The 57,040-nt window shown below is 34.0% G+C and carries 63 protein-coding genes, 5 tRNA genes and 2 pseudogenes (2 of these 70 running past the window's edge); 54 read left to right on the forward strand and 16 right to left on the reverse strand.

Annotated elements, in window-relative coordinates; all coding sequences use genetic code 11:
* The 7 genes from FYC62_RS01275 to FYC62_RS01305 all read left to right on the forward strand — a co-directional run.
* Positions 1-545, forward strand: the 3' portion of a protein-coding gene (locus FYC62_RS01275; RefSeq protein ID WP_149073642.1) for a heparinase II/III domain-containing protein. 1,399 nt of this gene lie to the left of the window's left edge; the window shows 545 of its 1,944 coding nt (coding positions 1,400-1,944); its start codon lies off the left edge, out of view; the stop codon is at positions 543-545.
* A 41-nt stretch (positions 546-586) separates the two neighbouring features.
* Positions 587-1,300 (forward strand): ATP-binding cassette domain-containing protein, encoded by a 714-nt coding sequence (locus tag FYC62_RS01280; protein ID WP_149073643.1) that lies wholly within the window; start codon positions 587-589, stop codon positions 1,298-1,300.
* Positions 1,300-2,028 carry a gliding motility-associated ABC transporter permease subunit GldF gene (gene gldF / locus FYC62_RS01285; RefSeq protein WP_149073644.1) on the forward strand — a complete coding sequence of 243 codons (729 nt, stop codon included), beginning with the start codon at positions 1,300-1,302 and terminating at the stop codon, positions 2,026-2,028. Before FYC62_RS01280 ends, gldF begins: the two co-directional genes overlap by 1 nt.
* Positions 2,022-3,707 (forward strand): gliding motility-associated ABC transporter substrate-binding protein GldG, encoded by a 1,686-nt coding sequence (gene gldG, locus FYC62_RS01290; RefSeq protein WP_149073645.1) that lies wholly within the window; start codon positions 2,022-2,024, stop codon positions 3,705-3,707. The genes gldF and gldG overlap by 7 nt, the downstream gene beginning before the upstream one ends.
* 48 nt (positions 3,708-3,755) lie before the next feature.
* Positions 3,756-4,880 carry a DNA polymerase III subunit beta gene (dnaN, locus tag FYC62_RS01295; protein WP_039449654.1) on the forward strand — a complete coding sequence of 375 codons (1,125 nt, stop codon included), beginning with the start codon at positions 3,756-3,758 and terminating at the stop codon, positions 4,878-4,880.
* Between the two features lie 125 nt (positions 4,881-5,005).
* Positions 5,006-5,698 (forward strand): DUF4397 domain-containing protein, encoded by a 693-nt coding sequence (locus FYC62_RS01300; protein WP_149073646.1) that lies wholly within the window; start codon positions 5,006-5,008, stop codon positions 5,696-5,698.
* Positions 5,699-5,709: 11 nt separating this feature from the next.
* On the forward strand, positions 5,710-6,363 hold the full coding sequence (locus FYC62_RS01305; RefSeq protein WP_149073647.1) for a DedA family protein: 654 nt from the start codon (positions 5,710-5,712) through the stop codon (positions 6,361-6,363).
* Positions 6,364-6,428: 65 nt separating this feature from the next.
* On the opposite strand, the gene FYC62_RS01310 is transcribed toward FYC62_RS01305, so the two are convergent.
* On the reverse strand, positions 6,429-7,394 hold the full coding sequence (locus FYC62_RS01310; RefSeq protein ID WP_149073648.1) for a zinc dependent phospholipase C family protein: 966 nt from the start codon (positions 7,392-7,394) through the stop codon (positions 6,429-6,431).
* Between the two features lie 308 nt (positions 7,395-7,702).
* Here FYC62_RS01310 and rpsT point away from each other — a divergent pair, with 308 nt between their 5' ends.
* The 10 genes from rpsT (at position 7,703) to FYC62_RS01360 (ending at position 18,672) form a co-directional block, all read left to right on the forward strand.
* Positions 7,703-7,954, forward strand: a complete 252-nt coding sequence (rpsT, locus tag FYC62_RS01315; protein ID WP_026902905.1) for a 30S ribosomal protein S20 — start codon at positions 7,703-7,705, stop codon at positions 7,952-7,954.
* A 94-nt stretch (positions 7,955-8,048) separates the two neighbouring features.
* Entirely contained in the window at positions 8,049-8,750 is a 702-nt protein-coding gene (gene radC, locus FYC62_RS01320) for a RadC family protein (protein ID WP_039449643.1), read from the forward strand.
* Between the two features lie 110 nt (positions 8,751-8,860).
* Positions 8,861-11,257, forward strand: coding sequence for a phenylalanine--tRNA ligase subunit beta (pheT, locus tag FYC62_RS01325; protein ID WP_149073649.1), 2,397 nt, complete (start codon positions 8,861-8,863; stop codon positions 11,255-11,257).
* 64 nt (positions 11,258-11,321) lie between these two features.
* Positions 11,322-11,612 (forward strand): phenylalanyl-tRNA synthetase subunit beta, encoded by a 291-nt coding sequence (locus FYC62_RS01330; RefSeq protein WP_026902908.1) that lies wholly within the window; start codon positions 11,322-11,324, stop codon positions 11,610-11,612.
* A gap of 22 nt (positions 11,613-11,634) precedes the next feature.
* On the forward strand, positions 11,635-11,931 hold the full coding sequence (locus tag FYC62_RS01335) for a cell division protein ZapA (RefSeq protein WP_026902909.1): 297 nt from the start codon (positions 11,635-11,637) through the stop codon (positions 11,929-11,931).
* A 224-nt stretch (positions 11,932-12,155) separates the two neighbouring features.
* Positions 12,156-13,718, forward strand: a complete 1,563-nt coding sequence (gene rny / locus FYC62_RS01340) for a ribonuclease Y (protein ID WP_026902910.1) — start codon at positions 12,156-12,158, stop codon at positions 13,716-13,718.
* 218 nt (positions 13,719-13,936) lie between these two features.
* Positions 13,937-14,446, forward strand: coding sequence for an Mpo1 family 2-hydroxy fatty acid dioxygenase (locus tag FYC62_RS01345; protein WP_149073650.1), 510 nt, complete (start codon positions 13,937-13,939; stop codon positions 14,444-14,446).
* A 108-nt stretch (positions 14,447-14,554) separates the two neighbouring features.
* Positions 14,555-15,355 (forward strand): carboxypeptidase-like regulatory domain-containing protein, encoded by an 801-nt coding sequence (locus tag FYC62_RS01350; RefSeq protein WP_149073651.1) that lies wholly within the window; start codon positions 14,555-14,557, stop codon positions 15,353-15,355.
* Positions 15,325-17,370, forward strand: coding sequence for a TonB-dependent receptor domain-containing protein (locus FYC62_RS01355; RefSeq protein WP_149073652.1), 2,046 nt, complete (start codon positions 15,325-15,327; stop codon positions 17,368-17,370). The genes FYC62_RS01350 and FYC62_RS01355 overlap by 31 nt, the downstream gene beginning before the upstream one ends.
* 102 nt (positions 17,371-17,472) lie before the next feature.
* Positions 17,473-18,672 carry a hypothetical protein gene (locus FYC62_RS01360; RefSeq protein ID WP_149073653.1) on the forward strand — a complete coding sequence of 400 codons (1,200 nt, stop codon included), beginning with the start codon at positions 17,473-17,475 and terminating at the stop codon, positions 18,670-18,672.
* Positions 18,673-18,731: 59 nt separating this feature from the next.
* Here the strand turns inward: FYC62_RS01360 and FYC62_RS01365 are convergent, their stop codons facing one another.
* Complete coding sequence (locus FYC62_RS01365) at positions 18,732-20,057, reverse strand: OmpA family protein (protein ID WP_149073654.1); 1,326 nt, start codon at positions 20,055-20,057, stop codon at positions 18,732-18,734.
* A gap of 219 nt (positions 20,058-20,276) precedes the next feature.
* The gene (locus FYC62_RS01370; RefSeq protein WP_149073655.1) at positions 20,277-22,031 is read right to left on the reverse strand and encodes a lysophospholipid acyltransferase family protein; all 1,755 of its coding nucleotides are present in this window, start codon (positions 22,029-22,031) and stop codon (positions 20,277-20,279) included.
* 112 nt (positions 22,032-22,143) lie between these two features.
* Here FYC62_RS01370 and FYC62_RS01375 point away from each other — a divergent pair, with 112 nt between their 5' ends.
* From FYC62_RS01375 to FYC62_RS01385, 3 genes are all read left to right on the forward strand, one after another.
* Complete coding sequence (locus FYC62_RS01375; RefSeq protein ID WP_149073656.1) at positions 22,144-22,545, forward strand: hypothetical protein; 402 nt, start codon at positions 22,144-22,146, stop codon at positions 22,543-22,545.
* 85 nt (positions 22,546-22,630) lie between these two features.
* Positions 22,631-23,023 carry a ComEA family DNA-binding protein gene (locus FYC62_RS01380; protein ID WP_149073657.1) on the forward strand — a complete coding sequence of 131 codons (393 nt, stop codon included), beginning with the start codon at positions 22,631-22,633 and terminating at the stop codon, positions 23,021-23,023.
* The gene (locus tag FYC62_RS01385) at positions 23,023-23,550 is read left to right on the forward strand and encodes an adenine phosphoribosyltransferase (RefSeq protein WP_149073658.1); all 528 of its coding nucleotides are present in this window, start codon (positions 23,023-23,025) and stop codon (positions 23,548-23,550) included. Before FYC62_RS01380 ends, FYC62_RS01385 begins: the two co-directional genes overlap by 1 nt.
* On the opposite strand, the gene FYC62_RS01390 is transcribed toward FYC62_RS01385, so the two are convergent.
* Positions 23,547-23,912: a helix-turn-helix transcriptional regulator gene (locus tag FYC62_RS01390; RefSeq protein ID WP_149073659.1), complete on the reverse strand. Its 366-nt coding sequence runs from the start codon at positions 23,910-23,912 to the stop codon at positions 23,547-23,549. The two genes, FYC62_RS01385 and FYC62_RS01390, sit on opposite strands and share 4 nt — an antisense overlap.
* 100 nt (positions 23,913-24,012) lie before the next feature.
* Here FYC62_RS01390 and FYC62_RS01395 point away from each other — a divergent pair, with 100 nt between their 5' ends.
* From FYC62_RS01395 to FYC62_RS01500, 23 genes and pseudogenes are all read left to right on the forward strand, one after another.
* Positions 24,013-24,957, forward strand: coding sequence for a hypothetical protein (locus FYC62_RS01395; RefSeq protein WP_149073660.1), 945 nt, complete (start codon positions 24,013-24,015; stop codon positions 24,955-24,957).
* 82 nt (positions 24,958-25,039) lie between these two features.
* Positions 25,040-25,237, forward strand: coding sequence for a hypothetical protein (locus FYC62_RS01400; protein ID WP_149073661.1), 198 nt, complete (start codon positions 25,040-25,042; stop codon positions 25,235-25,237).
* A gap of 192 nt (positions 25,238-25,429) precedes the next feature.
* Positions 25,430-25,960 carry a hypothetical protein gene (locus tag FYC62_RS01405; protein ID WP_149073662.1) on the forward strand — a complete coding sequence of 177 codons (531 nt, stop codon included), beginning with the start codon at positions 25,430-25,432 and terminating at the stop codon, positions 25,958-25,960.
* Between the two features lie 58 nt (positions 25,961-26,018).
* Complete coding sequence (locus FYC62_RS01410; protein WP_149073663.1) at positions 26,019-26,705, forward strand: outer membrane beta-barrel protein; 687 nt, start codon at positions 26,019-26,021, stop codon at positions 26,703-26,705.
* A gap of 27 nt (positions 26,706-26,732) precedes the next feature.
* On the forward strand, positions 26,733-26,897 hold the full coding sequence (locus tag FYC62_RS16980) for a hypothetical protein (protein ID WP_154285962.1): 165 nt from the start codon (positions 26,733-26,735) through the stop codon (positions 26,895-26,897).
* 94 nt (positions 26,898-26,991) lie between these two features.
* The gene (rpsU, locus tag FYC62_RS01415) at positions 26,992-27,180 is read left to right on the forward strand and encodes a 30S ribosomal protein S21 (RefSeq protein ID WP_039450240.1); all 189 of its coding nucleotides are present in this window, start codon (positions 26,992-26,994) and stop codon (positions 27,178-27,180) included.
* Positions 27,181-27,262: 82 nt separating this feature from the next.
* Positions 27,263-28,144: a tyrosine-type recombinase/integrase gene (locus FYC62_RS01420; protein WP_149073664.1), complete on the forward strand. Its 882-nt coding sequence runs from the start codon at positions 27,263-27,265 to the stop codon at positions 28,142-28,144.
* Between the two features lie 14 nt (positions 28,145-28,158).
* On the forward strand, positions 28,159-28,497 hold the full coding sequence (hpf, locus tag FYC62_RS01425; RefSeq protein ID WP_039450244.1) for a ribosome hibernation-promoting factor, HPF/YfiA family: 339 nt from the start codon (positions 28,159-28,161) through the stop codon (positions 28,495-28,497).
* A 170-nt stretch (positions 28,498-28,667) separates the two neighbouring features.
* Positions 28,668-28,740: transfer RNA gene (locus FYC62_RS01430), tRNA-Thr, on the forward strand.
* Between the two features lie 9 nt (positions 28,741-28,749).
* Positions 28,750-28,829, forward strand: a tRNA-Tyr gene (locus FYC62_RS01435).
* Between the two features lie 10 nt (positions 28,830-28,839).
* Positions 28,840-28,912, forward strand: a tRNA-Gly gene (locus FYC62_RS01440).
* Positions 28,913-28,977: 65 nt separating this feature from the next.
* Positions 28,978-29,049: transfer RNA gene (locus FYC62_RS01445), tRNA-Thr, on the forward strand.
* Positions 29,050-29,111: 62 nt separating this feature from the next.
* On the forward strand, positions 29,112-30,299 hold the full coding sequence (gene tuf / locus FYC62_RS01450) for an elongation factor Tu (RefSeq protein WP_039450248.1): 1,188 nt from the start codon (positions 29,112-29,114) through the stop codon (positions 30,297-30,299).
* Positions 30,300-30,361: 62 nt separating this feature from the next.
* A tRNA-Trp gene (locus FYC62_RS01455) sits at positions 30,362-30,432 on the forward strand.
* A 14-nt stretch (positions 30,433-30,446) separates the two neighbouring features.
* Positions 30,447-30,641 carry a preprotein translocase subunit SecE gene (gene secE, locus FYC62_RS01460; RefSeq protein ID WP_026902987.1) on the forward strand — a complete coding sequence of 65 codons (195 nt, stop codon included), beginning with the start codon at positions 30,447-30,449 and terminating at the stop codon, positions 30,639-30,641.
* 11 nt (positions 30,642-30,652) lie between these two features.
* A pseudogene (gene nusG / locus FYC62_RS01465) lies at positions 30,653-31,194 on the forward strand (transcription termination/antitermination protein NusG).
* 133 nt (positions 31,195-31,327) lie between these two features.
* Positions 31,328-31,771 (forward strand): 50S ribosomal protein L11, encoded by a 444-nt coding sequence (gene rplK / locus FYC62_RS01470; protein ID WP_039450255.1) that lies wholly within the window; start codon positions 31,328-31,330, stop codon positions 31,769-31,771.
* 22 nt (positions 31,772-31,793) lie between these two features.
* Positions 31,794-32,492, forward strand: a complete 699-nt coding sequence (rplA, locus tag FYC62_RS01475) for a 50S ribosomal protein L1 (protein WP_026902990.1) — start codon at positions 31,794-31,796, stop codon at positions 32,490-32,492.
* 4 nt (positions 32,493-32,496) lie between these two features.
* Positions 32,497-33,015, forward strand: a complete 519-nt coding sequence (gene rplJ / locus FYC62_RS01480) for a 50S ribosomal protein L10 (RefSeq protein WP_039450259.1) — start codon at positions 32,497-32,499, stop codon at positions 33,013-33,015.
* Between the two features lie 60 nt (positions 33,016-33,075).
* Complete coding sequence (gene rplL / locus FYC62_RS01485) at positions 33,076-33,453, forward strand: 50S ribosomal protein L7/L12 (RefSeq protein WP_026902992.1); 378 nt, start codon at positions 33,076-33,078, stop codon at positions 33,451-33,453.
* 159 nt (positions 33,454-33,612) lie between these two features.
* Positions 33,613-37,413: a DNA-directed RNA polymerase subunit beta gene (gene rpoB / locus FYC62_RS01490; RefSeq protein ID WP_039450263.1), complete on the forward strand. Its 3,801-nt coding sequence runs from the start codon at positions 33,613-33,615 to the stop codon at positions 37,411-37,413.
* Positions 37,414-37,500: 87 nt separating this feature from the next.
* Positions 37,501-41,793, forward strand: coding sequence for a DNA-directed RNA polymerase subunit beta' (rpoC, locus tag FYC62_RS01495; protein WP_039450266.1), 4,293 nt, complete (start codon positions 37,501-37,503; stop codon positions 41,791-41,793).
* A 98-nt stretch (positions 41,794-41,891) separates the two neighbouring features.
* Complete coding sequence (locus tag FYC62_RS01500; protein WP_039450269.1) at positions 41,892-42,206, forward strand: DUF3467 domain-containing protein; 315 nt, start codon at positions 41,892-41,894, stop codon at positions 42,204-42,206.
* On the opposite strand, the gene miaA is transcribed toward FYC62_RS01500, so the two are convergent.
* From miaA to FYC62_RS01530, 8 genes are all read right to left on the reverse strand, one after another.
* On the reverse strand, positions 42,203-43,126 hold the full coding sequence (gene miaA / locus FYC62_RS01505; protein ID WP_039450272.1) for a tRNA (adenosine(37)-N6)-dimethylallyltransferase MiaA: 924 nt from the start codon (positions 43,124-43,126) through the stop codon (positions 42,203-42,205). The genes FYC62_RS01500 and miaA overlap by 4 nt on opposite strands.
* A gap of 55 nt (positions 43,127-43,181) precedes the next feature.
* Positions 43,182-43,802 (reverse strand): IS1096 element passenger TnpR family protein, encoded by a 621-nt coding sequence (locus tag FYC62_RS01510; RefSeq protein ID WP_039450275.1) that lies wholly within the window; start codon positions 43,800-43,802, stop codon positions 43,182-43,184.
* Positions 43,803-43,873: 71 nt separating this feature from the next.
* On the reverse strand, positions 43,874-45,286 hold the full coding sequence (locus FYC62_RS01515; protein ID WP_039450276.1) for a CCA tRNA nucleotidyltransferase: 1,413 nt from the start codon (positions 45,284-45,286) through the stop codon (positions 43,874-43,876).
* A gap of 97 nt (positions 45,287-45,383) precedes the next feature.
* The gene (locus FYC62_RS18095; RefSeq protein WP_394348899.1) at positions 45,384-45,740 is read right to left on the reverse strand and encodes an L-threonylcarbamoyladenylate synthase; all 357 of its coding nucleotides are present in this window, start codon (positions 45,738-45,740) and stop codon (positions 45,384-45,386) included.
* 46 nt (positions 45,741-45,786) lie between these two features.
* Positions 45,787-45,948 carry an L-threonylcarbamoyladenylate synthase gene (locus FYC62_RS18100; protein WP_394348893.1) on the reverse strand — a complete coding sequence of 54 codons (162 nt, stop codon included), beginning with the start codon at positions 45,946-45,948 and terminating at the stop codon, positions 45,787-45,789.
* Complete coding sequence (locus FYC62_RS01525) at positions 45,929-46,726, reverse strand: glycosyltransferase family 4 protein (RefSeq protein ID WP_240534779.1); 798 nt, start codon at positions 46,724-46,726, stop codon at positions 45,929-45,931. Before FYC62_RS01525 ends, FYC62_RS18100 begins: the two co-directional genes overlap by 20 nt.
* Positions 46,723-47,067 (reverse strand): glycosyltransferase family protein, encoded by a 345-nt coding sequence (locus tag FYC62_RS17380; protein ID WP_240534780.1) that lies wholly within the window; start codon positions 47,065-47,067, stop codon positions 46,723-46,725. The genes FYC62_RS01525 and FYC62_RS17380 overlap by 4 nt, the downstream gene beginning before the upstream one ends.
* A gap of 109 nt (positions 47,068-47,176) precedes the next feature.
* The gene (locus FYC62_RS01530; RefSeq protein WP_039450282.1) at positions 47,177-47,995 is read right to left on the reverse strand and encodes a 2,3,4,5-tetrahydropyridine-2,6-dicarboxylate N-succinyltransferase; all 819 of its coding nucleotides are present in this window, start codon (positions 47,993-47,995) and stop codon (positions 47,177-47,179) included.
* 74 nt (positions 47,996-48,069) lie between these two features.
* Between FYC62_RS01530 and FYC62_RS01535 the strand changes: the two are divergent.
* From FYC62_RS01535 to FYC62_RS01580, 10 genes and pseudogenes are all read left to right on the forward strand, one after another.
* Positions 48,070-48,168, forward strand: a pseudogene (locus FYC62_RS01535) (S4 domain-containing protein); the annotation flags it as partial.
* Between the two features lie 157 nt (positions 48,169-48,325).
* A complete protein-coding gene (locus FYC62_RS01540; RefSeq protein ID WP_149073665.1) occupies positions 48,326-50,161 on the forward strand; it encodes a DUF2779 domain-containing protein in 1,836 nt (611 codons plus the stop codon).
* Positions 50,148-50,438: a hypothetical protein gene (locus FYC62_RS01545; RefSeq protein ID WP_168199347.1), complete on the forward strand. Its 291-nt coding sequence runs from the start codon at positions 50,148-50,150 to the stop codon at positions 50,436-50,438. The genes FYC62_RS01540 and FYC62_RS01545 overlap by 14 nt, the downstream gene beginning before the upstream one ends.
* Before the next feature lie 29 nt (positions 50,439-50,467).
* The gene (locus FYC62_RS01550) at positions 50,468-51,103 is read left to right on the forward strand and encodes a hypothetical protein (RefSeq protein ID WP_149073667.1); all 636 of its coding nucleotides are present in this window, start codon (positions 50,468-50,470) and stop codon (positions 51,101-51,103) included.
* 59 nt (positions 51,104-51,162) lie between these two features.
* A complete protein-coding gene (locus tag FYC62_RS01555) occupies positions 51,163-51,381 on the forward strand; it encodes a hypothetical protein (protein ID WP_149073668.1) in 219 nt (72 codons plus the stop codon).
* Positions 51,382-51,384: 3 nt separating this feature from the next.
* Entirely contained in the window at positions 51,385-51,687 is a 303-nt protein-coding gene (locus tag FYC62_RS01560) for a hypothetical protein (RefSeq protein WP_149073669.1), read from the forward strand.
* A gap of 12 nt (positions 51,688-51,699) precedes the next feature.
* A complete protein-coding gene (locus FYC62_RS01565) occupies positions 51,700-52,029 on the forward strand; it encodes a hypothetical protein (RefSeq protein ID WP_149073670.1) in 330 nt (109 codons plus the stop codon).
* The gene (locus FYC62_RS01570) at positions 52,029-52,301 is read left to right on the forward strand and encodes a hypothetical protein (protein WP_149073671.1); all 273 of its coding nucleotides are present in this window, start codon (positions 52,029-52,031) and stop codon (positions 52,299-52,301) included. The genes FYC62_RS01565 and FYC62_RS01570 overlap by 1 nt, the downstream gene beginning before the upstream one ends.
* A gap of 13 nt (positions 52,302-52,314) precedes the next feature.
* Complete coding sequence (locus FYC62_RS01575; RefSeq protein ID WP_149073672.1) at positions 52,315-53,055, forward strand: hypothetical protein; 741 nt, start codon at positions 52,315-52,317, stop codon at positions 53,053-53,055.
* A 26-nt stretch (positions 53,056-53,081) separates the two neighbouring features.
* On the forward strand, positions 53,082-53,504 hold the full coding sequence (locus FYC62_RS01580) for a hypothetical protein (RefSeq protein ID WP_149073673.1): 423 nt from the start codon (positions 53,082-53,084) through the stop codon (positions 53,502-53,504).
* 5 nt (positions 53,505-53,509) lie between these two features.
* Here the strand turns inward: FYC62_RS01580 and FYC62_RS01585 are convergent, their stop codons facing one another.
* A complete protein-coding gene (locus FYC62_RS01585) occupies positions 53,510-54,517 on the reverse strand; it encodes a helix-turn-helix transcriptional regulator (protein ID WP_149073674.1) in 1,008 nt (335 codons plus the stop codon).
* A 161-nt stretch (positions 54,518-54,678) separates the two neighbouring features.
* Here FYC62_RS01585 and FYC62_RS01590 point away from each other — a divergent pair, with 161 nt between their 5' ends.
* Positions 54,679-55,080 (forward strand): RNA-binding S4 domain-containing protein, encoded by a 402-nt coding sequence (locus FYC62_RS01590; protein WP_149073675.1) that lies wholly within the window; start codon positions 54,679-54,681, stop codon positions 55,078-55,080.
* A gap of 8 nt (positions 55,081-55,088) precedes the next feature.
* Here the strand turns inward: FYC62_RS01590 and FYC62_RS01595 are convergent, their stop codons facing one another.
* From FYC62_RS01595 to FYC62_RS01605, 3 genes are all read right to left on the reverse strand, one after another.
* A complete protein-coding gene (locus tag FYC62_RS01595; RefSeq protein WP_149073676.1) occupies positions 55,089-56,063 on the reverse strand; it encodes a Gfo/Idh/MocA family protein in 975 nt (324 codons plus the stop codon).
* A 1-nt stretch (position 56,064) separates the two neighbouring features.
* Positions 56,065-56,535 carry a nucleoside deaminase gene (locus FYC62_RS01600; protein ID WP_039450288.1) on the reverse strand — a complete coding sequence of 157 codons (471 nt, stop codon included), beginning with the start codon at positions 56,533-56,535 and terminating at the stop codon, positions 56,065-56,067.
* Between the two features lie 67 nt (positions 56,536-56,602).
* On the reverse strand, positions 56,603-57,040 hold the 3' portion of the coding sequence (locus FYC62_RS01605) for an OmpH family outer membrane protein (RefSeq protein ID WP_039450291.1). The gene runs 162 nt beyond the window's last position; only the last 438 of its 600 coding nucleotides appear in the window; its start codon lies beyond the right edge, outside the window — the gene reads right to left on this strand; the stop codon is at positions 56,603-56,605.

Raw genomic sequence — 57,040 nt, forward strand, 5'->3', positions numbered from 1 at the left:
TCTCTGATGATAGGTATGACATTTGGTTTAATGCTTCCAATTACCATAACACCCCAACTGTAAATGGTTGTGTACAAAGTCCGGGTAAAGATTTTAAAGCCACAGATTTAAGCTTTGCAGATGATAAATCAAAAGCTGTTTTCGCTTTAGATATTGCTAAATCTTACCCTAAAGAAGCTGGTTTAATAAGTTGGAAAAGGGCTATTACCTTAAATAGAGGGAAAAATATCCAGATTAAAGATACTTATCAATTAAAAGCTGAGGGTGGTTTTATCAATCATTTAATGACTTGTTATCCGGCAGAAGTAAAATCGCCTGGCTTAATCATCATCAAATATGAAAAAGATGGTGTTAAGAAAGATTTTGCCATCCAATACGAGGCTTCTTTATTAAACGCTAGCATAGAAAAAGTAAAATTAGGTATCCCAGAAGATAAAAGCGTAAAACGTAATTGGGGAGATCATATTTACCGTATCAACCTTAGTTTAATAAAGCCATCAGCAGCAGGCACTCTTAATTTGATGGTAAAAGAAGCTAAGCTTTAATAATTTTCGCCTAACATAAGGGCAAATTGTTAAATTGCGCCATGTCTGTAAAGGTATCGGGTTTATTTAAAATTTACGGCGTTCAAAAAGCGGTTAACGGAATTTCTTTTGAGGCTTTCCCTGGAAGGGTATTGGGTTTTCTTGGGCCTAATGGTGCAGGTAAATCTACAACCATGAAAATTTTAACAGGTTATTTACCCCAAACCTCCGGAAATGCTAGTGTTTGTGGTTTTGATGTAAATACCCATACCCTTGATGCTAAAAAGCATATCGGTTATTTGCCAGAAAGTAATCCTTTATATCCAGAAATGTATGTAAAAGAGTTTCTGACCTTTGTTTGCGATATTCATCAAATAAAAAATATTAAAAAACGTATTCAGGAAGTTATACAGCTTACAGGTTTAGGGCCAGAGCAGCATAAGAAAATTGGCCAGCTATCAAAAGGGTATAAACAAAGGGTTGGCTTGGCACAAGCTATCATTCATGATCCTGAAGTACTTATTTTAGATGAACCAACATCGGGCCTAGACCCAAACCAACTCATAGAAATTAGAAAGTTGATTAAAGATTTAGGGAAAACTAAAACCGTTATCTTATCAACCCATATTATGCAAGAAGTAGAGGCCATTTGTGACGATGTCATCATCATCAATAAAGGTAAAATTGTGGCTAACGACCGTTTAGAAACACTATTACAAAAGCATCATACCCAAAATATTGAACCTATATTTGTGGCTTTAACCAAAGAGAATTAATGCTAACGATATTTATAAAAGAACTTAATTCTTATTTCAGCTCATTGGTAGCTTACATCACTATCGTGATTTTTCTTACCGCAATGGGCTTGTTTTTATGGCTTTTTCCAGATACCAGTATTTTAGAATATGGCTATGCAGGTTTAGATAGCTTATTTAACATAGCTCCGTATTTATTTATGTTTTTAATACCCGCTATTACCATGCGTTCTTTAGCTGAAGAGAAAAAAGAAGGCACTTTTGAGCTATTGGCAACCAAGCCACTTACAGATTGGCAAATTGTATTGGGTAAATACCTAGCAGCTTTAGCTTTGGTAATAATAGCGATACTGCCAACCGGAATTTATTACTACACCGTTTATCATTTAGGGGGCGTTGAAGGAAATATTGATTCTGGGGCTGTCATTGGTTCTTACATCGGGTTGATATTATTAGGTGGGGCTTATGTAGCCATAGGTATTTTTTGTTCCTCAATCACTAAAAACCAAATCATAGCTTTTACTATTGCAGTTTTTTTAAGCTTTTTCGCCTTCAGCGGATTTGATTCCATCAGCCAGCTTTTAGCTCTACAAAAAATAGATGATATCATCATTAATTTAGGTATCAATCATCATTATCAAGCTATCAGTAGAGGGGTTTTAGATACCCGAGATTTATTGTACTTCTTAAGTGTAATTAGCATTTTTTTAGTGCTTACGAAAACTATTTTAGGAGGTAGAAAATGGTAAATCAAAAGAAAAAAGACCTGCTACATTTAGCTCTGGTATTACTTGCCGTTGTTTTGGTACAAGTTTTTGCTCAGTTTTTCTTTACCAGAATAGACTTTACCAAAGAGAAAAGATTCACCCTATCTGCCACCACAGAAGAAATATTACGCAATTTAAAAGAGCCCGTAAAAGTAACAGTTTATTTAGAGGGAGATTTTCCAGCTGGTTTTAAAAGGTTAAGAAGCGCAACAAAAGATTTATTAGGCGATTATAAAGCCTATGCAGGCTCAAACCTTCAATTTGAGTTTATAGACCCCGCTGCTGATAAAAATCAGCAAGAGCAACAAGCATTTTTTGAGGAGCTTTATAATAAAGGGATAGAACCCACAAACCTTAGCGTTAAGCAAGAGGGCGGTTTAACGCAAAAACTCATATTCCCTGCGGCTATGGTAAGTTTCAACGGTAGAGAAATACCTGTTAAACTTTTACAAACCAGAATAGGCTTAAATCCTGAAGAGGTTTTGAATAATTCTATCCAAAATTTAGAATACGCTTTTACATCAACCATAAAAAAAATTACAGCGGGTGGCAAACCTCGTGTAGCTTTAACAGAAGGGCATGGCGAACTTACTGATTTGCAGCTTCAAGACGCTATGCAAGCCTTATCAGAAGGTTATGAAGTAGGTAGGGTAGATTTAAAAGAAATCACTTGGGAAGGTTTAAAAAAGATAAAACTTTTAATTATCCCAAAGCCTAATGAAGAATTTACAGAGTTAGAGAAATTTAAAATAGACCAATACCTGATGCAAGGCGGTAAAGTTTTTTGGGCTATAGACCAAGTACATGCCGAATTAGATAGCATGCAGCAAGGCGATGGCGAGCAGCTAGCATTCCCCAAGAAATTGAATTTGGATGATCAATTATTTAAATACGGCATCCGCGTAAATTATGATTTGGTTGGCGATATGAATTGCATGCAAATTCCGCTAAATGTAGGAAATATAGCAGGAGAGGGTCAAATACAAATGGTTCCTTGGTTGTTTTATCCTATTATAATGCCTTTTTCTAGCAATCCAATAGTTAGGAATTTAGAAGGTATCAAAACCGAGTTCATCAACACCATAGATACCATTGCAGTTGAAGGTCTAAGACAAGAAGTATTATTAACAACATCTCCTTTTAGCAAAAAGTTGAATACGCCTACCTTAATTTCTTTAAACATGGTAGAGCAAACACCAGATCCAAAAACTTTCCAAAGCGAGCCCAAACCTGTTTGTGTTTTAGTTGAGGGTAAGTTTACTTCCATATTTAAAAACAGAATGTTACCAGCAGGTATTCCAGCTTCGGCTTTTATTCCGGAAAGTAATTTTACTAAAATGTTGGTATTCAGTGATGGTGATATACTTAGAAATCAGATAAGCGCTACAGATGGGTCTGTTTTTCCTTTGGGTTATGACCGTTACACCCAACAAACCTTTGGTAATAAAACATTTTTACTCAATTTAGCAGATTATTTAACCAACGATGCCGAGCTTATTAAGCTCCGTAGCAAAGAAATTAAACTTAGATTATTAGATAAAGCAAAAATTATAGAAGAGAAATTAACATGGCAGCTCGTAAATATGCTGTTTCCTATTGTTTTAATTGTAGTTTTTGGAATTTTTCAACATATTTATAGGAAACGCAGGTATACTGCTTAAAATTTATATTTTTGGTACTTAATAATAGCATTAAACACAACCGATAAGATGAGATTCATTGTTTCTACGTCAACGTTATTAAAACATTTACAAGCAGTAAGTGGCGCATTAAGCAGCAGTGCTGTTTTACCCATATTAGAAAACTTTTTATTTGAGATAAAAGAGGGCAGTTTGGTAATATCAGCAACAGATTTACAAACCAGTATGATTACTTCTTTAGCTGTAGAGTCTAAGGAAGGTGGTAAAATTGCAGTGCCATCAAAAATATTATTAGATACCTTAAAAACACTACCCGAGCAGCCAGTTGCTTTCTCTGTAGATGATAAAACGTTCGCTATTGAGATAAGTGCCGGAGACGGTAAGTATAAATTAAGTGGAGAAAACGGCGATGATTTCCCTAAAATCCCTTCGGTAGAAAATGCAGCTACGGTTAATTTACCAACATCTGTTTTAGCAGAAGCTATTAACAAAACCATTTTTGCTGTTAGTAACGATGAATTACGTCCGGCTATGACAGGTGTTTTTTGCCAGTTATCTCCACAAAACATCACTTTTGTGGCTACAGATGCGCATAAATTAGTTAGATATAGAAGAAATGATGCACAAGCAGAAAGTGCAACATCTTTTATCTTACCTAAAAAAGCTTTAAACCTTTTAAAATCATCATTACCAGCAGAAGATGTTAATGTAGCGGTAGAATACAACGCAACTAGTGCTTTCTTCAAATTTGCTAACATCAGCTTAATTTGTAGGTTGATAGATGAGCGTTACCCAGATTACGAAGCTGTAATTCCTCAAAATAACCCTAATAAATTAACTCTAGACAGAGGCTTATTCTTAAACTGTTTAAAAAGGGTAGTTATTTTTGCCAATAAAACTACACATCAGGTAAGATTAAAAATCAGCGGTAGCGAGTTACATATCTCTTCAGAAGATATTGATTTTTCTAACGAGGCTCACGAGCGTATTGGCTGCCAGTACGATGGTGAAGATATGGAAATAGGTTTCAATGCTAAGTTCTTAATAGAAATGTTAAACAACTTATCTGGCGAAGAAATTACTTTAGAAATGTCTACTCCAAACAGAGCAGGTTTGCTTTTCCCAAGTATTAAAGACGAAAACGAAGATATTTTAATGTTGGTTATGCCGGTAATGTTAAACAACTACGCATAATTACTTAATTATACCTTTATAGTAAATGGCCTGATATTTATCGGGCCATTTATATTTTAGAATAATTTGTAAAAAGCCATACCTTTGTGCGTTATTAAGACTGGTTAAACATCGGCGGCAGCCTTATGAAAAATAGAGTTCAAATTTTTGTAATTTTAAGTATGTTAGTTTTAGGCTGGGTTTCTTGTACAGACCCAACCGAGGTTATACCGCAACCTACTACGGCAACACGTATCATGCTCATTAATGCCTCTCCTGATGTTGGTACTATAGATTTTTACCTTAACGGAGAGAAAATAAATGCTTCTCCTTTGGCTTTCAGAGATAATACCACTTATGTAAACATTGCCCGTAGTGGTACATTTACAGCAGAGGCAAAGCTAGGTTCAAGAACACTTTTTAGTCAGACTATATTTTTGCAGCCCGGCAGAAGTCATTCTTTGTTTTTAACGGGTGCTGTGGCAGATACTTCTTTGTTTTATGTAGCAACCTTAGATAATATTGATACGCCAGCATTAAATAAAGCTAAACTCAGATTCATCAATTTAAGTCCAAATGCTCCGGCTTTTAATGTTATAAATTCTGATAGTACTGTTTTGTTTAACAATGCAGCTTACAGGACAGCTTCAAACTTTATAGAATTGGATGCTCAAACCTATAGTTTAAAGGTTTTAGCATCTAGGGATAGAACATTATGGCTTAATTTGCCAACGTACAATTTCGAAAACGGCCGAATATATACCCTTTTTGTTAGCAATTTAGTTGATACTGCAAGCAGAACAGGCTTAAGAGCCGATACCATTATAGCTCAATATTAAAACAAATTTCAGTGGAACTTATTAGACAATTAATAGATTTTATACTTCACATAGACCGCCATTTAAGTGAAATCATCAGAGATTATCAGTTTTGGACATACCTCATTCTATTCCTCATCATCTTTGCAGAAACTGGTTTTGTGGTAACTCCTTTTTTACCGGGCGACTCTCTGCTGTTTGCTGCTGGTGCTTTAATAGGTACAGGTAATACAGGTTTAAATATTTATTTGTTAGCCGCACTACTTTTTATTGCGGCTTTTGCAGGCGACTCTCTAAATTACGAATTAGGGAAACGCTACGGCATAAGAGCATTTAACGGTAAAATACCATTTCTTAAAAAAGAGTATTTAGTAAAAACCCAAAACTTCTTTGCAAAACATGGTGGTAAAACCATCATCTACGCAAGATTTGTTCCTATTGTGCGCACATTTGCGCCTTTTGTTGCTGGTATTGGTGAAATGGATTATAAAAAGTTTGCTTCTTTTAATGTTATTGGAGCGTTTTTATGGATAGTGATTTTCCTCTTTCTAGGATACTTCTTTGGTAACTTAGCCTTTATACAAAAGAATTTTAGCTTAGTTATTTTGGCTATCATCATCTTATCTATAATGCCGCCCGTAATAGAGGTGTTAAAGTCGAAATTAAAAGGTAATAAGGCTAGCTAAGAGTTAGCCCAAAAAGAAGCGAAATTTAAGAAAGTACTCACTTAAATTTCGCTTCTTCTTAAAAACTAGTTTTCTGGTCTCCCCAAAGCTTTCCCTTTTTGGTAAAGCTGTTCTTCTTTTTCAACCAATTGTTTCTCTTCTAAAGATTGGTCTTTTCTGATTAAATTCTTCATATCTGGTTGTCCAGCATCTACCCAAGCCGAGTACCAAAAGCTGCCTACTGCTAAAATAGATTTTCTCATTTGCCGTTCTACCATGCCGTTTAAGGCTTTATGGTAAGCCTCGGAATATTCTGCAGAATATTCCTTAATAACTTTATTATTACGCTCACTATAGCTGTATTTTCTATCAGAAGGGAAGCTTTTACTCAATTGTTTTTCAAATAAAAGGGTAGAGTCTAACATGGTATAAGTGTTTTCTACAATTCGCCATGCTTCATTTAAAGGATTGTCAATATATTTCGCTTTACCAACAAAATAATCATATCGGTCTGCAAATAATTCTGGCAGTCTGCTTTCCCAAAAACCATGGATACCCGTTTGCCCGGTTAATTGTCCATTATAGTTTTCGGTAGTATGTAAAGGCACATGTGCATCAGCAATATAATGCCCAATATCGGCAGAATGACGTAATATTTGTACCGAGTCTCGGTCTTTAAAAGCTTTTACCAGCCTATAGTAAACGCGTTCTATATGCCAAGGCACAATACCATAAGCTTTTAAAGTGTCTTCTGTATACTTTTTAACCGCATCGTTCCATTTCTTAGGGATGCTATCAAAAGGAGCTTTACCATAATGATCTGCATCTAAATAATGCCTTGGCGCCTCTAAAGAATCTGCATACCTACGCTTATCTGGGTCAACAGCATGGTCTGTGATGTGGTTAATATTACTTTTATAAAAGCTTATTAAATCCTTAGGTAAGGTAAAAACCGCCAGTCGGTTAATTCTTTTATGAGCAAAAAATCCCCAAGAGCACAGTATAATTACCGCAGGCAAAAGTATGAGGAGTAGTTTTTTAGTATTCTTCATAACCAAATGTAAGGCTTGTATATTTATTTAAATAGGCTGTTGTTTAAATTTTTTGTAAAGGTTCTGTTGTGTTTCTTAGTGATCGATAGTCCGATGGAGAAGTTCATCCCTTCGGGACTTTCTGCTAAATGTTACTTTAGGGCGGTATTATGCTGCCAGTCCGGTTTATTTTAATAGTTTTGTATGGAAGTGAGGGGGTAAATAATGATGAGAAAAAAAATAGAATAACACTTTGTATTTTAATTTTTTCAATCTATATTTGCATCCCCAACAGGGAAAGATATTAACAAAGGAATAAAAAGCTTAAGATGGCAAATCATAAATCGGCATTAAAAAGAATTAGATCAAACGCAGCTAAGCGTTTACGTAACAGATATCAAGCTAAAACTACTAGAACTTTTATTAAAAGATTACGTAGTGCAGTATCTAAAGATGAAGCTTTAGCATTATTACCTAAAGTAACTTCTATGTTAGATCGTTTAGCTAAAAAGAACGTTATTCACAAAAACAAAGCAGCTAACAACAAGTCAAGATTGACTAAATTTGTTAACTCTTTATAAGATATAGATATTCCTTTTATCTGAAGAGGCGGATTTTTTTAATTAAAATCCGCCTTTTTATTTGTGTTTTCATAGGTTTTTGTATTTTTAATTAATGAAATCAACCTATGAACAAAACTTGCCTATTACCACATGGGCAGAAGAAGACCGTCCGCGAGAAAAATTATTAGCACAAGGCAGAAGATCTTTGTCAGATGCAGAACTTATTGCCATTTTAATAGGTTCGGGCAGCAGATCAGAATCAGCAGTAGATTTAAGTAAAAGAATCTTAAACAGCTATCAAAATAACCTCAATACTTTAGGGAAACTCAGCGTACAAGAACTATCTAAATTTAAAGGTATCGGAGAAGCCAAAGCTATTTCCATTATTGCGGCCTTAGAACTAGGCAGAAGAAGAAAAGAAGTTGATACACCAGAATTGAAATGTGTTTTTAGTTCTTCCGATATATTTCATGTTTTAGAACCATATTTCGCAGATTTATTGCATGAGGAGTTCTGGATTATTTTGCTCAATAAAAGAAATGCCATCATCAATAAAATCTTAATTTCTAAAGGTGGTTTGGCTGGTACTGTAGCAGATCCAAAAATTATATTTAAAGCTGCTTTAGAACATAACGCTGCTAGTATTATCTTGGCTCATAATCATCCTTCAGGAAATCTAAAACCAAGCCCGGCAGATATTAAACTCACCAAAAAAATTGTTGAAGCAGGTAGAATGTTAGATATTTCAATCTTAGACCATGTTATTTTCTGTGATAAGAAATATTACAGCTTTGCTGATGTAGGAGAGTTATAAAGGCTAGCCATGAATAGCTTTAGCAAAACTTAATGATAGCCTCTCTTTGCTAATATTTTCCTCGTTAAGCTTTATTTCCTATTTTTGCGCTTTCGCGAAAATACAAATACATGAAGATATCATACAGTTGGTTAAAACAATTCCTAGATACAGATTTAAAGCCCGAAGAAATTTCGACCTTACTTACATCCATAGGTTTAGAGGTTGAGAGTTTAGAGCGTGTACAAGCAGTACCCGGTGGTTTAGAAGGTTTGCTTATAGGTTATGTAAAAGAGCGCTCTCAACACCCTAATGCAGATAGATTAAGCATCACGAAAGTTGATGTTGGTAGTGACGAAGATTTACAAATTGTTTGTGGTGCACCAAACGTAGCAGCTGGTCAGAAAGTAGTAGTTGCAACGGTGGGTTGTACCGTTCATCCAACAAGTGGCGAGCCTTTCAAAATCAACAAATCTAAAATAAGAGGCGAAGTATCAGAAGGGATGATTTGTGCCGAAGACGAAATAGGCTTAGGAAAGTCGCATGATGGTATCATGATTTTGCCAGAAGATGCGCCAATTGGTAAAGAGGCAAAAGAATTTTTTAATCTTCAGGATGATTTTCTTTTTGAAATAGGCTTAACGCCAAATAGGGCAGATGCCGCTTCTCATTTAGGTGTTGCTCGTGATATAGCAGCTTACCTACAAATTGATATTAAAAAACCTATTGTTGATAGTTTTAAAATAGCAGAAGAAATATCAGCTATAGCAGTTATCATTGAAGATGCTGTAGCAGCACCAAGATATTCTGGTTTAACCATCAGCGGGATAGAAGTTAAAGAATCTCCTAATTGGTTAAAAGAGAAATTAGCTGTTATAGGCGTAAGAGCAATCAACAACATTGTAGATGTTACCAACTATGTTTTACATGATTTAGGGCAGCCTCTACATGCTTTTGATGCCGATGAAATTAAAGGAAATAAAGTTGTTGTAAAAAAATGTACAGAAGGTACTTTATTTAAAACTTTAGATGAGGTAGAGCGTAAGCTTTCTGCTGATGATTTAATGATTTGTAATGCTCAAGAGCCTATGTGTATTGCCGGAGTTTTTGGTGGTATAACATCAGGTGTAAAAGCTACAACAAAAAATATATTCTTAGAGAGTGCTTATTTTAACCCTGTAAGCGTAAGAAAAACAGCTAAAAGACATGGTTTAAAAACCGATTCTTCTTTCCGTTTTGAGCGTGGTACAGATCCAGAAATTACTGTTTACGCTTTAAAAAGAGCGGCTTTGTTGATACAGGAAGTTGCTGGGGGTACTATTTCATCTCCAATATTTGATTATTATCCACAACCAAACCCTTATTTTGAGGTTGATTTAAGCTTAGATAGGGTAAATAAAATCATTGGACAGGTTATTCCTGATGAGGAAATCATCAGTATCATTAAATCTTTAGGTATTACCATTGTTAAAGCTGAGAACAGGTTACTTCAATTACAAGTGCCAAGCTACAAAGTTGATGTAACTAGAGAAATTGATGTAATAGAAGAAGTATTAAGAATTTATGGTTACGATAATATCGATATACCAGGTAAAGTTAATGCCTCTTTAAACTATTCATCTAAACCTGATAAGGAAGCGGTACAACATACCATTGCCGATTTATTATCAGCAAATGGATATTTCGAGATTTTATCTAACTCTTTAACAAAGAAGGCTTTTACTTTAGAAGAAGAGAAAGCCGTACAAATTTTAAATCCGCTAAGTTCTGATTTAGATGTGATGCGACAGTCTTTGTTGTACTCTGGCTTAGAAGCTATTGCATACAACAACAATAGAAAACAAGCAGATTTAAAGTTGTACGAGTTTGGGAAGACTTACTTTTTAGAAGAAGAGAAATATCAGGAAAATAATTGCTTAGCTATTTTTGTAACGGGTAAAACGCCTGCTAACTGGCAAAATGCAGCTAAAGAATACAGCTTCTATCAAATTAAAGCCACAGTTGATGCAATCATTCAAAAGCTAAATGTTTCTAATTTGATATTAGAAGACTTAAAAGATAGTGAGTTTGCTTATGGTATCACCTATAAAAAAGGACAAAAAACTTTAGTAAGGTTTGGTGCAGTAGAGAACGCTGCTTTAAAGAAAGCAGATGTTGATAAAACCGTTTTTGCAGCTATCTTCAATTGGGATTTAGTATTTACCATCATCAGAAATAATAAAATCACTTACCAGGAGATTTCTAAATTCCCTGCGGTTAAAAGAGATCTCTCGATGTTGCTAAATGCTGATATTAGTTTTGAGCAGTTGAAAAAGATAGCCCTTAAAACAGATAAGAAATTACTGAAAGCTGTTGACGTTTTTGATGTTTACCAAGGAGATAAACTTCCTGAAGGAAAAAAATCTTATGCTTTAAGCTTTGTTTTGCAAGATGAGGAACAAACCTTAGCAGATAAACAGATAGATGCGGTGATGCAGAAATTAATTACTAATTTCGAAAAAGAAATAGGTGCAGAAATTAGAAAGTAATTTTTATATATGTTGTGTTTCCTATTTTAACTTTTGAATTTTTATTTTAGAATTTTAAAATATTATGTCTGTAATAGCTCAAAAATTAGATCAGGTTCTGGACCGCACCCAAAAACTGGTAGAGTTAGCGAAGGCTTTACAGGAGCATAATGACCTTTTAAATCTTGAAAACCAATCGCTTCAAGTAGCACTAAATACTAGTGAAACCAAGCGAAAAGAGTTGGAAGAAAAGCTTAGAGTTTTAAAGCTAGCCAAGAGTTTAGAGGGTACAAGTGAAAAAACACTTGACATCAAGAAAAAAATTAACGAATTTGTGCGGGAAATAGATAAATGTATTGTATTGCTGAAAAAGTAATACAGTAGTGAACCTAAGCTCAATGGGAGAGATCTCCATAAAAATAAATATTGCTGACCGTGTTTATCCTTTAAAGATAAACGTTGAAGAAGAGGAAGTTGTGAGGCGAGCTGCTAAATTAATAAATGACCGCATAAAAGAATTTCAAGAAAATTATGCAGTTAAAGATAAACAAGATTTGCTCTCTATGTGTGTGTTGTATTATGCAACGGCAACCATAAAGGCCGAGAAAAATGCCAGTAATGAAGATACAGAGGTGGCAGAGAAAGTTTATCATTTAGATAGTTTATTGAACGATTTTTTCGCTAAACAAAAGTAATAGCGTTCTTTATATAAGAGTTTTAAAATTTAACCGCAGTTAAATTTTAGGTTTCACTATTAAAAACTTAACACTTCGATATTTTGAAGGTAAGTATAGATAATGCCGATTTTTTGCCAAAAGCAACACCTCGGTTATTTGTACCTTTAACCTGTAATTGAAGTTTACAATACATGAAATCTAAGAGTTAGTTGCGGTTTTTTTATTTTATTTAACGACATTTTATGGAGATAATGATTTACCTCGCTATTGCAATTGTTGCTTTTGGTGGAGGAGTTTTAACAGGAAGAGTACTACTTCGTCAGCTGCTTAAACAGCAAGAAGTAGCAGCACAGTCTAAAGTAAAGAAGATTTTAAAGGATGCTGAAAATAATGCTGAAATCTTAAAAAAGAATAAATTATTAGAAGCTAAAGAGAAATTCTTGCAAATGAAAGCAGATCACGAGCAAGAAATCAATCAAAAAAATATTGCCATTTCACAAAGAGAGAACACTTTAAAACAAAAGGAACAGTCTCTCAATCAGAAATTAGAAAATCAAACCAGAAAAGAGCAAGAGCTTGACAATCTTAAAAAGAAGTTAGAGCAACAAACAGAAATTGTTGTTAAAAAACAAGAAGAGGTTGAGGCTATCAAAAATCAACATATCAAAGAATTAGAAACTATTGCTGGTTTATCTGCTGAGGAAGCTAAAACGCAACTAGAAACTAATTTAAAAGAAGAAGCCAGAACCAATGCCATGGCTCAAATTAAAGATATTGTTGATGAAGCCAAAATGACTGCTGCTAAAGAAGCTAAAAAAGTAGTTATACAAACCATTCAACGTACAGCTACAGAATCTGCTATAGAAAATACTGTGTCTATTTTCAATATCGAAAATGATGAAATTAAAGGTAGAATTATAGGTAGAGAAGGCAGAAATATCAGAGCTTTAGAAGCTGCAACAGGTATAGAAATTATTGTTGATGATACGCCAGAGGCTATTATACTTTCTGGTTTTGACCCTGTAAGAAGAGAAATTGCCCGTTTAGCGCTTCACCGTTTGGTAACAGACGGACGTATACACCCAGCCAGAATTGAAGAGGTGGTAGCCAAAACTCAAAAACAAATTGAAGAGGAAATTATTGAGATAGGCGAGCGTACCGTAATTGATTTAGGTATACATGGCTTACACCCAGAGTTGATAAGAATGGTGGGCAGAATGCGTTACCGCTCTTCTTACGGACAGAATTTGTTACAACACTCTAGAGAGGTAGCAAATTTCTGCGCTACCATGGCATCAGAACTTGGGTTAAACGCTAAACTTGCAAAAAGAGCCGGATTATTACATGACATAGGTAAAGTGCCTGATGATAACCCAGAATTGCCACACGCAATTTTAGGTATGCAGCTAGCAGAAAAATATAAAGAACATCCTGAAGTTTGCAATGCTATTGGTGCACACCATGATGAGATAGAAATGACTTCTATGATATCTCCTATTATCCAAGCTTGCGATGCCATTTCTGGTGCAAGACCAGGTGCAAGAAGAGAGGTAGTAGAAAGCTATATCAGAAGACTAAAAGAGTTAGAAAGCTTAGCTTTATCTTACCCTGGCGTAGAGAAAACTTTTGCTATACAAGCAGGTAGAGAGCTAAGGGTAGTGGTGGAAAGTGAAAAAATAAGTGATGCGCAATCTGAAATTTTAGCAGCTGATATCTCTAACAGAATTCAAACTGAAATGACTTATCCTGGTCAAATTAAGGTTACGGTTATCAGAGAAACCAGATCTGTAGCTTACGCGAAATAAGTATAGGGTAGAAAGTAAAAAGTACAGAGTATAAAGTATTCAGATATTTGAAACTTGAACAAGTAATTTCAAGAGGCTGTCTCAAATCACCATTTTGTGTCAGGCTGAGCGGAGTAGAACCTTTTTCTTATCCTTCTACTTCGCTCAGGATGACAACAAAGGTCTGCTCAATGTGATAAATATAATGATGGAGACAACCTCTTTTATATGAAAATGAAATGGCTAAAGTAAATCAAGAAGAAAAAAGAGAGGTAGACGTTTTGTTTGATGAGTATTCAAAATCACATCAACATCCAACAAATAAACTTATTCATTGGATATGTGTACCCCTTATTTTGTTTAGCATTATAGGTTTAGTAACCGCCATACCTTTTCCGTATATTGCCTTTTTAGGGAAATATAATACTTACATCAATTGGTTTTCTTTTTTACTGGCAGGTAGCATCTATTACTATTTAAAACTATCACCTTTGCTTTCTTATTTGATGTTATTTGTAGTGGGTGGCATGTATTATTTTATTGTACAGCTAGAATATGTAGAGCAAGCAGGTGGCCCAGCATTATGGCAAGTAAGCTTGGCAATATTTATCTTATCTTGGATAGGGCAATTTATAGGGCATAAAATGGAAGGCAAAAAGCCTTCTTTTATTACAGATTTGAAGTTTTTATTGGTTGGGCCTATTTGGTTACTCCATTTTATTTTAAAGAGGTTCAACATCAGATATTAAGATTAAGTCTTAACCTTTTCTTAACACATCAATTACTGTTACTTAATTTTAAAGTAACAACCACGTAACATGTAGCTAATACTTTTGCAATAACTAAACAAAGCAAAAGTGAATCAAAAATTATTTAGCTCATTTTCTATCATTAGCATACTGCTAATAACTTTATCAACAAATGTTTTTGCGCAAACTGGCAAAATTGCAGGTAAAGTTACCGATAAAACTACTGGAGAAACATTAATAGGTTTATACGTAGGTATAGATGGTACAACTAAAGGTGCTGTAACAGATGTTGATGGCCGTTATACGCTGCTAAATTTAGCACCAGGCAAGTACAATTTAGTATTCAAATATTTAGGTTATCAAACCAAAAACGTAAGTAATATAGAAGTAAAGGATGGTGTTGTTTCTACATTAAATATCATCATGGAAGAAGCCGCTACACAAAGCTTAGGTGAAATTGTAGTCACTGCAACTTACAGTAGAGAATCTGAAACGGCTCTTATCTTAAACCAAAAGAACTCTATAGAAATTAAACAAGGAATAGGGGCGCAAGAGTTATCAAGAAAGGGTATTGGTGATGTAGAAGAAGGTTTAACCAAAATTACAGGTATAACTAAAGTTGATGGTAGAGGTTTATTTGTTCGTGGTTTAGAGGATAGGTATAATAATTTGCTTATCAACGGTTTGGCTGTTCCATCTAATAATCCTTTCAAGAAAATTATTCCGCTAGATCTTTTTCCTACAGATATTGTAAGTGTTTTAGAAACATCTAAGACTTTTAATTCTAGCTTGTACGGAGATTTTGCCGGTGGTACATTTAATATTGTAACATCTAAAGGCGAAAAGCCGGTTACCAAAATCAGTATCGGGACAAGCTTTTGTCTAACACAACTTTTAGGAAGTTTTTAAGAGCAGAAGACGCAACTTCTTTAGAGAATTATGTAGGTTTTGGTGCCGATACAAGATCGCTACCTAAAGCTTTTGGTAGCAGACCATCTGCTTACATGATGCCTGCCAGTGAAGCGCTTTCGCAATTTGGTTCTGGTTATGATGTAGAAAGCGGGAACGCACCTTTAAATACAAGTTTGAATATTCTACATACACAAAGATTTCAGTTAGAAAAAGATCGTTCTTTCCAATATCTATTTTCGTTAAATACCGATAATAACTTTCAATACAGAGAAGGGGTAGATAGGTTCTTTAATACAGCACAAGGTATTTATGATAACAATCTTTATACTACAACGAACAGGTTTTCTACCAATTCATCAGTATTATCTGCCATAAACTATGGCACCAAAAGATTAAGCCTTAATCTCAACGCCTTTTATTTGAGAGGTACAGAAAACACCATTCAAGACCAATTGGGCTATACCAATAGTCAGGCAACTGTTTCCAATGCATTCATCAGACTAAATCAATTACAAAAAACAGATTTCTTTACTGGTCAGCTTTTCACGAACTATAAGTTGACAAAAAATGATGCCCATAGCATCAAAGCAGGTGTTTCTTATTCAAAAACTCAATACCAATTACCAGACAGAAAATCTTTTAGAGGGTCTCTTATTGATGAACATACGACTTCTGTAAACTATTCTGGAAATAGCTTATACAGACAATACATGAATTTTGATGGGGATTTCTTTGGGTCTGGATTGTTAGAATATAACTGGAAGTTTGGTCATGATGATTTAACAAAGGCTCATAAATTAAGCTTAGGATATAACGGTTCCTTCAATAAAGTAGCATCAAGTTCAAGATTTATAGTGTCTCAGAATTTAGCATCGAATAACACAAGCTTTAACACCAATGCTCCAGATGCTACTTTAGCAAATGAAATAGCAAATGGTAATTTCACTTACAGAGAAGGTAGTAATGCTACTTATGCGGCTACTATGAGAGAAGGTGTAAACGCAGGTTATGCAGATTTAGCTCTTCAATTTAATGATAAGTTAAACATTAACGTAGGCGCTAGAGTTGAACAATCAGAGCGTTTAACCAGATTTAGAAATCCTGGAAGTTTTAGTGATCCTTTTCAAAGAGTTAAATTAAATAATTTAGATGTTTTACCTGCTGCCAATTTAAAATATAGTTTAACAGACAAAGCAAATTTAAGATTTTCGGCTTCAAAAACTTTAACCAAGCCTGTTATCATGGAAGCCTTTCCTCTAGAATTTGTTAACCCTGACGCTACTATCGAAAGCGGTAATCCTAATATTATTAATAGTGATAACTATAACTTTGATGCTAAATACGAGTTCTTTCCAACAAACAAAGAAATGTTTGCCTTTACTGCTTTTGCTAAGTATATAGAAAACCCCATAGAACGTTTGTTTCTACAAACAGCAGGTAGTGGTGGTTTGCAAATAACTTACAATAACTCAAAACAAGCAGTACTTTACGGAGCAGAAATAGAATTCTTATTACAGTTATCCAGACTAAGCGAATCTCTTTCAAACTTTTCAGCAGGGTTCAACACTTCTTTGATGTATACCAGAACAACTATAGATGTTGTTAAAAACAGTGTTGAAACTGCTGCTATTGGCGATAATAATACACGTAGACTTCAAGGTGCATCACCATGGTTAATAAATGCTGACATCAAACACGAAACAGATTTTAGCAAAAAATGGAAAAGTACCATGACTTTAGCTTATAGCATTTACGGAGAGCGTATTTACGCAGTAGGAACCAATGGCTTAGATAATTATTATGAAAAACCATTTGGAAAGCTTGACTTTATTTGGAACAATAAGATATCTACTAAATGGGATGTGAAATTAGGAATAGAAAACATCCTGAACCCAACTTACAGAATAGATTTAGGTGATGAAAGTACCATCCAAATTTTTGAGAATGATTTAACCGTTAAAGACTTTAAAAGAGGAGTAGGGGTGTCTTTAGGTTTAGGATATACTTTCTAAAGGCTTTACAATTAATTAACTCAAGTTTGATGTAATGATAAAACTAAGTTAATCTCTTCAAAACATTTGAGAATTAAGTTTGCACTATAAAAAACAATAACGATGAAAAAATTACTTTATGCAATTGCAATTTCAGCTACCATTTTCACTGGCTGTTCTGATGATGAAGAAGAAACTCCTGCAAAAGTTCCAGTTGAAGGAGAAATTACTGGTGATATCACGACCAATAGAACGTTGACTTTTGGGAATTATACTTTAAAAGGTTTAGTTAAAGTTCAACCAGGCGTTACCTTAACCATTGAGGCAGGAAGTACCTTTACAGCAGATCAAGCAGATGGTGAAGATGGATTAGTAATTTTAAATGGTGGTAAATTAATTGCAAATGGTACTGCTAATGATCCCATTGTTTTCACTGCTAAAACTAAAATAGGCGGACAGTGGGCAGGTATTATCATGTACGGTGATGCACCAATTGTAAACTCTGCAACTGCTCCTGCACCTCAAACAGCAGTTTCTGAAGATGGTCAGTCTATAACTTATGGTGGTAGTAACGCTACGCACAATGGTGGTTCATTAAGATATGTAAGAGTAGAATATGCAGGTTTAGTGTTTAATAACAATACAAGAGAGCATAACGGATTTTCATTTTACTCTGTAGGATCAGGAACTGTATTAGAAAACTTGGTAGCCTATAAAGGAAATGATGATGGTTTTGAGTTTTACGGTGGTACGGTAAGCGCTAAAAACTTAATTTCTTATGGTAATGCTGATGATTCATTCGACTGGCAAGATGGCTGGAGAGGACAAGAAAATACCAATTGGTTTGCTTACCAAACCGGTATTGCTAACTATGGTATGGAGATAGAGGCAAAAGGTGTAAATAATACTTTCTTTCCAAAAGTAACTAACATTACCCTTAAAAGAGCTGCTAATACTGCTACCGAATCTCAGAATGAAAAGCAATTTGATGCAATTCAATTCAAATCTCAAGGAAATGGCGATTTTAGTAATATCTTTATTGATGGATATGCTTCAATAGAAGCTGGTTTCGGCTCAGCTATACAAGTACGTGACTTAGCTACTTATACTAATCAGATCGTAGGCGGTAAAGTTAAACTTCTTAATGTTAGACTAGCTAACACACCCGTTACATTTCTTTCACAAAATTCTGGTGGTGCATTTACTGTAAATGCAGCTAGTTTTGGTGCAAATTTCACCACTTCTACAACCGCAACAGGGGCTGCTTTAATTACAGGAAGATGGGCTAATGTGGATGGTGTAAACTTATTAGCTAACTTATAATCTTTACACATAAAATTTTAAAAAAGGCCACCTAAAGTGGTCTTTTTTGGTTTTAACCCTTAAAACAGTGTAAATTCAACCCTTCGGTTTTCTTGTCTGCCAGCAGCGGTAGCATTACTTGCAATAGGCTGGTTGGGTCCGTAACCGGTAGCTTCTATTCTGGAAGCATTAACACCTTGGCTTACTAAATAAGCTTTTACGGCTTCTGCTCTTTCTTTAGATAAACGTAAGTTCAATTCCATTGACCCAGTATTATCGGTATGGCCAGCAAGTTTAAGACTAAAGTTCTTTTCAACAAGTAAAGCAGCTACTCTATTTAAAGTAGGGTATGATACCGAGCGTAGGGTAGATTTGCCCAAATCAAATTCTAAGTTTTTAATGGCTTCATCAACAATTTTCCTATCCACCTCGGTAACCATAATTTTCTCTCTGATAATTTGTTTTGGCGTACTCAAAGGGCATCCGGCACCATCTACTACCGTATTAGCAGGAGTATTAGCACATTTATCAAATTTATTGGCTACCCCATCAGCATCATCATCACCAAAATCTTTAGCGTATTGTTCGCGGTCTCTTAAAGCGTTTTGCTCTGCACTAGATAGTGCTCTTCTTAATTCTTGACTTTCTGCAGCAGTTTGTTTTCTTAAATCAGCCAAAGCGCTATAATGAGCTAATGGCGGATTTTCTTTTTTACCTAAAGCAAATTCAAGTCCTGCATGTCCGTAAGAGAAATTATCAAATCTAGAGCCAGTAATACCATCAAAGGTGTTCGTTTTCATGAAGTTAACATCATAACCTAAATCTAAATTTACACCTTTTGCGATGCCTATTTTAAATCCGGCACCAACAGGTATAAACCAATTTTCTGAATAGCCACGGTTTGGTCCGGCATTCACCACTTCGGCATTAGATGATAAATATCCAGCCCCTGCTTTTACATAAGGCGAGAAATAGCCTTGCTCATTATTGATGCTCAAATTGGCTAAAGTGAAATTAGCAGTTAAAGCCGCAGACCATTCTATATGAGACTTAAAACTAGAGTTTTCATAAAGAGCGTTGGCAGAAGTATTTGGGACTAAACTTGATGCTCTTAAACCTTCTACATTTCCAGCCAGAAAATCTGCCTGAATTCCAAAAGATGGGATGATTTGCTTTTTTAAATAACCACCATAACCCCAATTTTCTTTGGGTGTGTTAAAATCATTTGATTGGCCCCTAAAGACAGTGTAAGGCGTTAAAACACCACCATGTACACCAATAGACCATGTACGGAAGTTTTTGGTTGAGAAACGCGGTGTTGTCTCTGCTGTTGTTTCCTGTGCATTACTTTGTGTTGCTATTCCTGATAAAACAAGCAGCATACTAATTTTAGAAATTGTTTTCATAGCTTAAATAATTATACCAGTAACCATTATGTTTACGGATGATTTAATAAGCTAGAAAAACCCTGCCATGATTAGGATTTAGAAATTATCATGCTTCATTTCCTTGCAGGGCAATATTGTTTTTATTTAGATGTACTCTTGCTAGTACATTTATAATAGCTAGGGATGGTTAGCTTTAACCGATGCGATTTTATTGAAAAATATATTTACATAAAAAGCTTATAAATTCTTCCCTAATTTCTCAATCATATCTTGTGGTATGTTCTCTAAATCTAAAACCAGAAATCCATCTAAGCTATCAGAAAACTTAGGGTCTATATTAAAACAAATAATCTTTGCATTTAATGCGATATACTGCCTCAATAAAACAGGAATTTTAATATGGTTACTCTCTACCTCGGCTATTAAGCTGTCTAAATTTTTAAGAGAATTGCTATTGGCAGTTAAAATATCAGCATCAATTTTAGAGAAATCTACCTTAAACTGTTTCCTAGGCTTTACCATTTGCGCCATTTCATGGTCAAAGTGGTTTCTGTAAATGAAATTCACAATTAAAGATTTAGAAAACTTGCTAAAAGTATTACTGATAGATACAGGACCAATCAAATATTTATATCTAGGATTATCTATCAAAAATTTTAGAATACCTTTCCAAAGTAAAAATAGTGGTAAAGGTTTTTGTTGATATTCTTTCCTTATCCAAGAACGCCCAAGCTCTAAGCTATTTCTTAAGACCGTACCAAACTGAGATTTTATCTTAAACAACTCAGCAGTGTAAAAGCCTTTTTTGCCATAGCTGTAAAAAATTTCATCCCCCTTACCAATTCTATAAGCGCCAACAATCATTTTTTGCTCGGTATCCCAAATAAATAAATGATTGTAGTAAATATCATAGCTATCTAAATCGATAGACTTATTGGTGCCTTCTCCAACATCTCTAAAGGTAATTTCTCTTAATCTTCCTATTTCTTTGATAATGTTAGGGATGTTTTGCGTAGGCGTGATGTAAACTTCATAATTTTTCTCTGTCCACACCAAACACTCGCCACGCAAGTCTTCAATTTCCTTTTCCATTAAAGATGTTTCAATAGGAGGGATAATGTCTTGAGATTGCTTTAAAATCTTAAATAAATTGGCGCTGCTAAAAATTTTACGCTCATTTTCTAATCCGGCACCTAAAGCATAAGTTTTGGCTCTTAGAAAAGCTAATAAAGCGCTATTATTATCATTATTAGGTATCTCTTCAAATTTTATAGGTTTCCCTATTCTTACGTGGATAGTATGTCCTTTCTTATTGAATAATTCTGATGGTAATTTGGCAGTTCTTAAAGCAGGGTGAATTAAGGATAATAAATTAAATAACAAACCATTATTACCATGAAAATAAATAGGCACCACCGGAACTTTAGATTTAGATATTAATTTACCAACTACCGGATGCCATAGCTTATCGGTTACCTGCTGCTGTTCTAATTTAAAGGTAGATACTTCGCCAGCAGGGAATATCCCGATAGGTGTACCGCTATTTAATAAGCCCAAAGTTGTTTTGATACCACTAATGCTAGATGAATGATCTATATTTTCAAAAGGGTTTACCGCGACAAAAAAATCACTCAGGTTAGGTATTTTCTTCAATAAGAAATTTGCCATCACTTTGGCTTCTGGCCTTATGGTGCAAAGTATCTTAATTAAAACCAAGCCTTCTATACCACCATAAGGATGATTGGCAACGCCTATAAAGGCACCATCAAGTGGGAGGTTTTTAAAATCGCTTTCTTTTATCTCTACTTTAACGCCTAAAAGTCTTAGGATTTCATCTACAAAAGCTACACCTTCAAAATCGGCAGCTTTAGCAAAGGTTTCGTTAATGTCATTTATTTTCATGATTTCCATCAACAAGGAAGCCAATCCAGGCATTCTTAACTTGTTAATTTTGGTAGCTTTCGCAAATTCTTCTGTGGTGATAATTTTCATCAGAATTGGTCGATTTTTTTGTACAAATATCAACTCTTTTAGCAGATATTAACTAATTAAATTTTTATTGATTTTATTAAAAATAATTCCTTTTTTTGGATAATATCTACGTATGAATCAAAAATTTAAAGAATACTTTAGTATTTCTCGTCAGGAATATAGAGGTTTAATAGTGCTTTTTGTACTTCTAGGACTTATTTATACAGCTCCTTATATTTATGAACGCTTCTTTTTCAAGCCTTTAGAAATAAAAATAGAAACCATTAAGCCCGCTTTAGCTCAAATAGATCGTTATGAAAGTACCGCTTATAACAATCAGGAAGAAGATTTTCATAAACCTGTATTATTTAGGTTTAATCCTAACCATTTACCTGTTGAAGATTGGATAAAGCTAGGGCTTTCAGAAAAACAAGCGCATTCTATTAAAAAGTATGAAGCCAAAGGAGGCAAGTTTTACAAGAAGGAAGATGTAAAAAAATGTATGCTATTTCTCCGGCTATGTACCAACGTCTAGAGCCTTATATAGATATTCCAGAAAATAAAAGGAGACTTATACGATTGATAAGAAGAGGGAGTCTTTCCCTAAAAAAGCTTTGATTATGGTTGATGTAAACGATGCAGATTCATTACAGCTATTAAACATCAAAGGAATAGGACCTGCATTTGCATCTAGAATTATCAAATACAGAAATAGGTTAGGCGGTTTTATCAGAAAAGAGCAATTATTGGAAGTTTATGGACTAGATTCTGTTAAATATGCACAAATAGAAAATCAGATTTTGGTAGATAAAGAGAAAATTACACCTATCCATATCAATACAGCTGAATTTGCAGATCTGAAGAGGTTTCCATACCTGTCTTATAAACAAATGAACGCTATTATCGCTTATCGTAAGCAGCATGGGGTTTATAAATCTATTACAGATTTAAGTAAAATCCACATCTTAAATCCCGAAATAATCAGTAAAATTGCTCCTTATATCCAACTCTAATGATAGAACAACAAATTAAGGAAACCGTAAGGGATGTTATGGATTTTCCGAAGCCCGGTATCGTTTTTAAAGACATTACGCCTATTCTAAAAAATCAAGAATTATGCACTCAAATTATTGATGCTTTTGTAGAACGATTATCCGGACTAGCATTTGATGCCATAGCAGGAATAGAAAGTAGGGGCTTTTTATTTGGATTGATGCTGGCTAATAGGTTAAATAAGCCTTTTATTCCCATTAGAAAAGCAGGTAAACTGCCTTATAAAACTGTAAAACAAAGCTATAACTTAGAATATGGCTCTGCTACCATAGAAATGCATGAAGATGCTTTTGAACCAGGAACCAAAATCTTAATTCATGATGACTTATTAGCCACTGGAGGAACCGTTGAAGCTACCTCTTTACTGATACAAAAAATGAAAGGCGAGATAGCTGGTTTTTCATTCATCATTAGCCTAGACTTTTTAAAAGGTAAGGATTTAATTAAGCCTTATGCTGATAAAGTGGTGGCTTTGGCCGAGTATTAAAATCTTGTTTTTAATGAAGCATTTCTAACAGATTTATCCATGCTTATTATAAATTGGTCTTCTAAATTATTTCCTATAGCATAATTTCTTTTTGCTACTCTAATAATAGCTCTCACGACTTGAGGAAGCCAATCTGTGGTATTATTTTCTAATAACTCGTCTGCTAGAACTAATATTTGGTAAGGTTTAATATTAAATATTTGAGAAATCTTTATTAATTTTTCGGTATTAATATCGGTTCTTCCTTTTTCAATATTTGCATAAGAGTTAACGGTTAAACCAAGTTTATAAGCCATGAATTCTTGTTTCAAAGCACTTTCTTTTCTGAAAATACTTGTGATAATTCCAATTTCTTTTTTCATAATAGATAAGATGTGCCAAATATAATAACCTAAATTAAATTTAGGGTGAAAAAAATGTGAAAGATTGAAGTGTTAAGTAGTTTTGTAAAAAAAAATAATTATGAAAAAACATCAACTTAAAATCACCTTCTTAATTATCTTTTTTATTTCTATTATAGGTTGTAAAAGAGATAATATTACTACTCCTGAAAACAAATTAGAATCCACAGGACGACTCAAATTCAGTACCAATGATGAGTTTAGAAGTTTTATGGAAATTTTAAATCAAAAAAGTGAAACTCAATTAGATGAAACTGTAAGTAAATATGCAAATAGAGAAAACTTCAATTCATTTTATAAATTACAAAAAGTTATTAGTCAGAGGAAAACTTCTATCCTAAATCTAGAAGAAGTTAATGATACCTCAGAGCCGTTTGAAGATTTAGTACCAGATCCATATTTTGCTAGTGTGCTAGATAGTAATTTGGAGTTAAGTGTTGAGGGTATAATTTATAAAGTTACCTCTTTCGGCACTTTTATAGTTCAGACAGAAAAATATGATAGACTATTACTTTTACTTTCAAATTATAAATATTCAAAGAATATAAATTTTAAAAGTCATATCTTTTTTAGTCAAGAGATAGATAAGGATTTTTATAAAATCGAAGATGGAATTATCTTATTAGATACATACAGAAGAGTAGAATCAAAAGAGAATGATGTAATTAGTTCGCTGATTTACAATGTTAAAAGGGATAATATAACTACTAGTGATACAGGCACAGATGATTGGATTTATCAAAATTTACCGACGATTCACTTCGGAGCAAAAACATTAGCAGGAAAATTATTTGAAGAATTACGTGGTAGAGAGGAAATTTACACAGAAAACTTCGAATTAAAGAGAAGAGTCAGAGTGAATTTTTATTGTGCTTCATGGGGCGTTTATTCTGCTGTAGGAGCTTCTGTAAAAATGCAGAAGAAAAATTGGATTGGATGGTCTGAAACTGCTGCAAATGAATTAAGGTTAGGTTGGGTTAGAGTATTATTTAGGTCAATTACCTAATAATAATGGGGCTTTACCACATCCCACATATCAAAGATTTACTCCTGTGGATCTTCCAAAATTGACTAAACAATATGTGGAAGTGGATTTATTAGGGTATCCTTTTACTTTTGATAGGAATAAACAACTACAGGTGGGAATAAAAGAACTTTTTGATTTTGCTAGCGTAAAAATTCCTTCTTTATACCCAAAGAAAGAAAATGTAAACTATGCTTTTAAAGTGTGGTCTGATTTTACCAAAAAAGTATATCTTTCGTTCAAGAAAGAGATGAAATTATAGCTTATAATGCAGAAAGTTTATCAAAAGTATTTGATTGGGCCGTTGGAGCGAAAATTACTTCCGATTTCACAAGTATTAATGTAGGTTATGCGCCACTCGACTTTACACTAGAGAATGCTTCTGTGTTTGGAGTTGCAAAATACGGTAACTCTTGGAGAGGGGCTAGAATAGTTGCACAATTAAAATAATTATATGAGACAAATCCTTTTAACTTTTATGGCCATTATTATATCAAGTAGTATTAGCGCCCAAGACCTTTCTAGAAAAGGCTTTTTTAACAAAACAAAATTAGGCGTAGCCATACGAACCAATACAACTCCACCTTATTCTGGTATTTTTGGAGATGAAGGTAATGGTACAGAAATTACAACTATAAATGGTTGGCATTTAAACCAGCATATTTCTTTGGGTTTAGGTATAAGTGCATCTACTTATATCAATCCAACTTTATCATCATATCCTATATTTGTAAATACACATTACTATTTTAAAGAAAGCTTTAAAACGCCTTATACTTTTGCAAATTTAGGCTATGGCATTACATCTAACAGATATAATGGAGGCTTACTATACGAGATAGGTGCAGGCTACAATCTTAAATTAGGGAAGAAAACAGCCCTAACACCAGAAATATCTTATAAATATCAAGATTTTAGATATAAAACATCTGATGGTAAAATAGCTTTAAGCTCCATAGCATTAGGTATAGGTATGCTGTTTTAAACTTCAATGATTTAGTAGAGCGTTTAAGTATTAACAGCTTAAACGCTTTTTGCAACCTATGAAATCTAAAATAATTATTGCCACTTTGTTTGTTTTACTCTTAAACAAAAGTGCTCAAGCGCAGCATTATTTTTATACACATCTAAAAGTTCCATTTTTTGAATATTTAAATAAGTCAAATAAAGGGCGGCCCGACAGAAATACTGATGGAATAGCTTTAAATGCAGGCTATGCTATCCAGTTAATGCCCGATTTTTACCTAGAAACAGGTATTGATTATTTATTAGGAAACTCTTTAACCAATAAAAGCTACACCGATAATACTTTAACAGAATTAAAATCAGAAACAAGTCTGAGCAATCAAGCATTTTCTTTCCAAATAAGACCTACCTATAAAATTTCTATAAATGTGGATGATCAAACCTATTTGGCGCTAGCTTGTGGATTAAATTACCAAAAGCTCTATACAGATGCTTCTTTTAATACGTATGCTAAGAATAGTCATAACCAAACAAGTACCCAAGAAAAGCAAGCGACTGCTAAAAGCAACTTCTATTTAGCGCTAGAGCCTAAATTGGCTTTAGAATTTAAAACAGAAAAGAAAATAGCTTATCGTTTTGGATTTAATTATACCCGTATAAATTGGGATAGAACTATCCAGAAGCTAAATTTTAATGATGTAGCTTATCAACAACCCAAGCACAAAACCTCTACCATTTTCTTTTTTGGAGGTTTTGTGTTTTAAAATTATATTTATCAAATATCATCAAAAATGAAATTTATGAAAAACATCACCAAAAGAGACTTGAAAGCCTTTTTATTAGGCTTTGCAACAATGCTTTTAATTGAGCTAGCTTTAAATTGGGGCGATTTGGAACGAGGTTTTAAAGATGGTTACAATGGTGGTAAACCCTATCCTAAAGAGATTGATAAATAGCGTTTTAAATAAATCATTTTAAACTTGCAAAATACAAAGTCACTCGCTACCTTTGCAGTCCATTAAAAGTGAATAGAAGGGTGGTATTTAAAAAATGATTATTATCAACGTAAAAGACGGAGAATCAATTGATAGAGCTTTAAAGCGCTTCAAGAAGAAATTCGAAAAAACAGGTGTTTTAAGAGAACTTCGTAGTCGACAAGCTTTCGAGAAAAAATCGGTAGCTAGAAGAATGGAAGTTAAACACGCTATTTACAAGCAAGGCTTAAATTTAGAATCTTAATAAATAATATTTTCTTATAAGATTCTTACATTATATAAAAACTATTTGTATATTCAGTTTTGAATAAAACAAATAGTTTTTTATGTTTTTAGAGCGTTTTTTCAATTATCTACAGTATGAAAAAAGGTATTCCCAGCATACCTTAACCGCTTATAAAAACGATTTACTTCAATTTGAAAATTTCCTAACAGAATTTGAGTCAGATTTTCTAACCGTTAATCACCAGCAAATAAGAACATGGATGATTACCTTGTTAGATGATGGTATAGAAGCCAGATCTGTCAATAGAAAAATATCTACTTTAAGAGCTTTTTACAAATTCTTGGTCAAAGAAGAAATACTTGCCATTAACCCTGTTTTAAAAGTACAAGCACCAAAAGTTGCTAAGAAGCTGCCAGCTTTTGTAGAAGAGGCTAAGCTTATTACTTTACTAGATAGCGCTAGTGTTTTTGAAAGTGGTTTTGTGGGTGTTAGAGATAAATTAATCCTAGAATTATTATTTGGTACTGGCATACGCTTAAGCGAGCTTCTAGGTTTAACCATCAGTGCTATAGATTTAAACAGCCAAACCATTAAAGTTCTAGGTAAAAGAAATAAAGAAAGAATAGTTCCCATCAACCATTCCCTAGTAAATCAAATAAAAGATTATTTAAGAGAAAGATTGGTTGTTATTACAGATACGAATATGACATCCTTTATCGTTACAGAAAAGGGAGAACAAGCTTATGCAAAACTAATTTATAGAATTGTGCATCGTTATTTAAGTTTAGTAACCACTCAAGACAAAAAAAGTCCGCACTTATTAAGGCATAGCTATGCAACCTCCTTATTAAACCATGGTGCAGATATTAATGCTATAAAGGAATTATTAGGGCATGCAAGTTTGGCTGCTACACAAGTATACACGCATAATTCTATAGAGAGAATCAAAACAATTTATAAACAAGCCCATCCAAAGGCTTAAAAACAGGAGGTAAAATGAAAATCGGAGTTCAATCCATTCACTTCAATGCCGACAAAGATTTATTGGCATTCATTCAGAAAAAAGCAAACAAACTAGATTTGTTTTTCGACCAGATTATTGGGGGAGATGTTTATCTAAAACTAGATAATGTCTCGGATGAAGCTAATAAAATAGCGGAAATTAAGCTGATGATACCTGGGAACACTTTATTTGCCAAGGAGCAATGTAAAAGTTTTGAAGAAGCAACAGATTTAGCAATTGAATCTCTGCGTAAGCAAATTCATAAGCATAAAGAGAAAATTAAAGCTCATGAGAGTAATCATAAACAAATTATTTCTCAAGCTATAAATTAGCTATATAATTCATTATCAATAGCCTTGTAAGGCACTTAATCGATGATTCAAAAAATCATCGATTTTTTTTTAAAAAAAATTTTGTTCGAATAGTAATTTTTGTACTTTTGCAGTCCCTCAAGCACAGGTCTTCTGGGATAAAAAAATAAAGTTCTTTAATTTCAACAAAAGCCTCCTTAGCTCAGCTGGTAGAGCAACTGACTTGTAATCAGTAGGTCATTGGTTCGATTCCGATAGGAGGCTCTTTAGTGCGGGGGTATCGCATAGCGGCAATTGCGGCGGACTGTAAATCCGCTCCTTCGGGTTCAGTGGTTCGAGTCCACTTACCCCCACAAGTAACAAGCGGAAGTAGCTCAGTTGGTAGAGCGATAGCCTTCCAAGCTATAGGTCGCGAGTTCGAACCTCGTCTTCCGCTCACTTATTAAAAAAATGATATAGCCGCCTGTTTTATAAATTAGGCAGGGCTTTTTTTGTTTAAAAGCCGATGTAGCTCAGCGGTAGAGCACTTCCTTGGTAAGGAAGAGGTCATGGGTTCAAGTCCCATCATTGGCTCGATAAGATATAGATTAAGAAAATAAAGTATATAAAATTAACCTACTAATAAGTATAAAATCATGGCAAAAGAAAAATTTGACCGTAGTAAACCACACTTAAACATCGGTACAATCGGTCACGTTGACCACGGTAAAACTACATTAACTGCAGCTATAACTAAAGTATTAGCTGATGCAGGTTTATCTGAGGCTCGTTCATTTGATTCAATTGACTCTGCTCCTGAAGAAAAAGAAAGAGGTATCACTATTAATACTGCACACGTAGAGTATTCTACTGCTAACCGTCACTATGCACACGTTGACTGTCCAGGTCACGCGGATTACGTGAAAAACATGGTTACAGGTGCTGCTCAAATGGATGGTGCTATCCTTGTTGTTGCTTCAACAGATGGTCCAATGCCACAAACTCGTGAGCACATTCTTTTAGCTCGTCAGGTTGGTGTACCAGCTCTTGTTGTTTTCATGAACAAAGTAGATATGGTTGACGATCCAGAGTTATTAGAACTTGTTGAAATGGAAATCCGTGAGTTATTATCTTTCTATGATTTCCCTGGTGATGACATTCCTGTAATCCAAGGTTCTGCTTTAGGTGGGTTAAATGGTGATGCTAATTGGGTTGGTAAAATCATGGAATTAATGGATGCAGTAGATAACTTCATTCCAATTCCACCAAGATTAACTGAACTTCCTTTCTTAATGCCTGTTGAAGACGTATTCTCTATCACTGGTCGTGGTACTGTTGCAACTGGTCGTATAGAAAGAGGTGTTATCAACTCTGGTGAGCAAGTGGATATCTTAGGTATGGGTGCTGAGAACTTAAAATCTACAGTTACTGGTGTTGAGATGTTCCGTAAAATATTAGATAGAGGTGAAGCTGGTGATAACGTAGGTTTATTATTACGTGGTATTGAGAAAACTGATATCCGTCGTGGTATGGTTATCTGTAAACCAGGTTCAGTAACTCCTCACACAGATTTCAAAGCTGAGGTTTACGTATTATCAAAAGCAGAAGGTGGACGTCACACGCCATTCTTTAACAAATACCGTCCTCAATTCTATTTCCGTACAACAGACGTAACTGGTGAAATCACCTTACAAGAAGGTGTAGAAATGGTTATGCCTGGTGATAACGTAACAATCAACGTTAAATTGATTAACGCTATCGCAATGGAAAAAGGTCTACGTTTCGCTATCCGTGAAGGTGGTAGAACAGTAGGTGCTGGTCAGGTAACTGAAATTGTAGCTTAATTTTAAGCACTATAAATATTCGAAAGCTAAGGTATTTATTGCCTTAGCTTTCTTTAACAAAAACGGGAATAGTTCAACGGTAGAATAGAGGTCTCCAAAACCTTTGATCAGGGTTCGAATCCTTGTTCCCGTGCTAAAGCAATACAAATGGCTAATTTTGCAGAATATATTAAAGAATCTTACACAGAGCTTACTGAAAAAGTAACTTGGCCAACTTGGGGTGAATTGCAGAACAGTGCTATCATAACCTTAGTGGCTTCTCTTATCATTGCATTGATTATTTTTGCAATGGATGAGTCTGCGGGTAATCTGATTAAATTAATTTATAAGTCATTCGTATAATATAATCAAAGATGAGCGACCAACTAAAGTGGTATGTAGTAAGAGCGGTAAGTGGGAAAGAGAAAAAGTTAAGCAATACATAGATGCTGAAATCAGCCGTTTAGAGCTTACTCATTTGGTTCCTCAGGTTTTAATACCTATGGAGAAATACTATCAGATGCGTGATGGTAAGAAAATCGCTAAAGAAAGAAACTACTACCCAGGGTATGTTTTAATAGAAGCTGCTTTAAATGCAGAATTAGAACTAATCATCAAAAATGTAAATAGTGTTATTGGCTTCTTAGGAGATAAAAGCGGAAACGCAGTCCCTCTAAGACCAGCAGAAGTTAACCGTATCTTGGGTAAGGTTGATGAGATGGCACAACAAGGTGAGATGATTAATATTCCTTATTACGTGGGTGAAAATATCAAAGTAATGGATGGTCCTTTCAATGGCTTCTCTGGAGTTATTGAAGAGGTAAATGAGGAAAAGAAAAAATTAAAAGTTATGGTTAAGATTTTTGGAAGAAGAACTCCTCTAGAACTTAACTATATGCAAGTAGAAAAAGAGTAAAGTTATGTGCAATTAGGTAGAGCGAATTTCGCAATACGCTATACGCAATCTCTATACTTATTAGAAAATGGATATGAGCTCAACAGAAGAATGCTTCCACATTAATTAACGTTGAGAAATAAATAAATAGAAAATGGCAAAAGTAGTCAGTGCGTTAATCAAATTACAAATCAAGGGTGGCGCTGCAAATCCATCACCTCCAGTTGGTCCAGCATTGGGAGCAAAAGGGGTGAACATTATGGAGTTTTGCAAGCAATTTAATGCTCGTACCCAAGATAAACCAGGGAAAGTTCTTCCGGTTGTAATTACTGTTTACGCAGACAAATCTTTCGATTTTATCATCAAAACTCCACCAGTAGCTATCCAGTTAATGGAAGTTACGAGTATTAAAAGTGGATCTGCAGAACCTAACCGTAAAAAAGTTGCTAGCGTAACTTGGGATCAGGTAGAGGTTATTGCAAAAGATAAAATGCCGGATTTGAATGCATTCACAGTAGAATCAGCAATGAGAATGGTAGCTGGTACCGCCCGTAGTATGGGTATAAACGTTACAGGAAACGCTCCCTGGAACAATTAATTAAACAACAAAGTTAAAGACAGTGGCTAGATTAACAAAAAATCAAAAGACGGCACTTTCCAAACTTGAAGCTGGTAAAGCTTACTCTTTAAAGGAGGCAGCTAACCTGGTTAAAGATATCACAACAACTAAATTTGATGCATCAGTTGATATTGATGTACGTTTAGGTGTTGATCCACGTAAAGCCAATCAAATGGTTCGTGGTATTGCTACTTTACCACACGGTACCGGTAAGACAGTACGCGTTTTAGCATTAGTAACTCCTGATAAGGAAGAAGAAGCTAAAGCTGCAGGTGCTGATCACGTAGGTTTGGACGAGTATATTGCTAAGATTGAGAGTGGTTGGACAGATATCGATATTATTATTACTACTCCTAGCTGTATGGCTAAAGTTGGTAAACTAGGTCGTATTTTAGGTCCACGTAACTTAATGCCTAACCCTAAGTCAGGTACTGTAACCCAAGAAGTTGGTAAAGCAGTTGCTGATGTTAAAGGTGGTAAAATCGACTTTAAAGTTGATAAAACAGGTATTATCCATTGCTCAATAGGTAAAGTATCTTTCCCTGCTGATAAAATTTATGATAATGCTTTGGAGGTTCTTCAAATCATTTCAAAATTGAAACCATCAGCTGCTAAAGGAACATATTTCAAGAGTATTCATTTATCTTCAACTATGTCTCCTGGAATTGAAATTGAAACTAAAACAGTAGCGGGAATTTAAGATTATGAGAAAAGAAGAAAAACACGAAGTTGTTTCTGCTTTAGCTGAACAAATGAAAGAGTACGGTAATTTCTATATTACTGATACTTCTGATTTAACAGTGGCAAAAATCAATAATATTCGCCGCAAATGTTTTGAGAACGAAATTGGCATTCAGGTTGTAAAAAACACACTTATCAAAAAAGCTTTAGAGCAATTAGATGGTGATGTTGCACCTTTATTCGATGTTCTTAAAGGTTCATCTTCTGTGATGTTTTCTACAACAGGAAACGCACCTGCAAAGCTTATCAAAGCTTTAAGAAAAGAAGGTGATAAACCAGTTTTAAAAGCAGCATATATTGATTTCACTGCATTTATCGGAGATAATCAATTAGACGCTCTAGTTAATCTTAAATCTAGAGAAGAGCTTATTGGAGATATCATCGGTTTATTACAGTCACCAGCGAAGAATGTTGTTTCAGCACTTCAATCTGGAGGAAACAAATTGGCAGGAATTGTCAAAACTTTACAAGAAAGAGGTTAACCAGATACCTAAAATTTGGAATTAGTATAACAAAAAGTAAAATTTTAAAAATTAAATATAATGGCAGATTTAAAAGCGTTTGCTGAGCAGTTAGTAAACTTATCAGTTAAAGAAGTAAACGAATTAGCTCAAATTTTAAAAGATGAGTATGGTATTGAGCCTGCTGCTGCTGTTGCAGTTGCTGGTCCTGCTGCTGCTGGTGATGCACCTGCTGCTGCTGAAGAGAAAACATCTTTTGATGTAATCTTGAAAGATGCTGGTGGTCAGAAATTAGCAGTTGTTAAATTAGTTAAAGACTTAACTGGTTTAGGCTTAAAAGAAGCAAAAGACTTAGTTGACGGTGCACCTAAAGAATTAAAAGCTGGTGTTGCTAAAGACGAAGCTGAAGCTCTTAAAAAACAATTAGAAGAAGCAGGAGCTGTTGTTGAGATTAAATAATTAGAATCTCTCTACAAAATATAGCCTTAGACTCCCTCCGTTTAAAAACGGATTGGAGTCTATGGCTTTTGGTGTATATCACCAATCTTAATGAAAATACTGAATGGTTGTTCAGTATTAATCGAATTTTCGGTTTAGTTTAACTAAAATTTTAGACCCTTGGCAAACAAAAGCAATCAAAGGATAAACTTTGCTCAAAGTAAGCATGTAATTGATTATCCTGATTTTCTGGATGTTCAAATCCAATCGTTCAAGGAATTCTTTCAGTTAGAAACCACTTCAGATAACCGTCATACAGAAGGTTTATTTAAAGTTTTTGCTGAAAACTTTCCGATCTCAGACTCGAGAAACATATTTGTTTTAGAATTTCTGGATTACTTTATTGATCCACCTCGTTATGATATACAAGAGTGTATTGAGCGTGGATTAACTTATAGTGTACCTCTTAAGGCAAAATTAAGATTGTCTTGTAATGATGAGGAACACGAAGATTTTGAAACAATTGTTCAGGATGTTTATTTAGGAACTATTCCTTACATGACACCTAAAGGAACTTTTGTTATCAATGGTGCAGAGCGTGTAATTGTTTCTCAACTACACCGTTCACCAGGTGTGTTTTTCGGTGTAAGTCGTCATACAAACGGTAGTAAATTATACTCAGCTCGTGTTATCCCTTTCAAAGGTTCATGGATAGAGTTTGCTACAGACGTTAACAATGTGATGTATGCTTACATAGACCGTAAAAAGAAATTCCCTGTAACTACGCTTTTAAGAGCAATTGGTTATGATTCTGATAAAGATATCTTAGAATTATTCGACTTAGCTGATGAAGTTAAGGTTAGCAAATCAGGACTTAAAAAATATGTAGGTCGTAAACTTGCTGCAAGAGTTCTTAAGAAATGGGTAGAAGATTTTGTGGATGAAGATACAGGTGAAGTTGTTTCTATTGATAGAAATGAAATTATTCTTGAAAGAGAAACCATTTTAGAAGATGATCATATCGATATGATTGTTGATGCTGGCGTTAAAACTTTAATTCTTTCTAAAGAAGATAGCAACAGCGGAGACTATACTATCATTTATAATACTTTACAAAAAGATACCTCTAACTCTGCTAAAGAAGCGGTAGAACATATCTACAGACAATTACGTAACGCAGAACCACCTGATGAGGAAACCGCTCGTGGTATCATAGATCGTTTATTCTTCTCAGATAAACGTTATGATTTAGGCGACGTTGGTCGTTACCGTATCAATCGTAAGTTAAAATTAGATACTCCTGTGGAGACTAAAGTTTTAACTAAGATGGATATCATTGCGATTGTTAAATACTTGATCAAATTAATTAACTCTAAAGAGGATGTTGATGATATCGATCACTTATCTAACCGTCGTGTTCGTACTGTTGGTGAGCAACTTTATGCTCAGTTTGGTGTAGGTTTATCAAGAATGGCAAGAACCATTCGTGAGCGTATGAATATCCGTGACAACGAGGTATTTACGCCAACTGATTTGATTAATGCTCGTACCCTATCTTCAGTAATCAATTCTTTCTTTGGAACTAACCAGTTATCTCAATTCATGGATCAAACCAATCCATTGGCTGAGATTACTCACAAACGTCGTTTATCGGCTTTAGGTCCTGGTGGTTTATCAAGAGAGAGAGCTGGTTTTGAGGTTCGTGACGTTCACTATACCCACTATGGTCGTTTGTGTACCATTGAAACTCCAGAGGGACCAAACATTGGTTTGATTTCTTCTCTTTGTGTGCATGCTAAAATTAATAACCTTGGATTTATTGAAACGCCTTACCGTAAAGTTGTTAACGGTAAAGTAGATGTAGGCCAGCCTGTTATTTATTTAAGTGCAGAAGATGAAGACGGTATGACCATCGCTCAGGCAAACGCTCAATACGATGAAAAAGGAAATTATGCTGATGATAAAGTAAAAGCAAGATATGAGGGTGACTTCCCGGTAATTGAGCCAGAAAAGCTAGATTATATGGACGTATCTCCTAATCAGATTACTTCAATCGCAGCGTCATTAATTCCTTTCTTAGAACATGATGATGCGAATAGAGCTTTGATGGGATCAAACATGCAACGTCAAGCTGTTCCTTTATTACGTCCAGAAGCTCCTGTAGTAGGTACAGGTTTAGAAGGTCGTGTTGCTCGTGATTCAAGAACATTGATCAATGCAGAAGGTAATGGTGTTGTTGAGTATGTTGATGCTAATAAGATTACCATAAAATATGATAGAACAGAAGATGATACTTTAGTTTCATTTGATGGAGAATCTAAATCATACAACTTAATTAAGTTTAAGAAAACCAACCAAAGTACTTGTATCAACTTAAAGCCAATTGTTAAAAAAGGCCAAAGAGTTGAAAAAGGTCAAGTTCTTTGCGAAGGTTATGCTACACAAGATGGTGAATTAGCCCTTGGAAGAAACTTAAAAGTTGCTTTCATGCCTTGGCAAGGTTACAACTTTGAGGATGCTATTGTAATCTCTGAAAGAGTTGTTTCTCAGGATATCTTTACTTCTCTTCATATTGAAGAATTTGAATTAGAAGTTCGTGATACTAAACGTGGTGAAGAGGAGTTAACTCCAGATATCCCTAACGTTTCTGAAGAAGCTACTAAAGATTTAGATGAAAATGGTATCATTAGAGTAGGTGCTGAAGTTAAAGAAGGTGATATCCTTATAGGTAAAATCACCCCTAAAGGAGAGTCTGATCCTTCACCAGAAGAGAAACTTTTAAGAGCAATCTTTGGAGATAAAGCTGGTGATGTTAAAGATGCATCTTTAAAAACTCCACCATCAATTAACGGTGTTGTTATTGATACTAAATTATTCTCAAGAGCTAAGAAAACTTCTAAAGCAGAAGAGAAAGCTCAGTTAGATAAATTAGAAGCAAGACACGAAAAAGCTGTAAGAGAACTACGTGAGGCCTTAGTAGAGAAATTATTTACTATCGTAAATGGTAAAACTTCTCAAGGTGTTTACAATGTTTACAAAGAGCTTTTAATAGCTAAAGGCGTTAAGTTTACTCAGAAATTGTTAATGGAATTGGATTATAATCATATTAATCCAACTAAATGGACAACTGATGAGGACAAAAACGAATTGATAAAAGCGCTTTTACATAACTTCAATATTAAAGTTAACGAAGAATTAGGTGCTTACCGCAGAGATAAATTTGCTATCAGTGTGGGTGATGAGCTTCCTTCAGGTATCGTTCAAATGGCGAAAGTTTATGTTGCTAAAAAACGTAAATTAAAAGTTGGTGATAAAATGGCTGGTCGTCACGGTAATAAGGGTATTGTTGCTCGTATCGTTCGTGATGAAGACATGCCTTTCCTTTCTGATGGAACTCCGGTGGATATCGTGTTAAACCCATTAGGTGTACCTTCTCGTATGAACCTTGGACAGATTTACGAAACTGTATTAGGTTGGGCAGGTAAAGAATTAGGATTGAAATTTGCAACTCCAATTTTTGATGGTGCATCTCATGATGAGGTTGAACATTACGTAAAAGAAGCTGGTGTACCAGAATCAGGAAGAACATACTTATACAATGGCTTAACCGGGGAGCGTTTTGACCAACCAACAACCGTAGGTATCATCTATATGTTGAAACTAGGTCACATGGTTGATGATAAAATGCATGCTCGTTCAATAGGACCATACTCATTAATTACACAACAACCATTAGGTGGTAAAGCACAATTTGGTGGTCAGCGTTTTGGTGAGATGGAGGTTTGGGCACTTGAAGCGTTTGGTGCTGCTAACATTCTACAAGAGATATTAACAGTTAAATCTGATGATGTTGTAGGAAGAGCAAAAACTTACGAAGCAATTGTTAAAGGTGAAAATCTTCCAACTCCAGGCGTTCCAGAATCATTCAACGTATTGGTTCATGAACTAAGAGGATTAGGTTTAGATATTACATTAGACTAATAAGTTCAAGGTTTAAAGTTGAAGGTTTAAAGTTTAAATACTTTACTTTCAACTTTGGACTTATGACTTTCAACTTAAAGAAAGAATATGTCTTACAAAAAGGATAATAAAATAAAAAGTAATTTTACCTCCATTACCATAAGCTTATCTTCTCCTGAAGCAATTTTGGAAAGATCAAGTGGTGAGGTATTAAAGCCTGAGACAATCAACTACAGAACCTATAAACCAGAACGTGATGGTTTATTTTGCGAGCGTATTTTTGGTCCGGTGAAAGATTACGAATGCCATTGCGGTAAATATAAGCGTATTCGTTACAAAGGAATCGTTTGTGACCGTTGCGGTGTTGAGGTTACAGAGAAAAAAGTACGTCGTGAGCGTATGGGACACATTAACCTTGTTGTTCCTGTTGCCCATATCTGGTATTTTAGATCTTTACCTAACAAAATTGGTTACTTATTAGGTTTGCCAACTAAAAAATTAGATTTAATCATTTACTACGAACGTTATGTAGTTATTCAATCTGGTTTAATGGCAGATCAAGGTATCAATTACATGGACTTCTTAACAGAAGAAGAATACCTTGATATCTTAGATAAATTACCTAAAGAAAATCAGTATTTGGATGATAAAGATCCAAATAAATTCATCGCTAAGATGGGTGCTGAGGCTTTAGAAGATTTATTAAGACGTCTTGATTTAGATACTTTATCTTACGATTTACGTCATCAAGCTGCTAACGAAACTTCTCAGCAACGTAAAAACGAAGCTTTAAAGCGTTTACAAGTAGTTGAAGCTTTCCGTGGATCTAAAGGTCGTATAGAGAATAATCCAGAGTGGATGATTGTTAAGATTGTTCCGGTTATTCCACCAGAATTACGTCCATTAGTGCCTTTAGAAGGTGGTCGTTTTGCAACTTCAGATTTAAATGATCTATACAGAAGGGTTATTATCCGTAATAACCGTTTAAAGAGATTAATGGAAATTAAAGCTCCAGAAGTAATCTTACGTAACGAAAAACGTATGTTACAAGAAGCTGTTGATTCATTATTTGACAACTCACGTAAAGTGAATGCTGTTAAAACTGAAGGTAACAGAGCTTTAAAATCATTATCAGATATATTAAAAGGTAAGCAAGGACGTTTCCGTCAAAACTTACTAGGTAAACGTGTGGATTATTCTGGTCGTTCTGTAATTGTGGTAGGTCCTACCTTAAAATTACATGAGTGTGGTTTACCTAAAGATATGGCAGCAGAGCTATTTAAACCATTTATCATCCGTAAGATGATAGAGAGGGGAGTAGTTAAAACTGTTAAATCTGCAAAGAAAATTGTAGATAGAAAAGACCCTCTAGTTTGGGATATTTTAGAGAATGTATTAAAAGGACATCCGGTTCTTTTAAACAGGGCTCCTACACTTCACCGTTTAGGTATCCAGGCATTCCAACCTAAATTAGTGGAAGGTAAAGCTATCCAATTACACCCATTAGTTTGTACTGCATTTAACGCGGATTTTGACGGTGACCAGATGGCTGTTCACGTACCACTAGGTAACGCTGCTGTTTTGGAAGCCCAAATCTTGATGTTAGCATCGCACAACATTCTTAACCCAGCTAACGGAACTCCGGTAACGGTACCTTCGCAAGATATGGTTCTTGGTTTATACTACATGACTAAAGGTCGTAAGTCTGAGCCAGGACATCAAGTAAGAGGTGAAGGTTCTATTTTCTATTCTTCAGAAGAGGTAACTATTGCCTACAATGAGAAGCAAATAGATTTACACGCTTTTATTAAAGTAAAAGCTAAGGTTAAAGGTAAAGATGGTGTAATAGAAGCTAAAACTATCGAAACCACAGTTGGTAGGGTATTATTTAATGAAGTAGTACCAGAAGAGGTAGGTTTCATTAATGAATTGCTAACTAAGAAATCTCTTAGAGATATCATTGGAGAAGTGGTAAAAGTTACTGGTATGGCTAGAGCTGCAAACTTCTTAGATGAAATTAAGACTATGGGATTCCAGTATGCTTTCAGAGGAGGTTTATCTTTCAACTTGAAAGACTTAAATATCCCTACAGAGAAACATACTTTATTAGAGCAAGCTCGTAAAGAAGTTGAAGAGGTAATGAATAACTATAACATGGGTTTCATTACGAACAACGAACGTTACAACCAAATCATCGATATCTGGACTCGTATCAATAACAAACTGACATCGCATGTAATGCACCAGTTAACTAACGATAACCAAGGATTTAACTCTGTTTACATGATGTTAGATTCTGGAGCTCGTGGTTCTAAGGAGCAAATTCGTCAGCTTTGTGGTATGAGGGGATTGATGGCAAAACCGCAAAAATCAGGTTCAGGTGGTGAGATTATTGAGAACCCAATTCTTTCTAACTTTAAAGAAGGTTTATCAGTTCTTGAGTACTTTATCTCAACCCACGGTGCTCGTAAAGGTCTTGCGGATACAGCGTTAAAAACTGCTGATGCTGGTTACTTAACTCGTCGTTTACATGACGTTGCACAGGATATGGTTATTAAAGCACACGATTGTGGTACTTTAAGAGGTATGTTCACTACAGCGTTAAAAGATAACGAGGATATTGTTGAACCACTATACGATAGAATTTTAGGTCGTACTTCATTACACGATGTTTACCATCCATTAACCAATGAATTGTTAGTTGGTGCTAATGAAGATATTACTGAAGAAATCGCTAAAACAATAGAAGAATCTCCATTAGAGGGAGTTGAAATTCGTTCTGTATTAACTTGTGAGTCTCCAAGAGGGGTTTGTGCATTATGTTACGGAAGAAACTTAGCTTCAGGTAAACGTGTTCAGATGGGTGAGGCAGTTGGAGTAATTGCAGCACAGTCTATTGGTGAGCCAGGTACACAGTTAACGCTTCGTACTTTCCACGTGGGTGGTACTGCATCTAACATTGCAGCAGAATCTCAAATCAATGCTAAGTTTGATGGTGTTATCGAGTTTGAAAACATCAGAACAGTTGATTACGATACAGAAGAAGGCAAAGTTGAGGTTGTATTAGGTCGTTCTGGAGAGTTTAAAATTGTTGATCCAAATAGCGGAAGAGTTATTGTTACAAATAATATCCCTTACGGTTCTTATTTATATGTTAAAGAAGGAGCTAAATTAACTAAAGGAGATAAGATTTGTTCATGGGATCCATACAATGCAGTTATTATATCTGAGTTCTCTGGTAAGGTTGAATTTGAATCGGTTATAGAAGGTGTTACCTTCCGTGAAGAATCAGATGAGCAAACTGGACACAGAGAGAAAGTGATCATTGATACTAGAGATAAAACTAAAAACCCTGTTGTTAAAATTGTTGACAAAAAAGGTGGTTCTATTAGAGAATATAACATTCCGGTAGGAGCGCATATTGTTGTAGACGAAGGAGACGAAGTTAAAATGGGTGAAATCTTAGTTAAGATTCCTCGTACAACTGGTAAAACAAGAGATATTACAGGTGGTTTACCTCGTGTAACCGAATTATTTGAAGCTAGAAACCCATCTAACCCAGCTGTTATTACAGAGATTGATGGTGTAGTAACTTTAGGAGGTGTTAAACGTGGTAACCGTGAGGTAACTATAGAATCTAGAGACGGACAAGTTAAAAAATACTTGGTGCCATTATCTAAACATATTTTAGTACAGGATAACGACTTTGTTAAAGCTGGTATGGCATTATCTGATGGAGCAACTTCTCCGGGTGACATCTTATCAATTAAAGGTCCTGCGGCTGTACAAGAGTATCTTGTTAATGGAATTCAAGAGGTTTACCGTTTACAAGGTGTGAAAATTAACGATAAGCACTTTGAGACTATTGTTCACCAAATGATGCAGAAAGTAATGATTGAGGATGCTGGTGATACGAAATTCTTAGAAAAAGAAGCGGTAGATAGATTTGATTTCTCTATAGAGAATGATAGTATCTATGATAAGATGGTAGTTGAAGATCCAGGAGATTCTAATGCTTTAAAACCAGGTCAGATTATTTCTGTACGTAAATTACGTGATGAGAACTCACAATTGAAACGTAAAGATTTGAAACTGGTTACTGCAAGAGAGGCTCGTCCGGCAACGGCAAGTCCAATGCTACAAGGTATTACTAGAGCATCTTTAGGTACTAAATCATTTATTTCAGCTGCATCGTTCCAGGAAACTACTAAAGTTCTTAACGAAGCTGCAATTGCTGGTAAACGTGATAATCTATTAGGATTGAAAGAAAACGTAATTGTTGGTCACTTAATCCCGTCTGGTACAGGTTTAAGAGATTACGAAAGAATTATTGTTGGATCTCAAGAAGAATACGATAAATTAATGGCCTCTAAAGAAGAGGAAGAAGAGGTTGAAGCATAGTAAATCTTTAAAATAATAAAGAGCCTGCTAGAAATAGCAGGCTTTTTTTGTTTTGTTGACAGCTTTGTTTATACTTGATATTTTAAGAGCAAAATATAATGGAAGAAGCACAAGATAACCAATTGAACATCGAATTATCAGAAGAAATAGCAGAAGGTGTATATTCTAACCTAGCTATTATTACCCATTCTAATAGTGAATTTGTACTAGATTTTATTAGGGTGATGCCTGGTATACCAAAGGCTAAAGTGAAAAGTAGAATTGTATTAACCCCAGACCATGCAAAGAGGCTTTTATTAGCTTTAGAAGATAATATCGCTAAGTTTGAAATGATAAATGGCCCGATAAAAGGCGGTGGAGAACCTAATAATGGAATGCCTTTTAATTTTGGCGGACCAACCGCACAAGCTTAAACATGAGAAGGAGAGGTGATTTCTTTTTCAATAAAGGAAATCACCTCTTTTTCTTCTTCTGGCTTAAACCAATGTATATTTTCTGTTTTCCTAAACCAAGTAAGCTGTCTTTTAGCAAATCTTCTGGTGTTTTGCTTAATAGCATCAATAGCTTTTGGCAGAGTTATTCTACCGTCTAAATAGTCGAATATTTCAGAATAGCCAACGGTATTAAGGCTATTTAAGTGCTTATCATCTTGTAAGGCTTTTACCTCCTCAACTAAGCCTTGGGCTATCATTAAATCTACCCTTTTATTGATTCTTGCATAAAGTTCTTCTCTTGGTGTATCTAAGCCAATGATGATACTCTTAAAAGGGCGTTCTTTTTTAAGACCGGTACGAAAAGAAGAAAATGGTTTACCTGTTGCGTGATAAACTTCTAGAGCTCTTATGATACGCTGTGGGTTATGAATGTCAACTTCGGCATAATAAGTTGGGTCTATTTCTTGCAACTCGCTCTGTAAAGCGCTTATACCTTTGTTAATGAGTTGATCATTAAGATGTGCTCTAACTTCTTCGTTTACCGGAGGAAGCTCATCAAAACCATTTAGTACTGCATTGATATATAGGCCAGAACCACCAACCATGACCAAAATATCATGATTTTTGAAAAGTTGATTTAGGAGCTCTAAAGCCTCTTTTTCGTAAGAACCTACACTTACTTGTTCTTTTATGCTATGCGAATTGATGAAATGATGTTTGGCAGCCTGAAGCTCTTCATGTGTAGGTTTTGCAGTTCCTATACTCATTTCTTTAAAAAACTGTCTACTATCTGCAGATACAATTTCAGTATTGAAATGCTGTGCAATTTTAATAGCGAGGGCAGTTTTTCCTATGGCTGTTGGGCCTGCAATTACAATAAGAACTTTGTCTTTATTCATGCTGTTTTAAACAAAAAATCCGGCTTAAACCGGATTTTAATATAGTGTTTTATACTTATTCTCTGTCATAATCATCCTGATCGAAGTTTTCATTATCAGAAAACTCATCAGAAAATTCATCACTTTCTTCTTCCTCGTCTTCCCCTTCTTCTGTATCAGAATTTAGGGCTTCTAATTCATCCTCATCGGCAATTAAAATAGTTTCATCTTCTAAGAAATCTGGATCTTCATCGCCCGTAATTTCATCAGGTGAACCAATGATATTGCTCAGGATTTTTGGTGCTTCACCTACAGCTTTAAATACCAAAGGATAAGTTTGGGTTGGGTTATTCTCTAAAATTTTAATGAGCTCTACATGAAAATCAAAAGGTTTATCAAAATTATAGATGTAATAAAATTTTTGATGTGGGTCATCTATATGGCTGCTTAATTTTGCATTCTCCATTAAACTTACGCCACGGCTTATTTTTCTTTCATTTGGAAGGTAAGCAATTTCTTCATTTTTTATCCAATGGTCATTACTTACATAAAAAGAAGAAGACTTCTCCGGATCATAACCTATAGATTTATGAATTGCATAATGCAAATCTTTAAAAGTTTGATTTGATTTAATATCAATCTCTCTGATTACATCATCGTAATCCTCAAAACTTATCCTGAATCTGTAAACTGCCATGCTGCAAAAATAATTTTTATGAGGGATTTTTCTTAATTTATTTCACCTTAGTTGATAAATAAAAAGAAAACCTAATCTAGTTCTTTTTCAATTTTAAGCCCAAGTTCTATGCCTGTTTTTTTCATGAAGTAGAGGGCTTCAGAACGGTTATTTGATATGTCTCCTTCTAAGATAGCTTCTCTAATCTTGTTTTTAATGATACCAACCTCTTTACCTGCTTCTAAGTTAAAGGTTTTCATAATATCTTCACCGGTAACAGGGGGCTGCCAATTTCTTATTTTATCTCTTTCTTCAACATCTTTAAGCTTTTGTTTCACCAGCTCAAAATTGTTTCTATATTTTTTAACCTTGTACTCGTTTTTGGTAGTCACATCTGCCTGGCATAAGAGCATTAAAGCCTCTGTATGTTCGCCTGCTTCAAATAGCAATCTTCTTACGGCAGAATCTGTTACTACCTCTTGCGCCAATACAATAGGACGAAGATGAAGCTGAACCAGTAGCTGCACAAACTTCATTTTATCGTTAAGTGGGAGCTTTAAATCGGCAAATATTTTAGGAACCATTCTAGCTCCTTTATCTTCATGGCCGTGGAAAGTCCACCCGTGATTTTTCTCAAAACGTTTGGTTGCTGGTTTGGCAATATCATGTAAAATAGCCGCCCATCTTAACCATAAATCATCAGATGTTTTGGCAACATTATCTAATACTTGTAAAGTATGGTAGAAATTATCTTTATGTCCCTTACCTTCAATCACATCCACACCATAAAGTGCTACCATTTGCGGAAAAATAAGCTTCAATAAGCCAGTATCAAACAAATAATTAAAACCTATGGATGGCTTAGGTGATAGTATAATTTTATTAAGTTCATCTGTAATACGCTCTTTTGATACTATTTTAATACGTTCTAAGTTGAGTTTAATAGCATCAATAGCGTCTTGATTAATTTTAAAATTAAGTTGAGTAGCAAAGCGTATAGCCCGCATCATCCTTAAAGGATCATCAGAGAAGGTCTCATTAGGATTTAAAGGCGTAATGATTTTTTTTTCTTCCAGATGTTTGATACCATCAAAAGGGTCTACCAATTCTCCATATTGATGTGGATGAAGATGAATAGCCATAGCGTTGATGGTGAAATCTCTTCTTTTTTGATCGTCTTCTAAAGTACCATCTTCAACGATGGGTTTTCTAGAATCTGCCCGGTAAGATTCTTTTCTGGCACCAACAAATTCTACTTCTAAATCTTTGTAGCGCAACATGGCGGTACCAAAATTCTTAAAAACTGATACTTTAGTTTTTAAGATTTTACCTACTTCTAAGGCGAAATTTGGTCCATTACCTATAACTAAAATATCAACATCTTTAGAAGGGCGGTTTAGAAAAATGTCTCTTACAAAACCACCTATAACATAAGTTTCTGCATTTAAGTCGCCAGAAATTTTAGAGATAATTTTAAATATAGGGTGTTTAAGGTGTTGCTTCATAATTGATTTGGACAATGCTATCAAAAACTGAATGCATACTCCTGAAATTTTAAAACGCTACCAAAGATAATTCTTTAAACTGAAGGCTGAAAGCGCTTTATTTCCTAATAAAGGCAAAAGCGCCATTTGCTTCTAATTTCATGATGGTGGATGGCTTTTTAACTTGATGATTATCTTGTTCTAATTGCACAATATAATCTACTCCATCTTTAATAATTTGAGGTATTTGAGAGAAATTATGAGAGGTAGGCTGGCCACTTAAGTTTGCTGATGTAGAAATTATGGGCTTTCTAAACCTTTGTATAAGTTCTTTACAAAAAGGATGTTTGGTTATTCTAATGCCAATGGTACCATCGCTATTGATGGCGTTTTCTGCTAAATTTTTAGCATCAGAATAAATGATGGTTAAAGGGTTTTCTGCAAATTCTATTAAATCATAAGCAACATCGGGTATTTCTTTTACATAGCTTGGTAGCTTAGCATCTGTATCTAATAAATAATTAAGCTTTTAAACTCTTCTCTTTTTTAAGCTCAAAAACTTTAGCTACGGCGTCTTTATGGGTAGCATCACAACCAATTCCCCAAACTGTATCTGTGGGATAAAGAATTAAACCGCCATTTTTTAAAACTTCTAAAGCCTTATTAATTTCTTCTCTTAGCATGCTCAATAGTTTTTTGATAAACGCTGTTTAAGTTTTTTGCAATACGCTCATCGTTGAAATTTTCTGCGTAAGCTAAGCCTTTTGTAATCATGCTAGCTTGTAAATCTTTATCTTCTAACACTCTTTCTATAGCCTTAGCAAGCGCAATAGCATCATCAGGATGAATGTATATGCTATTTGGTCCACCAGCTTCTTCTAAACAAGAACCTGTTGCGGCAATTACAGGAACCTTACTGTTTAAGGCCTCTACAATAGGTATCCCAAAACCTTCAAATCTGGAAGGGTAAATGAAAATTTTAGCTCCTTGGTAAATAAGTGGTAAATCTTGAAAAGGAACATTTTCTAAAAAAATAACCTGCTGCTTAAGATGATTTGCTTGAATAAAATCTGTAATTTCTTGTTTATAAGCAGTTGGTTTACCCACAATAACCAACTTATGGTCTTGAGATGAATGTTTTAAAGCCTTGCAAATAAGCAGTTGGTTCTTACGTGTTTCTATGGTACCAACGGATAAAAGATACTGTTGGGGTAGCTTATATTTCTGTTTAATATCTTGTATAGCACTCTCTTCGTGTATTGAAGAGAAAGTAGCATCACAACCTTGGTAAACTATGTCTATTTTATTGGGGTTGGTATTAAAATATTGAATAATATCTCGTTTTGTTTGCTCGCTAATGGCAATGATACGGTCTGCGTTTTTACAAGCTGCTTTAAATTTGTAGTGATAAATTTGTCTATCTACCCATTTGAAATAATGCGGAAAACGTAGGAAAATCAAATCGTGGATGGTAACAATACTGGCAATATTAGATTTTTAATATTAGCTGGGAGTTCATTACTTAAACCGTGAAAAAGCTCAATACCATCTGTAATTAAAGATTTTGTGAGTTGAAAACTACGCCAATAAGATTTTAAAATTTTTACAGGAGCGGTTTTAACCGAGATATTAGAAAAAGGCTCTGCCAGGGTTTTCCTAATTTTATTATTGTCTTGTGGTGTGTAAAGTAAATATTGGTTTTGAGGGTAATACTTAGCCATAATACTAATTACAGCTCTGCTGTAATTACCTAAGCCGGTAAAGTTTTTAAATGCTCTTTTGGCTTCAAAACCTATTTTCATATTTGTTAAGCTTAAAGTAAAAAGTTTAAAGTAAAAAGGTTTTGATTGGTGTTCATCTAAATTCTACTCTTAACTTTAAACTTTCTACTTTGAACTTTCTATTCTAAAACTAAATTGCTACGCTATGTTCTCTTAATGCATCGTTTAATGATGTTTTTTTATCGGTAGATTCTTTTCTTTTACCAATAATTAAAGCACATGGCACTTGGTACTCGCCAGCAGGGAATTTCTTGGTATAGCTACCTGGTATAACAACAGAACGCTCTGGAACATACATTTTATGTTCTACAGGCTCATCGCCAGAAACATCAATAATTTTAGTTGAAGCTGTTAATACAACATTAGCACCCAAAACGGCTTCTTTACCTACTCTTACGCCTTCTACAACAATAGCTCTAGAACCTATAAAGCAGTTGTCCTCAATAATTACAGGAGAAGCTTGAACTGGTTCTAACACACCGCCCAAACCAACACCACCACTTAAGTGTACATTTTTACCTACTTGTGCGCAAGAACCTACTGTTGCCCAAGTATCAACCATTGTACCTTCATCAACAAAAGCACCAATATTAACATAAGAAGGCATCATGATAACGCCTTTTGCTAAATGCGCACCATAACGAGCAATACCATGAGGTACTACACGCACACCTCTTTCTTTATAGTCGGTTTTTAATTTCATTTTATCATGAAAAACAAAAGGACCAACTTCAATTTCTTCCATTTCTCTGATAGGGAAATAAAGAATTACTGCTTTCTTTATCCAGTCGTTAACAGCCCAACCATCTAAAATAGGTTCTGCAACTCTTAGTTCTCCTAAATCTAAATGATGAATAACTTTTTCTATTGCATTACGGTACTCTTTGAAATTTAATAAATTTCTATCTTCCCATGCATCTTCAACGGCTTTTTTTAGTTCGGCAATCATATTAAAATTTTTGTTTGCAAATTAAAGGTTTTTTTAGCTAATAATCTGAATTTTGACTTATTTTGAGAAGATTTATGGTAGAAAAAGTAAGGATAGATAAATACCTGTGGGCAATAAGGTTGTTTAAAACAAGAACCTTGGCTACAGAAGCTTGTAAGGCTGGAAGGGTGAAGAAATAGTTAAATTCAATAGTTAGTTGTTATTGAGATTTCCTAAATCAGCTTGTATTTTTTATTTAAAATCTTCCAATTTCTGATTCTTAATTTAATCAAACATCTAACGCAAATAGACTGCGTTAACCACATTTACCTTTACTTCATATTTAAGAATATGTCAGAACTTTTATCTAAATCAGACTATAAAATAGGGGCTTCTTGTGCCAAGAAACTCATCTACAAGAAATCAAAATACCCAAGTACGTTAGCTAATAATGAATATATGCTAATGTTAGCAGAAGGAGGGTACTTGATTGGTAAGTATGCAATATTGCATTTTCCTGAAGGTATAGAAGTAGAGGATGATATTGAATTAGGAGAAATACAAACTACAAACTATTTAAGGGAACAGGAAAATGTCACGCTTTTTGAAGCTACAGTAGTTAACAATCAAAAAATTATCCGGATTGATATTTTACAAAAGGAAGGTGGAGTACTGAATTTAATAGAAGTAAAATCAAAGTCTTTTGATAGTGAATCTGGAAATATAAAAAAAGAGTTGAGTTCCGAACTAGAAGATATTGCTTACCAAAAATTAGTTTTACAAGATGCTTATCCTAATTTTAAAATTAATTGCTTCCTATTCATCCCGGATAAAAGTAAGTCATTAAAAATAGATAACTTAATTTCTTGGTTTAGTGTTGATGAAACTAAAATATCAGAAAATCAAAATTTCAAAAAGCCTGATATAGCTTTTCTTTACAGTCTACATTCTCCTGAGCATCAGTTTTTAATTGAAAAATCTTTTTTAAGCCTTATTAATGTAAACGACGAGATTGACGATATTTTACCAACAGTAAAACATAAGTCTAACAAATTATTAAATGTTTTAAATTATGGAATTAATCCAGATGACTTTGAGTTAACGATTAAGTGTTTTTCTTGCGAATATCAAGCTGAAAATAAAAGTGGCTTTAAAGAATGTTGGGGTAAGTTAGCTGATATTAAACCGTCTATTTCTTCTTTATATCATTTAGGAACTTTAGGAGGGAAGAAAAACCCAATTGCTGATATAATGATAAAAAATGGGGAGATAAGCTTTTTTGACTTGAAACCCGAGTATTTCTATAAAGCCAATAAGGTTGATATAGGTAGCAGAGGAGTAAGACAACTAATACAATATGAAAACACTTTAAAAAATACAGAGTGGTTTTCTAATAGGATGAAGGACGAATTAAAAAGTTGGATATATCCTTTACATTTTATTGATTTTGAAACTTATACTGGTGCAATGCCTCATCATAAGGGGATGAGACCTTACGAAACCGTAGCATTTCAATGGAGCTGTCACACAATACTAAAGCCTAATACAAAACCAATTCATTCTGAATGGATTAATACAGAAAAGACTTTCCCAAACTTCAGATTTGCCGAAAGTTTAATGAAACAGATAGGTCATGATGGGACTCCGTTAATGTGGGCCACCCATGAAAATACGGTATTAAGGGCTATTTTATTTCAAATGGAAGGTTTTAATTATGAAAATGAAGAATTAAGAAATTGGCTTCTTGGAATTACTAAAGATAAACAAGGTGGTAAAGAAGGTAGGTTAGTAGATATGAATGCCTTTACTTTTAATCATTATTTTCATCCACAGATGGAGGGAAAAACATCTATTAAAAAAGTATTGCCTGCCATTTGGAATAATAATGAGTATCTCCATCAGATAGAATGGTTAAAAGAATATGTTGGTTTTGATTTGGCAGGTGTAATAAAATCTCCTTATGATAAACTAAGTGGTTTGATGGCTGATTTAGAAGAAATAGAAGCTGTAAAAGATGGAACAGCAGCGATGAAAGCGTATTACGATATGCAGTATGGTTCTACTAGTAAGGATAATATCAAAAAAGAAACACTTAAAAAACTACTTCTACAATACTGTAAACTAGATACTATGGCTATGGTAATTATTTGGAAATATTGGATGGACAAAGTAAATGACAAAGGCTAAGCGATTAAAAAAGATGAAAGTCATCCAAAAAGAAGTGAAAAAATTTGAAGATAGGCTTTTTCATCATTCGGTGGATTTAATGCTTGATGAAACGCCAACATTAAAAAAGTTTTTGGATAGAAATAAGGATTTGTCTTTTTCTCTTATTGAAGATGATTTTAATACTTGTCATCAGGTGTTTACAAAAGCGATTTACCAACTTTTTATGTTCACAGAAGAAATAAATCAACTTCTTATAGAACTAATAGAAAAAGAAGATGATGATTTACCTTTTTAAGAATGAGATAATAATTTTAAATTATAATTATGGAAGCAAAAAAACTTGTAGATATTGTTTTTGATGGAATTAAAAGTGCTAATACAAAAAACGAGTTAGAAAAACTATTTAGTATCGATAAACTTGAGTCTAATAGGATGAAAAAGGAAAAGTATCCACCTATTAAATTTGAGATTAACTATTCTGAAATAAAGAAATTCTTAGATAATGAAAATAACTTATTAAAAGACTCATCTTTAATTACCGATCCTCTTGCAAAAATACTTTATGCCTTAGTCTGGAAAAATGGTGATTTACAAAAGATAAAACATATTGTAGAAGGTATTAGAGATATTGATTCATACGATGAAGATATGAAGAATGATGGATTGGTGTTTTATCAATTTGGGAAATATCTAACCAAGAAAAATAATGAGCCTATTATTGATCAGCATGTCATTAGAGCATTTGCAGTTAGAAATGCCGAAACATACAAAGTAGATATTGATACACTTAGAAGAATGTCACTTCTTAATTCAGAAACTCATAGAGGTTATATCAATGATTATAAAACTTGGTTGATTTCTGATGAACTCCAATCGTCTTTAAAAAAAGAAACAGATTATATTTATTATATCGACCAAATACTATTTGCGCTAGGTAAAACTATCAAGCTAAAAAAATAAATAAGAACCACACCTTATTTAATCAAACAAATTACTAATTAAAAAACTGTTAATGAAGTATGCAAGGAAAATTATTTAGTGTGCGCTTAAATAATTATGACCTCTTTTTTGTAATAGCAAATAGCCATTCAGATGCTATTAAAAAGGTAGAAAGGAGAGTAAATGTTGATCAAATTTTCAAAAATATCATTCATAAAGATGGCTCTTTAGAATTACCTGATGATAAAGACTTAGAGATTTTGGAAGTAACTAAGCTTAGCGATGAGTTAATCTTTTAAATCATGCAATTCAAATATTATAAAGACCAAATCATAGAAGTAGCTTCTTTACTAGAATGTTTTAATGAAGAGTTGATGGAAAAGCTAATTAATATTGCTTTAGATGGCGAAATGAAAGAGCTAGACGATGTTTACAAGTCGGGTAAATTCAATTTTCAAGTTGAAGAGTTTTATCAGTTTGATGATCCTGTACTTAATCAACTTTGCGAATTAAGTGAGCACATAGAAAAGGTTAAAACTTTTTGGAAGATAGCTATCCAAATCAAGAAAATTTTTATGATATATCAGATGATGTTTAATATTTAAATATAATCAATAATGGAAATAACAACTCAACACACCTATTGGACAGGTTATTGTCCAGAATGCGGTTTAAACGGAGAACAAGTTAAAATGCGTTTAAATCATTATGATTTCTATGAATGTGAGAAATCTAAATTGCAAATAGCAGTTTTTTCTGGTGCACAAGCTATTATCATGAAAACCAGAGGATTGGGGAAGTTCAGAAATACAATTAGTTATGGGCATGAAATAGCTAATGAAGAGGTGTTGAGCCCCCAAACAGTAGATAGACCACCTTTTAATCATGAAGGAGAAGTTTTTAACGAGCTTGAAGATTTAATTAATTATCTAAATATTTTAAAGTAATGAGCGCTTATAAATTTCAAGTACTCGAGACCATTGAGGCTTTAGACGAAATAGAAGGTATTCTTTATACTAGAATGCTAAATTTAGCAACAGAAGGAGAGCTAAAAGAAATAAGTGATAGTTTTGAGATTGGCGATGTTGTGCCATTTAAGTATGAAGATTTAAAGAATATTCAAGACCCAAATGTTAACCTCCTGATGAATATTTTTAATGATGTGGTAAATGCAAAAGAAAAGTTTAAGAATTTGTTTCCTGATATAAAGGCTATTTAAAATATTTTAGAAAATGAAATTGATAACAAATGTTCAAGAATTAGAAAAAATTCTTAAAGAATTAAAAGCCAATCCAATATTTTATGCTTTTGGTGAGAATAAGGAAAATTTTCATAGTAGTTTTTGGAAATGGATGTTTAATGAAAATGCTAAAGAAACGATTCTAATTCTTACAGGGATAAATGAGAATGAGGATTTGAATTTGAATAATTCTTTTTTAGAAAGAGAACAAAATGCTTCAAATAGCGATAAGGAACATAAATATAAGGCTAGGTATGATGTTTTAATAACTATAAATGGTATACGAAAATATATTATCGAAACAAAAGTTAAATCATTTCCTACTTTGGAGCAACTAAGAAGAATAGAATATGCAACAAAAGATAAACATAAAATTAAGTTCTTTTGTATCCATTTATATCCATCTAATACTTTAGAAAATTTAAAAAGTACTCTTAATAATTGGTTTTTTTACGACTTTGAAAGTCTATCCAAAAGAATTAACATTGAAAAGTTCAGTCAAATTAAAAGAGTATATATAGAGGATTACAAAAAAATGCTTATTGGTTTAAGTGATTTATTTAGATTATTTTCTTTTAATCAGACACGTCCTAATTACGATTTTGTCTGGAAAAACGCTAAAAATCAAGAAGATAATTTTGATTTGCAAGCAAAGCTAGAGGAATATAAATTATGGGAATTATTTCTTCACTATAGATCAAAACATTTTTTTATAGCCTTCAAAAAGCAATAAACGAAAGTGAAGAGATTAGTGATAAAATGAAGAAGTTGTTGGTTTATGAGTCAAGTATCAATAATAAAAAAAGTACTATTTCTATAGGTTATATTTTGCAGGGTGATAGTGATTTAGTTAATTACAGTCTCAATGAAATAGATCGTAGAATAAATAAATCAAATCAATCAGATACAAAGATTGTTGGAATTCAAATTGAAGATGAACAATTTAGGCAATTTGTTTTGTCAAAGAAAGATAGTGAAAAGCTTTTTCAGAATATGGAAAAACAAGGTTTCTTTGAGAATTGCCATGACTTACAAAAAGATAAACTTTTTTGTAAATATGGAGATACTTTTAAATATAGGTATACTAAGCTTCAGATTAGTGATTTTGACGGTATCCTATACCAAGTAGTACAGTATTTTAATAAAGTAGAAAGACTTGAGTCAAATCTTTTACAGATATAATAATCTTAGAAATTCTCCAAAGCGTCGATCAACCTTTTTTTAATAGCTTTTTTAAGGCTTTCAGGGTGTTGAATCACAAGAAAATTGGCATAACCACATATAAGGGTTTCTAATTCTACATTATGTACTACTTGTAATTTGATGTGTAAACCTCTTTCATCCTCCTTAATAATTACTTGAGAATGGTGTAAAGGTTGTGTTTTGATATAATTAGAGAAAATGGGTTTTACAATAATTTTTACTTCTTGTATGGTATCTGTAGGATTAGAAACACCAATAACATTGCTGAAAAAGCTTTGCGCATTTATATTATTGGCTTGATATATTTCAGTTTTTAAAATTTCTATTTCCTTTATACGATCTAGGGCATAAGTTTTTAAAAAATCAAAATTTGGATTAAAACCTAAAACATACCAACGATTCTTAAACTCTTTCAATAAATAAGGGTGTAAAGTATTCTTTTTAATAACTTCACTATCAAATTTTTGATAAGTTATTTTTAGTACTTGTTGGTTCTGAATAGCATCTAGAATATTGTTTATATAATTGGTTCCTGTAGGTAGGTAAGTGTCCTCAAAATGTATAAACTTATTTAAGTTTTTATATAATTGTATAGTAACTCTATGTTCTAAACTCTCAAAGGCATTTTTTAAATTATCAAAAAAATGAAAGCCTTTATATTGCTTTAAAGTTTCAATGGCTAGGGCTATATTTCTGATATCATTTTGAGTCAGTGATGCATTTTTGATAGAATAATTTCTGTCAGAGTAGCTATATAGACCCTTTTTACATACTATTGGGGCATTGTATCCTAAAATATTACTACGTAAAACTTTTATATCATTCTCTATGGTTCTTTTGCTAACTGTATTTTTATCTGATCTATATCTTACTTCATCTAAAGCATCAAAGCATGCTTTTGCTAAGTCTTCCCATGTCCACTCTCGATAAAAATTTTGCAAACATTTATCTATCGTATGATATCTAATTAAAGCATCCAGATTAACAGGCATAGATTTTCAATATTGTTAGAGTATTTTATAGGCAATATAAGTGATTATAGCTAAATTATCTATTTATGAATGAAACTATAACTTTATCGATATCATAAGAATATTAAATTAAAGGTTTTTTTAGCTAATAATCTGATTTTTGAGTTATTTTGAAAACATTTATGGTAGAAAAAGTAAGGATAGATAAATACCTGTGGGCAATAAGGTTGTTTAAAACAAGAACCTTAGCTACAGAAGCTTGTAAGGCTGGAAGGGTGAAGAAAGATGGTACCAATATTAAGGCAAGCTATGAAGTTAAGGTGGGTGATGTTTTACAGGTTTCAAAGAATATTGAGAAGAAGCTAATAAAAGTTACAGCTTTATTGGCTAACCGTGTAGATGCTAAAAAGGCAGTCTTACATTATATGGATATTACCCCTGTAGAAGACACAATTAAATTTAAATCTATGTTTAGGATGCCAGTTCTGGAGCGAGATAGAGGAACAGGCAGACCAACCAAAAAAGATAGAAGAGAAATAGACGATTTACAGGATAACTTCTTCATGGATGAAGATGATGATTAAAAAAAATTTCAAGATTTTCTAACAAAACGTTCTATAATTTCTAATCCTAATAAGGCTTCTTCTAGCGAACATGGATTTTCTTCCTCACCTCTAAAATAAGCAATGGTTTTAGTAATCATTGGTCGTTGTATATTAATGGGGTGTTCAAATTCTTCATGAATAGTTTCTCCATTTTTGGTGATGCTTAGTTTATTACCGAAAATATGGAAAGTTATTTTCCCTCTTGTACCGATAATTTCGCAAAACTCCTTTTCTTGTTCTGGCAATACATCAAAACACCACAATCCATTAAAAATAACGTTGTTCTCAAATTTAATTTGGCCACATACGATATCATCAGCATCACTTTTTAAAGATTGATTAGTAGATACACCATTAAAATAAGTAGGTTTTCCAAAGAAATAAAGCATTAAATCTATAGCATGTGGTGCTAAATCATGAAATAAACCACCACCAGAGATACTTGGGTTTAAGCGCCAGTTTTCTTCGCTTGCCGCAATCATATCAGAACCACTTCTTTGTAAAGTTTGCAGGTTAACAAATTTTACATCGCCAATAGCCTGCTCATCTAGAAGTTTTTTTATAGCCTTAAAATAAGGTACTTCTCTTCTGTAGTGCGCTACAACTACTTTTTGTTTGTACTGCTTTTGCGCCTCAATAATAGCTGTACAAGCTTCCGTATTGATGGTTACAGGTTTCTCAATATAAACTGGTTTGCCGGCTTTTAAGGCTTCAATGGCATAATCATGATGTTGAAGAGGCGGCGTAGCAACATAAATGGCATTTATATCATCATCCAAAATTAAGGCAGAAGCATCTTGATACCACTTTTGTATTTGATGTCTTTTGGCATAATCAGCAGCTTTTTCTGCATTTCTTCTCATGACCGCTACAACTGTAGAGTGTTCTTGTTTAAAAGCAGGACCACTTTTAACCTCTGTAACATTACCACAACCAATAATTCCCCAATTGATACTTTCCATCTTAATAATCTGTTTTATTGGCTGATAGTTGCCACATTTCAAAAGCTTTTAAGGCTTCGTCTCTTAATAATTGTTGAGAAGGTAATTTCCTGTCCTCAGGTTTTAAATCTATTTCCTGATAAATAAAATCATCATCAAAATTAATGGCCGCAGCGTCTCTTTTGGTATTAGCATAGTACAATTTGTCTATCCTAGCCCAATAAATTGCTCCTAAACACATAGGGCAGGGTTCGCAACTGGCATAAATGGTGCATCCTTCTAAAGAAAAGGTATTTAAAGCATGGCAAGCTAACCTTATAGCGGCAACTTCTGCATGCGCAGTTGGGTCGTTTGTAGTGGTTACTGTATTTGCGCTTTTGGCTATAATTTGCCCGTCTTTAACGATAACTGCACCAAACGGACCACCCAAATTATTTTTAACATTATCTTCAGAGAGGGCAATGGCCATTCTCATAAAATCTTCATGCTCCATAGCTGTAAATTAAAAAAGCTCAACATCAAATGCCGAGCTTTTGTTTATATCTTAATAATGAGAAATATTACTTCTTATCTTTATTGTATGCTTCGTTTAAGCCTTTGATTACTTCTTTAGTAACGTCTAAGCTTTCATCAGCAAATAAAATAGCGCTATTACCTTTAGAGTAAGTTAAAACCATTTTATAGCCTTTTTCTTTAGCATAGATTTTTAAATAATCAGCAACTTTATCATAAAGTTTCTCGTTTTCTGCCATTTCTTCGCTTTGTAAAGCAGAACCTGCATTTTGCTGATAAGATTGTAATTCTTGTTGTTTACGGGCTAAACGTTGCTCGGTATTAGCTCTTTCATCTGCGCTCATACCTTGTGCGCCTTGTTGGTAAGCAGCAACTTCACGTTGGAAAGCAGCGCCTTTAGTTTTTAAATCAGCTTCAGCTTTTTTTGATTTATCCTCAAATTTAGATTTAATTTCTTTGAAATACTCATAGTTATTTAACAATGA

The organism is Pedobacter aquae (genome assembly GCF_008195825.1).
Taxonomy (GTDB): Bacteria; Bacteroidota; Bacteroidia; order Sphingobacteriales; family Sphingobacteriaceae; genus Pseudopedobacter; species Pseudopedobacter aquae.

Bases quoted from the DNA above. Each gene is read 5' to 3' on its own strand.
- FYC62_RS01280 (WP_149073643.1), top strand. From the start codon at position 587: ATGTCTGTAAAGGTATCGGGTTTATTTAAAATTTACGGCGTTCAAAAA.
- gldF (WP_149073644.1), top strand. From the start codon at position 1,300: ATGCTAACGATATTTATAAAAGAACTTAATTCTTATTTCAGCTCATTG.
- gldG (WP_149073645.1), top strand. From the start codon at position 2,022: ATGGTAAATCAAAAGAAAAAAGACCTGCTACATTTAGCTCTGGTATTA.
- dnaN (WP_039449654.1), top strand. From the start codon at position 3,756: ATGAGATTCATTGTTTCTACGTCAACGTTATTAAAACATTTACAAGCA.
- FYC62_RS01300 (WP_149073646.1), top strand. From the start codon at position 5,006: ATGAAAAATAGAGTTCAAATTTTTGTAATTTTAAGTATGTTAGTTTTA.
- FYC62_RS01310 (WP_149073648.1), bottom strand. From the start codon at position 7,394: ATGAAGAATACTAAAAAACTACTCCTCATACTTTTGCCTGCGGTAATT.
- rpsT (WP_026902905.1), top strand. From the start codon at position 7,703: ATGGCAAATCATAAATCGGCATTAAAAAGAATTAGATCAAACGCAGCT.
- radC (WP_039449643.1), top strand. From the start codon at position 8,049: ATGAAATCAACCTATGAACAAAACTTGCCTATTACCACATGGGCAGAA.
- pheT (WP_149073649.1), top strand. From the start codon at position 8,861: ATGAAGATATCATACAGTTGGTTAAAACAATTCCTAGATACAGATTTA.
- FYC62_RS01330 (WP_026902908.1), top strand. From the start codon at position 11,322: ATGTCTGTAATAGCTCAAAAATTAGATCAGGTTCTGGACCGCACCCAA.
- FYC62_RS01335 (WP_026902909.1), top strand. From the start codon at position 11,635: ATGGGAGAGATCTCCATAAAAATAAATATTGCTGACCGTGTTTATCCT.
- rny (WP_026902910.1), top strand. From the start codon at position 12,156: ATGGAGATAATGATTTACCTCGCTATTGCAATTGTTGCTTTTGGTGGA.
- FYC62_RS01345 (WP_149073650.1), top strand. From the start codon at position 13,937: ATGGCTAAAGTAAATCAAGAAGAAAAAAGAGAGGTAGACGTTTTGTTT.
- FYC62_RS01360 (WP_149073653.1), top strand. From the start codon at position 17,473: ATGAAAAAATTACTTTATGCAATTGCAATTTCAGCTACCATTTTCACT.
- FYC62_RS01365 (WP_149073654.1), bottom strand. From the start codon at position 20,057: ATGAAAACAATTTCTAAAATTAGTATGCTGCTTGTTTTATCAGGAATA.
- FYC62_RS01370 (WP_149073655.1), bottom strand. From the start codon at position 22,031: ATGAAAATTATCACCACAGAAGAATTTGCGAAAGCTACCAAAATTAAC.
- FYC62_RS01375 (WP_149073656.1), top strand. From the start codon at position 22,144: ATGAATCAAAAATTTAAAGAATACTTTAGTATTTCTCGTCAGGAATAT.
- FYC62_RS01380 (WP_149073657.1), top strand. From the start codon at position 22,631: ATGGTTGATGTAAACGATGCAGATTCATTACAGCTATTAAACATCAAA.
- FYC62_RS01385 (WP_149073658.1), top strand. From the start codon at position 23,023: ATGATAGAACAACAAATTAAGGAAACCGTAAGGGATGTTATGGATTTT.
- FYC62_RS01390 (WP_149073659.1), bottom strand. From the start codon at position 23,912: ATGAAAAAAGAAATTGGAATTATCACAAGTATTTTCAGAAAAGAAAGT.
- FYC62_RS01395 (WP_149073660.1), top strand. From the start codon at position 24,013: ATGAAAAAACATCAACTTAAAATCACCTTCTTAATTATCTTTTTTATT.
- FYC62_RS01405 (WP_149073662.1), top strand. From the start codon at position 25,430: ATGAGACAAATCCTTTTAACTTTTATGGCCATTATTATATCAAGTAGT.
- FYC62_RS01410 (WP_149073663.1), top strand. From the start codon at position 26,019: ATGAAATCTAAAATAATTATTGCCACTTTGTTTGTTTTACTCTTAAAC.
- FYC62_RS16980 (WP_154285962.1), top strand. From the start codon at position 26,733: ATGAAATTTATGAAAAACATCACCAAAAGAGACTTGAAAGCCTTTTTA.
- rpsU (WP_039450240.1), top strand. From the start codon at position 26,992: ATGATTATTATCAACGTAAAAGACGGAGAATCAATTGATAGAGCTTTA.
- FYC62_RS01420 (WP_149073664.1), top strand. From the start codon at position 27,263: ATGTTTTTAGAGCGTTTTTTCAATTATCTACAGTATGAAAAAAGGTAT.
- hpf (WP_039450244.1), top strand. From the start codon at position 28,159: ATGAAAATCGGAGTTCAATCCATTCACTTCAATGCCGACAAAGATTTA.
- tuf (WP_039450248.1), top strand. From the start codon at position 29,112: ATGGCAAAAGAAAAATTTGACCGTAGTAAACCACACTTAAACATCGGT.
- secE (WP_026902987.1), top strand. From the start codon at position 30,447: ATGGCTAATTTTGCAGAATATATTAAAGAATCTTACACAGAGCTTACT.
- rplK (WP_039450255.1), top strand. From the start codon at position 31,328: ATGGCAAAAGTAGTCAGTGCGTTAATCAAATTACAAATCAAGGGTGGC.
- rplJ (WP_039450259.1), top strand. From the start codon at position 32,497: ATGAGAAAAGAAGAAAAACACGAAGTTGTTTCTGCTTTAGCTGAACAA.
- rplL (WP_026902992.1), top strand. From the start codon at position 33,076: ATGGCAGATTTAAAAGCGTTTGCTGAGCAGTTAGTAAACTTATCAGTT.
- rpoC (WP_039450266.1), top strand. From the start codon at position 37,501: ATGTCTTACAAAAAGGATAATAAAATAAAAAGTAATTTTACCTCCATT.
- FYC62_RS01500 (WP_039450269.1), top strand. From the start codon at position 41,892: ATGGAAGAAGCACAAGATAACCAATTGAACATCGAATTATCAGAAGAA.
- miaA (WP_039450272.1), bottom strand. From the start codon at position 43,126: ATGAATAAAGACAAAGTTCTTATTGTAATTGCAGGCCCAACAGCCATA.
- FYC62_RS01510 (WP_039450275.1), bottom strand. From the start codon at position 43,802: ATGGCAGTTTACAGATTCAGGATAAGTTTTGAGGATTACGATGATGTA.
- FYC62_RS01515 (WP_039450276.1), bottom strand. From the start codon at position 45,286: ATGAAGCAACACCTTAAACACCCTATATTTAAAATTATCTCTAAAATT.
- FYC62_RS18100 (WP_394348893.1), bottom strand. From the start codon at position 45,948: ATGCTAAGAGAAGAAATTAATAAGGCTTTAGAAGTTTTAAAAAATGGC.
- FYC62_RS17380 (WP_240534780.1), bottom strand. From the start codon at position 47,067: ATGAAAATAGGTTTTGAAGCCAAAAGAGCATTTAAAAACTTTACCGGC.
- FYC62_RS01530 (WP_039450282.1), bottom strand. From the start codon at position 47,995: ATGATTGCCGAACTAAAAAAAGCCGTTGAAGATGCATGGGAAGATAGA.
- FYC62_RS01540 (WP_149073665.1), top strand. From the start codon at position 48,326: ATGTCAGAACTTTTATCTAAATCAGACTATAAAATAGGGGCTTCTTGT.
- FYC62_RS01545 (WP_168199347.1), top strand. From the start codon at position 50,148: ATGACAAAGGCTAAGCGATTAAAAAAGATGAAAGTCATCCAAAAAGAA.
- FYC62_RS01550 (WP_149073667.1), top strand. From the start codon at position 50,468: ATGGAAGCAAAAAAACTTGTAGATATTGTTTTTGATGGAATTAAAAGT.
- FYC62_RS01555 (WP_149073668.1), top strand. From the start codon at position 51,163: ATGCAAGGAAAATTATTTAGTGTGCGCTTAAATAATTATGACCTCTTT.
- FYC62_RS01560 (WP_149073669.1), top strand. From the start codon at position 51,385: ATGCAATTCAAATATTATAAAGACCAAATCATAGAAGTAGCTTCTTTA.
- FYC62_RS01565 (WP_149073670.1), top strand. From the start codon at position 51,700: ATGGAAATAACAACTCAACACACCTATTGGACAGGTTATTGTCCAGAA.
- FYC62_RS01570 (WP_149073671.1), top strand. From the start codon at position 52,029: ATGAGCGCTTATAAATTTCAAGTACTCGAGACCATTGAGGCTTTAGAC.
- FYC62_RS01575 (WP_149073672.1), top strand. From the start codon at position 52,315: ATGAAATTGATAACAAATGTTCAAGAATTAGAAAAAATTCTTAAAGAA.
- FYC62_RS01580 (WP_149073673.1), top strand. From the start codon at position 53,082: ATGAAGAAGTTGTTGGTTTATGAGTCAAGTATCAATAATAAAAAAAGT.
- FYC62_RS01585 (WP_149073674.1), bottom strand. From the start codon at position 54,517: ATGCCTGTTAATCTGGATGCTTTAATTAGATATCATACGATAGATAAA.
- FYC62_RS01590 (WP_149073675.1), top strand. From the start codon at position 54,679: ATGGTAGAAAAAGTAAGGATAGATAAATACCTGTGGGCAATAAGGTTG.
- FYC62_RS01595 (WP_149073676.1), bottom strand. From the start codon at position 56,063: ATGGAAAGTATCAATTGGGGAATTATTGGTTGTGGTAATGTTACAGAG.
- FYC62_RS01600 (WP_039450288.1), bottom strand. From the start codon at position 56,535: ATGGAGCATGAAGATTTTATGAGAATGGCCATTGCCCTCTCTGAAGAT.